Below are 56890 nucleotides of genomic sequence, written 5' to 3' on the forward strand. Positions count from 1 at the left end.
CAAAGTAGCAATCATTAGAAATTAAATAACCATGAGCAAGAGTTAATGCTAGGACTCGCTATGAGTAAAGCGATAAGCGAAGGATGCTAATTGATTAGCTTGTTGTTCAGGCCGTAGTAAATTATTTAGCAAGGACATTAAAAAACGACTGAACACTTGTTGGGTATGAGAGTTTACGATTAAACATAAAATTAGACCACGATATTTGTTCAACATTAAAGGCTACTTTTTAGCTTTTAGCTCCTCATATTCACATTAAAAGCGCGATGTAAAATCGCGCCTACGAATATATCCAAGCTCGGTACTGTCACTTACTAAAAACTAAGTGCTGCCTCAGAGAGTTACTTTCTAAAATTCATAAAAAAGCCTAAAAGTGGTTACCCGCTTTTAGGCTTAATAATTTTTGTATTATAAACACGTATTAAAAATATCTATTTAAAACACTTATTTCATTTATGCAGCTAAATTAGCTGGCGATCATAATGCTTTTAACATTAACAAATTCGCGCATACCAAAACCGCCGTGTTCTCGGCCATAGCCACTGCCTTTAACGCCACCAAACGGTAGGTTAGGTTGTGCTAAACCATAACCGTTAATGTTGATCATGCCGGTATCAAAGTGCTTTTTAGCAAGCTCAATCGCTTTTTTCTCATCTTTTGAGAAAATACCACCGCCTAAACCGTAGCGAGAATCGTTGGCGATGCGCATAGCATCGTCGTTATCTTTCGCTTTAATAAGCGAAGCGACAGGGCCAAATAATTCGTCATCGTACGCAGGCATGCCTGGCGATAAGTTATCTAGTAGCGTTGGTGGGTAGTAGTAACCTGTTTGCGATGGAATTTCGCCACCCGTTACTATGTTTGCACCGGCTTTAACCGATTGCATAACTTGGTCATGAATGCCGTCACGCAAGTCTTCACGTGCCATTGGACCTAAGTCTGTATCATCTGCCATTGGGTCGCCCATTTTCATGGCTTCAAACTGCTCTTTAATTTGTGCTTTAAAGTCATCATAAAGAGACTCAACTACTACATAACGTTTAGCTGAAACGCAGGTTTCGCCGTTGTTAATCATACGGCCTGTTACACAAGTTTTAACTGCTAACTCTAAGTCTGCGTCATCAAGTACTAAGTAGGCATCGTTACTACCAAGCTCAAGTACCGTCTTTTTAGCATGCTTGCCAGCTTCTTCAGCTACTTTTTTACCTGTAGCATCACTACCTGTAAAGGTTACGCCGCTAATTGCTTTGTGTGCGATTAATGAACTTGCTGTTTTACCATCGATAAGTAAGTTGCTAAAGCAATGTTCAGGGAAGCCTGCTTGTTTAAATAAGGTGTCGATTTTTTCAGCCATGCCAAATACGTTACCCGCGTGTTTAAGTACGGTTGTGTTACCCGCCATAATATTGGCTGCACTGTAACGAATTACCTGATAAAGCGGGAAGTTCCAAGGCTGAATACCTAATAATACGCCCGTTGGTTGGTAGCTAATAATTGCGCGGCCACCTTCCATATCACGTTCTTCGTCGGCAAGTACTTGTGGGCCGTTTTCGGCGGTGTAACGACAAATAGCTGCACACAGCTCAACCTCTTGAAAGCCTTGCTCGTAAACTTTGCCCATTTCTTCGGTCATAAGTTTTGCAATAGCTTCTTTTTGCTCTTCGAAAAGTGAGGCTAACTTATTAAGATATCTCGCACGTTCAGTGAACGACGTTAAGCGCCATTTTAAATATGTTTCGTGAGATTTTTCGATTACCTGCTCAGCTTCCTTTTGAGAAAGTAGTGTGTAGGTATTAATGGTTTGCTCAGTTGCCGGATTAATCGTTTTAACTGTGTTACTCATTTCTATCTCCTTACAAATTAATTATCTATAAGGGTGCAAAACGAAAGCCAATATCAAAAAAACAGTATTAATTAATCTCAAGCTATTGAAATGTAGTATCTATTTTTGTTTTTTTATTCTGCTAATAACTTTTTACTACTATGAATATATTATCCAAAGCAGTAAAAAGTTCTGATTGATGCAAAATTTACAAGATTGACTGCTCATGCTTATTCAACTTATAGAAGTTCTTTAGCAATGCGCTTTAATAGGTAGGTTTCTCGTAAAATGGAGAGTCCTTGTTTTTCACTGTTAGCAAGTGTGCGCTCGTTATGAGCAATTGCATCGTTGATATCAACCCATTTAGCAGTCATGCCATTTTGCTGCTCATAATGCTCTAACTGTGCTTTGCCAAGTTCGTCGGCAATATTACATACGTAGCAATACGATTTTATATGGATAATGTCAAAATCGTCTTTATACCAAGGGCGATACTCTTCGTAGAGTCCAAAGGCTTTTACGACACTTATTTGCTGTGCACCTGTTTCCTCATTTAGTTCGCGTATTAAGCCTTGCTCAATGCTTTCGCCTTCATCCACGCCACCACCAGGTAAGCTGTAATCTTCATAGCGGTTTGTGTACATTAAAAGTATTTTACTATCTTTAATTACAATGGCACGCCCTGTTATGCGAGTAAATTGAGTGCCTTGGTCGATATTAATACCTGAATGAATCAGGGTTTTTAATTGCTGCATTTCATCTCCTTTGTGGGATGTTTATATTATCAGTTGCTATCATTGTGTGAATAGGAACGATTTAAATTATTTTTTTGTGATCGATTTTTTTAAGCATACGTAAATATTAAGTTGGTAACATAAATAGTATTGAATCACTTAATTATTTAAGTCATTAGATTTTAAGCGCGCCTTTAAATTAGTATTTATGATGCGTAGAATAAGAAAAAAGCATAGGGATTTATCATGTTAAACATACTTTTAGTAGACGATGACGTCGAATTTAGTGACGTTGTATGTCACATAGTCGAATTCCTCGGCCACAATATAAGCACCGCAACCAGTTTAAAAGAAGCGCATCAATGGTTTGAAAATAATACCTTTGATCATGTGCTGTTAGATTTTATGTTGCCAGATGGCAGCGGTCTGCATTTACTCGATCATTTAAAAATGATTGGGCAATCTCCAAAAATTACACTTATTTCGGGCCATCCTTCAGTGAAGGGTATTTTAGCTGAAATGTGTGAGCCAAATGTAGGGCATTTATTAAAGCCATTACAACGCGAAGATTTAGAACTGGTTTTAAATGGCCCTAAAAAAGCAGTTAAAAAAGCAAAGTCGAGCGGTATAACGCGTCACTTTGGTGGCTTAATTGGCGAATCAGAGGTAATGCACAAGCTTTACAATATGATTGAACGCGTTGCTAAAACAAATGCTAACGTGATGTTGATGGGTGAAAGTGGTGCAGGTAAAGAAGTAGTTGCTCAAGCTATCCATAACGCTAGCCAGTGTGAAGGCCCGTTAGTGGCGAGTAACTGTGGTGCGCTTTCAAAAGAGTTAATTGGTAGTGAGTTATTTGGTCATGAAAAAGGCGCCTTTACCGGTGCTATAGCGCGTAAAGAAGGGGTGTTTGAACAATCAAATAACGGTACTTTATTTTTAGATGAAGTAACCGAAATGCCAATTGATATGCAGCCAAATTTACTGCGAGTGCTTGAAACTAAAAAAGTAACGCGCGTCGGTGGTAACAGAGAAATACCAACAAATTGCCGTGTTATTTCAGCCACTAACCGCTCGCTTACCGATTTAGCACAAAATAATATTATTCGTGAAGATATTTACTTTAGGCTAGCGGTTTTTCCTATTGATATACCGCCACTACGCGATAGAAAAGAAGATATTCCTTTATTAGCTAAAGCCTTTTTAGATCAACTTAATGACGAAAATGGCACAGCATTTAGCTGGACGCCAGCGCAGCTTAAAGAGTTGCAAAGCTATGAATGGCCGGGTAACGTGCGCGAAATTCGCCATGCGATACACCGTGCATTTATTATGAGTGATCCGCAAACTAGCGATATTATTTTGCCTGACAATTTAGAATCGCCGTTTTCGCGTGTTAATAATCAAACTGCAGAAAAGCCAGTATCGGCAGGGCAAACAATTGAAGAAGTTGAAAAAGAACTTATTCATGCAACGCTTGATAAAGTGCAAGGTAATAAAACACTTGCTGCGCAAATGTTAGGTATTAGTACAAAAACACTTTATAACCGCCTTAATGCGTATGGCGGTATTGGCGAATATAAATAGATCTGAGGAAGGGCATGACATCCGATAACCAAACAGAGCAGCTTAATAAGTTAGTACACGATGCAAGAGGGCCGCTAAATCGTATTTCGATGAATGCCGAGCTTATTAAATTGGTACTTGAAAACGATATGCCAAAAGAAAAAGCGTTAGATGCACTTGATAAAATTATTAATAATTGCCAACAGTGCAGCGAAAGTTTACAAAAAATATCAGACTCTCAATAAATACAGTGTTGTTTAAACACTAACTCTGGAAGCTAATGAACAAGCAAAAACATCAAAGTAAAGCGAATATTACTTGGGCAGCTTTTATAGTTGTTGTGTTGAGTATTATTGTAGGTAACGCATTTTTAGCATTGAACACTATTCAAGGTTTAACACAAACCCAAAAGAGTTTAGACAACACAAGTATGCTGACAACGGCAATTGAGCAATTGCATTTATCTATAGTGCAGGCTGAGTCGGGTCAACGTGGTTATTTATTAACTGAAGAGGCTGATTATTTAACGCCTTACTATGATGCGATTGGGCAAATACAGGCACAAACGGATCATGTTAAATCGCTCCACTCTGAAATTGATGGCCAAGCAGATCGTATTGCTCAGTTACTAGTGCTTGTAGATAGTAAAATTAACGAGCTTAAAAAAACCGTTAACCTTGCACTTGATGATAGAGAAAGACGTGCATTGTATGTGCTAAATACACATAAAGGACGAGATCTTTATAGGCAAATCCGTGAACACGTAAATGAAATACAAGACCGCGAATTACTTTTCAAAGTGAGTCATTTTTCAAAGTTAGCAAAGATAAAAAATGAGGCTAAAATTACGTTTGCTATAACGGCAATAACAAGTGCACTACTTATTATTGGTATGTTTGTAATGACGCGTCTTAATTTAAGAAATGCTGCAAAGTATCGTTTTGAGCTTGAAAAACAAAACGAAACATTAGCAACGAAAGTGTCTGAACGTACGCAAGAATTAACGTTGTATTCTGACGAGTTGAGCCGAAGTAACCGAGAGCTTGAAGAGTTTGCTTTTGTGGCGAGCCATGATTTACAAGAACCACTTAGAAAAATTCAAGCCTTTAGCGATCGCCTTGAAACAATGTTTAAAGATGAACTTGGTGAAAAAGGGATTGATTACATTGGCCGTATGAAAAATGCAGCTCAACGTATGTCTAACTTAATAAACGATTTATTAGAGTTTTCGCGTATAGCAACGCGTGGTAAAGACTTTGACGATACAAATTTAAACGAAGTGCTAACTGATATATTAAGTGATTTAGAAATTGCGATAGATGAGTCTAATACACAAGTAGATGTAGAAGACTTACCGGTTATTCAGGCTGATAAAAGCCAAATGCAGCAATTGTTTTTAAATTTGTTGTCGAATGCGGTGAAATTTAGACGCCCAGATGTAAGTCCACATATTAAAATTAGTTACCAGCATGAAAATATATTTAGTGCTGACCACAATACCGAATTAAGTTTTCAAGTTATTACAATAGAAGACAATGGCATTGGTTTTTCACAAGACTACGCTGATAAAATATTTGTACCGTTTCAGCGTTTACATGGCCGCTCAGAGTATAAAGGCACGGGTATTGGCCTTTCTGTATGTAGGCGTATTGTGGAGCGACATGGCGGAACAATTACAGCCCAAAGTAAAGACGGTGAAGGTGCAACTTTCACCATAAAACTACCTGTGGAAGCTGCGCTTTTCACATTGCAAGGAGAGGCTTAAATGCCCTATACAAAAGTAAAACCGATTACTATTTTAATGGCAGACGATGATGAAGATGATCGTTTGTTAACACAAGATGCCCTTGCCGAAAGCCGTGTACTTAACGAGCTTCACTTTGTTGAAGATGGCGTTGAGTTACTTGAATATTTAGAGCGTAAAGGTAAGTTTGTAGACAAAACAACATCGCCTCGTCCAGGGCTTATATTGCTTGATTTAAATATGCCTAGAATGGATGGTCGTGAAGCGCTTGAAGCAATTAAAGCAAACCCTAACTTAAAGGGTATTCCGGTTGTAATTTTAACTACGTCTAAGCAAGAAGAAGACATGGTTAAAGGGTATAACCTAGGCGCTGCATCTTACATTACAAAACCTGTAACGTTTGATGGCCTAGTTGATTTAATGAAAACACTTGGAAAATACTGGGTAGAATTTGTAGAGCTACCGACAACATTTAACGATTAAAGGAGATTGTATGTTAGATAAAGTGACTCAGTTGCTGCTTGTAGAAGATGATGAAGATGATTACATACTCACCTGCGACTATCTGGACCAATTGGATTCACACACGTTTAACATTCAATGGATAAGCTCCCCAGAGCAGGCAATTGAAACGCTTAGCAAAAATGAGCATGACATTTGCCTGCTTGATTACCGCTTGGGTGCATCTAATGGTTTAGATGTATTAAAAGAGGCCATTGCGAATGGTTTTAGCGGCCCTATTATTATGCTTACCGGGCAGTCAAACGACGAACTAGATTCGGCGGCACTTGATGCTGGCGCGGTAGATTATTTAATAAAAACAGAAATGAGCTCTAGCCGCTTTGCGCGTGCTATTCGCTATGCTTTGGCGCGTAAGGATGTTGAAGGTGAGCGAGTAGAGCGTTTAAAAGCCGAAGCAGAAAACCGTTCTAAAGACCGATTTTTAGCGCATTTAAGCCACGAATTACGAACTCCTCTATCGTCTATTTTAGGTTATACCGAGCTATTAATGCAGAGCGACTTTAGTCAGCAAGCAGAAAATGAGTTAGGTGTAATTTATCGAAACGGCAAACACTTATTGAGCCTATTAAACGATGTGCTCGACTTGTCTAAAATAGCAGCCGATAAGTTAGAGCTAACCTTAAGCGAAGTTAACCTAGATAGCATGCTTGCCGATGTATACACGTTAATGCGCGTATCGGTCCTTGATAAAGGGCTTACGCTACGCTTTGAATCACATCAGCCATTGCCTTTAGTTGCACGACTTGATGCAACAAGGGTTCGCCAAATTTTAATAAATCTAATAAATAATGCGGTTAAGTTTACCGATAAAGGCGAAATTGTTGTTAATGCGTGGACGCAATGGGTTGATGACACTGAAATGCTATTTTTTAGTATTAAAGACTCAGGAATGGGCATAGCCCCTGAAAAACAAGAACTCATATTTAAGCCGTTTGAGCAAATAGCTGATGTAGAATCGCGCTCTGTAGGTGGTGCAGGCTTAGGCTTAGCAATATGTGCTGAGTTGTTAGCGCGTATGCGCGGTGATATTAGCTTGCACTCTGAAGTTGGTAAAGGCTCTACGTTTACTATTTCGGTTTACCCTGGTGATATTAGTGAAGTAGAGCGCCAAGTACTTAACTTTAGTAGTGCTCCGCAACTACAAAGTAAACTGGCTCCTTGTAAAGTGCATGGGCGAGTATTAGTAGTTGATGATTTACGTGATTTACGCATGCTAGTTGGTCATATGATCAGTACTTGTGGTGCGCGCGTCGATTATGCCGAACATGGCCAGCAAGCACTTGAAAAAGTACGTATTGCAGATGCGTATAAAGCGCCTTACGACATTATTTTTATTGATATTCATATGCCTGTAATGGGCGGCAAGGAAGCTACCATAGAGCTTAGAAAAATGGGTTACAAAGGCCCAATAATCGCGCTCACTGCCGCTACTATGAAAGGGATACATGAAGAACTTGCTGCGCTTGGCTTTAACGATGTAATACCAAAACCTGTTGATAGCACTGCTTTGTATCAATGTTTGCAAGATTATTTGGTAGCGCCAGAACATGCTCCTCAAGCCAAAGATATAAATAGTAGTTCGGACTTAACAGAGAAAAAACAGCGCTTTTTACTTGTAGAAGATGACCACGATGCAGCGCAAATTACACAGCTACTTTTAGAAAGTCTAGGCGTTGAAACCGTCATTGCGTCTAGCTGCGCACAATGTTTGCAAATACTTAATCACGACCAGCAATTTAATAAGGTATTGTTAGACATGCATTTACCCGATGGGCGTGGCATTGATTTAGGCCAGCAAGTTAATGAGCGATATCCAGAGCTACGTTTAGTAATTGTAAGTGGGGCAGAGCCAGATCCTAAAGAAATAAAAGATTTAAATATTGATCGAGTTTTACTTAAACCTATTAATTTGAGCTTGCTTGAAACGCTTATTAGTTAGGGCCTGTTTATCTTTCGAGGTTAAATTTGCAGCAGTCTGTTTGGTATTTAGGCAAGGCAGAGCCTATACAGTGTGGTCTATTCCCCATAAATAGGCGATAACGTAGCATTAATGCCAAACAGGCGCTGCCAAAGGGTTCTTCCTAGGGGCTATTTACTCTTTGTTGCCTACATGGATTTAGGTAAGGGGCGTGAGCAGGACGCGGAAGCTTTGCTCGGTTTTTACTTATTCTTACATGGATGTAAGTCAGTAGAATAACGCAGGAGCAGTTATCGAGCCAACTAGGTTACAAACCTCGCGCCGCGATTAAATAGCCCCTAGATTGAACAAACTTTAATCCTGAAAGGTCAACAGGTCCAATAACTGAGACATTATTTATATGCATTCAATAAAGTTAGTATCTGAAGAATTAACACCATCAAAAGTAGTGTGTGTTGGTCGTAACTATACCGCACACATTGCAGAGCTAAATAATGAAACGCCAGATCAAATGGTTTTATTTAATAAGCCAAACAGTGCAATTACAAATACATTATATGCAACTCATAACGGTGATACGCTACATTATGAAACCGAGTTATGTTTTGTCGTTAAAAATAAAAAATTTGTAGGTGTTGGACTCGGCCTTGATTTAACTAAGCGTACTGTGCAAAGTAAATTAAAAAATAAAGGGCTTCCATGGGAGCGCGCTAAAGCGTTCGACGGCTCTGTAATTTTAACTGATTTTGTAGCGCTAACTGATGCAATGAAGCTCTTTACCTTTGAACTTAAAATTAATAATAAAGTAGTTCAGCAAGGCGATACTCATTTTATGCTGCATAATCCGGACTCAATTTTACAAGAAATTAGTGAATTTATGAGCTTAGAAGATGGTGATGTAGTAATGACAGGCACACCGTCGGGCGTAGGCGAGGTAACAGCTAAAAGTATTTTTGCTGTGGCACTTTATGCTAATGATCAGTGCTTGCTTGAGCATCAGTGGCAAGTAAGTAAAAATTAATAACTTGCTGTTGGTAGTGTTGATCAAAGTCGGCAAAGGTAGTTTTAAGCCAATTATGCTGACTTTGTTGATACTCAGGCGATTGTAGTACATTGTTTTTTAGTGCGCGGTTAATTTTTTTAAGCGCTTGCTGTGCAAAATTATTAGGTGCGTTAGCCGCACAACCTATTGCTCCTCGTATAAATTGAATGTCATTTTCTGCAATTGGTACACTCTCTATATTCGTATATTCTCCTTGTTTATTAAAGTAATCGGCCATAAACGGGTAATCAATTGAGTAGTCTAAAAAGCCGTGACTCAAGCGTGCTATAACAGCCTGACTTTCATTTTCGCTACTCCAACTTAACGACGACTCTTTATCTCGTTTTGTATTTTCAATAATTGTATTAATTTTAGTTGTAAATTTACGTGCAGCAGCTTGCCCGTATACGTATTGCGGGTCGGTTAATAAATTAATAAGGTGAATAGGCGAGCCGTGCTTTTCTTCTAATTTGGGCTTTAGCTCTTTAGTCGTGATAATTGAAAATGGGGGATATACCGTTGTTGGATTTGAGTAGTTAAGTAGTTGGTTATTATGTTTTTTATAAATAACACACGGGAAGCATACGTTTTTTCCTTCACTTAAATATTTATTTATACGCTGCTGAGGGACAATTAAGCGGGTATGTTTTACATCTGTTATAGTTCTAATGAGTTGCTCGGTTAGGTTGTCGCAAATACCGCCTTGTGGTGCACTTTCGCTTTTAGCTATATGAAAAGGGGGCGTGTAACTTTGCAGCCAAATAATTTCTTCTAGAGGCTGTAATTTTTGTTCAACAGCATGCGCGTTAAATACAATTAATAGACAAAATGCATAGTATCCGTTTCTCAGCATTGATAAGTGTTCGTTGAATTAAGAAAACTTAATAAAAGTATAGTGTTGGTTGTAGTAGGGTCAAATATTTTAGTTAAAAAGCAACCTCATTCAAGGCTGCTTTAACTCATACATGCTTAATAAGGCATCGGATGGTTTCTAAATATAGTGTTAATATCACTAAGAATTTCGTCGCTTAACGTGATGTTAAATGCATCAATATCTTCTTTTAATTGGGCTATGCTTGTTGCACCAATAATTGAAGAGGTTACGCCATCTACTTGGTTGCACCATGCGAGTGCTAGTTGTGCTGGAGTAATATTGTTTGCATGAGCCAGCTCAACATACTGCTTAGTGGCTTGCTCTGCATTGGGTGTATCTCTAAAAATACCGTTGCGCTGCATGAAGGTCCAACGAGATCCTTCTGGGCGCGCGCCGTTTAAGTATTTACCCGTTAATAAACCAGCCGCTAGAGGTGACCATGGTAAATACGCAATATCTTCATGAACACATTGTTCTATTAAATACGGCCAATCTTTAGCGTGCGCTAGGCTAAACTCATTTTGAATAGATACCATACGCGGTAAGTTATGCTCTTTGGCCAAACTTAAAAACTGGCTTATACCCCATGGCGTATCGTCAGATAAACCGCAGTGCTTAATTTTACCTGCTTTAACACATTCATTAAGGCCCTCTAGAATATCAAGCATACTAGCTTGCTGCTCTTGTGTATTTACGTCGGTAAATTTAAGAGTGCCGGGCCATTGTCTGCCAAAGTGCGGGGTAGAGCGGTTTGGCCAATGCAGCTGATATAAATCAATGTAGTCGGTTTTAAGGCGCTTAAGTGAATCGTCTACGGCTTCTATTACCGTTTGGCGCGTAATATTGCCACCATCACGTACCCACGATAATCCATTGCCTGCAATTTTTGTAGCAAGTACCACATCGCTGCGCTTTTGCTGATTACGCGATAGCCAATCGCCAATAATTTCCTCAGTTTTACCATAGGTCTCTGGAGAGGGCGGTACTGCATACATTTCGGCTGTATCAATAAAGTTTACGCCTTGCTCTAGCGCATAGGCTATTTGTTCATCAGCATCGCTTTGAGTATTTTGTTTACCCCAAGTCATACTGCCTAAACATACTCTTGAAACGTTAATACCACTGCTGCCAAGTGGGCTGTATTGCATGAGAATTCCTTATTGCTCGTCTTGAGAGTAGCTAACTAACGCCGATAAAAGAGGCTCTGCAATGAGGGCTTTTTGGCCTGTTTCAAAATCAAACATAACCACTTTTGAAGTGCCTGTGGTTGTTATAGCGTTTTGTGCGTGACTAAATACGGTGTAATTCATAACAAACCGGTCTGTTTTTATATCAGAAATAGTAACACCGACTGTAAGCGTATCTGGGAATGTAACTGGGCGTTTATAACGAATGTTATTTTCGCTTATTACCGGGCCCACGCCATTAGGGCTTATTGTATCGAACAGATTTATTTTATTTAAGAAGTCGATTCGGGCTATTTCAAAGTAACGTAAATACACTACATTATTTACGTGTTGTAGTGCATCCATATCAGCCCACGCTACGGTGATGTCGGTATGGATAGGGTGCTGATCTTTAAACGTTTGCATTATTTATTGGCCCTTAATTTTAAAGTGCTTAGATTATCAACATGGGGTTACGAGCTCAAGGTAATTAATGGCATGTTTTTTTATAAGATGATTGTACCTATTTAATTTTAGGTCTACAGTTAAATTACACAGACAAACACAAAAACACACAGAGGTAGAAATATGCAGAACATAATTAATTGGTCCTTAGCTTGTTTGGTTTTTATAGCCTCTTTTACCTGTTACGCAATGGGTAACGAATCAGGCGCTATTATTTTGATGTTAGCAGGTTTTTTTTTCGAGGTTATGTTTTGGTTGCGCGGTTATAAAGAGCAAGAAGGTAATAAGCGCTTTTTTTAATCGCTAACTAGGGCCTGTTGACCTTTCAGGATTAAAATTTGTTCAATCTAGGGGCTATTTAATCGCGGCGCGAGGTTTGTGACCTAGTGGGCTAAGTAAAAACCGAGCAACAAAGAGTAAATTGCCCCTAGGCAGAACCCTTCGGGCAGCGTATGTTTGGCATTTGTGCTACGTTATCGCCTATTTATGGGGAATAACCACACTACATAGGCTCTGCCTTGCCTAAATACCAAACATACTGCTGCAAATTTAACCTCGAAAGATAAACAGGCCCTAGGCTTGCTTATCACATTTGATTCTATAATAATGACTGTATAAATAACCAGTTGTTGTTGTGGTGATGAAGAAGTTTATTCACATAGACATGGATTGCTTTTATGCAGCAGTAGAAATGCGAGATAATCCAAAACTTGCATGTGTACCGCTTGCTATTGGAGGCAATAGCCGACGAGGCGTGCTCTCAACCGCTAACTATATAGCGAGAGAATATGGCGTGCGATCGGCTATGTCGAACTATCATGCTAAACAATTATGCCCCGATTTAGTTATTGTTCCTGGGCGCATGGCTGTATACAAAGAAGCTTCAAATCAAATACGTGAAGTATTTAGCCGCTACACAGATTTAGTTGAACCTCTTTCTTTAGACGAAGCCTACCTAGATGTAACAGACAGCACCGCTTGTAAAGGCAGTGCCACACTTATTGCACAGCAAATAAGAGCCGATATTTACAATGCCACAGGGCTCACTGCATCAGCTGGTATTGCACCGATTAAATTTATTGCCAAAATAGCCAGCGACGAAAAAAAACCGAATGGTCAATTTGTCGTTTTGCCTCATGAGGTCGATGATTTTTTAGCGCAATTACCGCTGGGGAAAATTCCGGGGGTGGGTAAAGTAACGCTCGAAAAGCTAAATTTAAAAGGCTTATATACCGGCAAGGATGTACGTGAAAAAGGCGTTAACTGGATGCAGCAACATGTGGGTAATTTTGGTGTGTCGCTTTATCAAAAATGTGCAGGTGAATATGTTGGTAAAGTATCAACAGATCGCATCAGAAAGTCGCTGAGTGTTGAACATACCTACGAATACAACAAAACAAGTTTGCAAGAGTGCTTAGATGAGCTGCCAAAATTGTTAGACGAATTAGTTTTAAGGCTTAATAAACAGCAATTACAAAACCGTATTAATAAGCTGAGTGTTAAAGTGAAGTTTGCAAATTTTGTAGTAACCTCAGCCGATCAGGCATACCACGAGCTAAACACAGAAATATTTATTCAACTCCTTACTAAGGCCTATCAACGAGGGCTACAACAACCTGTAAGATTACTTGGCATAGGCGTTGGCATTAAAAGCGAGCCAGAACAAAACTTCCAACTGAGTATTCTCGATTAAGCTATAAAGCCTGTAACCCCAAGTTGCCATTTATTGGCAAGTTGTATAATTAGCTCATCGCACCTTGCTGGTCTTCAATATTTAAATCGACGATAATAGGGGCTTATGTTTTCTAACAGGACTTTATTTATGGCATACCCTCAAGCGGTTAGTGCAAGCCTTGAATGCACATCTCATGATGCGCTTATTATTATTAGTGATGACTTTTCTCTATTACCAAATAACTCATTACGTGATGCTATTTTAGACCAAGCAAAAGTTGATTCTCGTATTGGTAAACAAGTTACTTTATTAGTAATTGAAAACAAACGCGTTGTACTTGCGCCAACGGGTCCGTTAAATAGAGATTACGACGATGTTCGCCGTTATTTTGATGCTGCTAAATTAGCAATTAACGAAGCAAAAGCGTCGGGTAGTGTTAATCCTGCATTATTTTTACCAAATTTAAATGGCGATAGCCGTTATCAGCATGCTTTAGAAGTTGCTTATTTAGGCGCTTGCCAAGCCTTATGGCAGCCATTAGAAGCGCGTGAATATCACGGTGAAAGTATTGAACCTATTACTCAAATTGGTTTAGTTGGCGCAAGCGAGCAAACAATCAAAGCTGTTAATGCAATTGCTGCAGGCCAATATGCCGCGCGTGACTTGTGTGGCACCGAACCTGAGCGTATGGCTCCACCACGTTTTGCTGATTACTGCGTTGATTTATTTAAAGGCTCAAGCATTGCAGTTGACGTAATTGATGATATTGCAGCTATTGATAAAAACTACCCAATGCTAAGCACTGTTGCTCGTGCATCGTATGCAGTTGAGCGCCATCACCCACGTGTTGTTAAGCTTGAATATGTACCAGAGGGCGAAATTACTCGTACACTTATGTTTGTAGGTAAGGGTCTTGTATACGATACAGGGGGTGCAGATTTAAAAGTAGGTGGCCATATGGCAGGCATGAGTCGCGATAAAGGTGGCGCAGCTTCTGTTGCGGGCTTTATGAAAGCCGTTGCGGATTATCAGCCTAAAGGCGTTAAAGTAGTATCGTACTTGGCTGTTGTTCGTAACTCTATTGGCTCGGATTGTTTTGTGCCAGATGAAATTATTACTAGCCGCGAAGGTATCCGTGTACGCATTGGTAATACCGATGCAGAAGGGCGCTTAGCAATGGGCGACCTGCTTAGCGAAATGAAAGATTTAGCTAAAGGCGAAATAAACCCAACGTTGTTTACTGTAGCTACATTAACGGGTCACGCGGCACGTGCAATGGGTCCTTACGGTGCGTATGTTGAAAACGGTCCAGCTCGTAGCGCTGGTGTTTCACGTCAAATAGCTGACCTTGGAGATTTGTGGGCCGATGGCGCAGAAGTATCGCGCTCTCGCCGTGAAGATTACGACTTTATTAAACCACGCACGCTAGCTGACGATGTACTCTCGAGCAATAACGCAGCATCTGCTGTTACTGCTCGTGGGCATCAGTTCCCTATGGCGTTTATGGCTATTGTTGGTGGGCTTGATAAGCACGGTAACGACTCTGCACAACCTTTGCCTTATGTGCATATGGACATTGCAGGAAGCGGTGTTGAAGGCGGTGATTGGCAGCATGGCAAGCCAACGGCTGCATCAGTAACGAGCTTGTTTGCACGTTACTGTTTGTAAGCTAAAAACTTACATGCAATAAAAAAGCCCTGTTAATTCAGAGCTTTTTGCATTTAATGAGAACGGTATCGATTAATCTAATTTAAAACGATTAACTACGCTTGAAAGCTCTTGGCTACTTTGTTTAAGATTATCACTGGCATCGGTAAGCTGTTTAGTATTATTTAATGATTGCTCAGTTGATTGAGATAGCTCATTAATACGCAAATTAACCTCGTCGGCAGCTTGAGTTTGCTGCTCTGTGGCACGTGCGATTTGGCTGTTCATTTCGGTAATAATTGAAACAAGTCGTTCTATTTCATTAAGTGAAGTATTGGCTGATGACGCCTGATCTACGGTAGAAACTGAAAGTGCTTGGCTTGATTTAACTGCTTCTACTGCTGCTTTTGCACCTTCTTGAAGTTTAGTGATCATGGTTTGAATTTCGTCGGTACTTTGGCCTGTACGACTGGCCAGTGTTCTTACTTCATCTGCAACAACAGCAAATCCTCGGCCATGCTCTCCTGCGCGAGCAGCCTCAATGGCAGCATTTAATGCCAGTAAGTTTGTTTGCTCCGAGATGCTTCTTATTACATCAAGTACAGAGCCTATATTATGGCTCTCGTTGGCTAAATCTTCTGTTACACGACTGACTGTTTCTATGTTGCTTGAGAGTGTTTCTATTGCTGTAATTGTTTGCGCAACCACATTTTTACCCGTTGATGCGTTTTGTGCTGCATCTTTAGCTGCTTGCTCTGCGGCTTCGGCGTTACGGCTTACATCATGTATTTGGTGAGTCATTTGCTCCATGGCAGCTGCAACTTGGGTTGAGCTATCGTTTTGAAGCTCAATAAACGAGTGGCTTGTTCTACTTGAATCATCAACTGTATGCGCATGTTCGCTTACATCGTTTGCACTTTGTGATACATGAACAAGAGACTCTCGCATTTTTAAAACAAATAAATTAAATGAGTGTGATAGTTCAGATATTTCATCGTTACCGGATTCATTTAATGTACGAGTTAAATCGCCTTCACCTTGTGAAATATCTTTCATCATATCGGCTGCTAAACGAGTAGGTATTAAAATGCTCTTGCCTATAAAGTAGCTAAGTAAAATAACAGCAATAATCATAATTGTTGCACTGACGACTATTAGATTACGTTGCTCGCTAAATGCTTCGTCAATTGAATCAAGATAAACACCTGAGCCAATAATCCATTGCCATTGATTAAAACCTTTAACAAATGCGATTTTTTCAACTGGTTTTTCTTTACCTGGTTTTGGCCATTTATAAGGAATAAATCCTTCGCCAGAGCGTTTAACTATATTAACCATATCAACAAACAATGCTTTGCCGTCAGGGTCTTTATTATTGGTTAAATCTTTTCCTTCAAGCGCAGGTTTTATAGGATGCATAACCATTTTTGGCTGGTAATTGTTAATCCAAAAGTAATTGGTTTTGTCGTAGCGCAGAGCTCTTATTGCATTAAGTGCTTGCGATTGAGCTTGTTGTTGAGTGAGAGTATTATTTTGCTCAAGGTCATAAAAGTGCTCGATTATACTGTACGCAGTTTCTACTACATTTTGTGTTTTAAGGTACTGCTCGTTTTTAAGAGAGCTATATTGGTGAGTTAGGCTGGCTACACTAAGCGCTATAAGCCCAAATACGACAATAGCTATGAGCAGCGAGAAACGTTGGAATATACTAAAACTACGTAGACTAGGCATACATTTATCCTCAAAAAGTGTGCGCTTTAGCGCATAGAATAAGCGTAGCTAAAAAAAGAGTTTAATCTAGGCTTAACGCCCATTAATGCAAAAAAAAGGCTGATTTATCAATCAGCCTTTAGTCTGTTATTACTTTACTTGCTTATTTAACATCAAAATGACGATTAAAGAAGTTTGTAATTGTTTGATGTAAGTGTGTTTGCACTTGTTTACCACGTAGGCTGTGCTTAGAGCCTGGGTAGGTCATCATTTCAAACTGTTTTTCGTTATCTTGCAGTTGTTTAAACAATTTAGTTGAATGAGTAAACAGCACGTTGTCGTCAGCCATTCCATGATAAATCATTAATGGGCCTTTTAAGCCATCAGCATATGGAAATACTGCGCTGTCTTCATACCCTTTAGCATTCGTATCAGGGTGACCTAAATAACGCTCTGTGTAATGCGTATCGTATAGAGCCCAATCGGTTACAGGAGCACCCGATACGCCGGCTTGAAAGTAATCGCCTGCTTTAAACATAGTCATAAGTGCCATGTAGCCGCCGTAGCTGTGGCCATAAACACCGATGCGTTGTGGATCTACGTAATCAAGCGTACGTAAAAACTCTACGCCTTTAATTTGATCGGCAACTTCAACCACGCCTAGGTTTTTATAAATAGCATCTTCAAACTTTTTACCACGGTTGTACGAACCACGGTTATCTAGTTGAAAAATTACGTAACCTTGTTGCGCCATGTACTGAAAGTACAAGTTTTTACTGCGCCAGCTATTCGTTACTCGCTGAGCATGCGGGCCGCCGTACACATTAACAATAACAGGATGCTTTTTGCCATCGGTTACGTTACTTGGCTTAAATAAACGGTAATGCATAACTTGACCATCTTCGGCTTTAATTGTGCCGTATTCTGGTTTTGTTAAATCGCTTAAATAAGGGGTAAGCGGATGGTTACTATCAAGCTTATTTTCTTCAAGCCATGTAATAAATTCGCCGTTTATTTTGCGAAGCGCTGCTGAATTTGGTGTGTTATCAGATGAGCTATTATCGATAAAGGTTTTGCTGTCTTTTGCTAGCACAACATTATGGTACTGACCTTTTTCGGTGATACGTTTGGCATCGCCTTTTTTAAATAAAGGCGCACTGTATAAATGGCTCTCAAGAGGAGTGTCTTTACGACCAGCAAAGTAAACAATGCCTTTTTTCTCATCAATGCCTTTTAAGCTATCAACAGCCCAATCGCCAGAAGTAATTTGGCGAACAAGTTGACCGTTTGTGCGATACAGATATAAGTGTTTAAAACCGTCGCGCTCAGATGCCCATACAAAGTGCTTTTTGTCTTTTAAAAACTCAAGATCAAAATGTAGGTTAATCCATGTATCGCTGTTTTCGGTTAGTGCTACTTTTTGTGCTTTAGTTTCGCTGTTATAAAAACGCAGCTCTAATTTATGTTGCGAGCGATTTTGCCATTGGTACGACAATGTATTGCCGTCTTTCAGCCATTTAGCACGCGCTATATAAATGTCTTCATCTTTACCTAAATCAATCCAATTTACTTTTTGATCGTTAAGTTTAACAACACCCAGTTGAATTTTAACGTTGTCGGTACCTGTAAACGGGTAGCGTTGGTTAAATAACTTAACTTCATCAGCGTAAATTTCGTTACGGATAGCTTCTTTTACTGGTGTTTCGTCAACACGGGTATAGGCAATTTTAGTTTCATCCCCTGACCACCAATAACCCGTCATGCGGCTCATTTCTTCTTGAGCAACAAACTCGGCCATACCGTTTTTAATTACGCCACCGCCATCTTTACTAAGCTGAATCTCTTTACCTGAATCAAGCTCTAAAGCATAAAGATTTTGCTCTCGAATAAATGATACGTAGTTACCTTTAGGTGAAAAGCGTGCATCGGTTTCAAATGTTTCAGTGTCGGTTAGTTTTTTACTTTTAGCAGAGGCTAAATCGTAATAGTAAAGGTCGCCGTTAAGTGGGAATAAAAGTGCTTTACCGTCTTTAGACCATTTGTATTCTAATATGCCTTTACCAAAAATACGTTGGCGTTCGCGGCGTGCTTTTTCTTCATCAGATAGGTTTTCTGGGCCTGAAAATAACTTTGCCGAATCAACTAGCACACGGTTGGTGTTATCTTTTAGATTGTATTCCCATAAATCGTAGCGGTTGTAGTCATCGCTTTTGCCTTGTAAATAAGTTACACGGCTGCCGTCAGGCGAAAATTTAAGTTGTACAGGTGATTTACCCGAAAGGCTCGGATCGTCAAAAATACGCTCCAACGATAAAGGTTTTGCTTGAACACTAATAGCGCCAACCATTAATGGGAGGGCTAGTGAGAGGTGTTTTATTTTTTTTAGCACAAGGTTGCCTTAGCTTATTATAAATATTGCTTTGATGGTAAAGCCAAGCGTGTGCAACTGCAACTAAATGCTATAAAGTGGCGATTATTAAAGACAAAGTAGGACATAACAATGACTAACCCTGAATTTAAACTAGCGCCAGAACTTAAACGCGACTGTATAGAGCTTGCCGATTGGCCACTGTGTAAAGTACTTTTATTGAACGACAGCCAATATCCGTGGTTTGTATTAGTGCCTAGGCAGGCTAACTTAAAAGAGATAATTGATTTATCTGAGGATGATCAAATTGTGTATTTAAAAGAGTCAGCCAAGCTAAGTAAATTATTAATGGATGTGTTTAGCCCTTATAAGTTAAACATAGCGGCTTTGGGTAATATGGTGCCGCAATTACATATTCACCATATTGCACGCTTTACTACTGATGCTGCTTGGCCTGCGCCAATTTGGGGTAAGTATCCAGCTGTGCCGTATACAGATGTACAAATTACAGAGTTAAAAAAAGCGCTGCAGTTTTAAGCTGCAACGCTTTTTTAGGGTTTAGCTAAGTTTAACTAAAACTACTTAAGCCCTAGTACTTCCTTACCTTGCTTAAACGTTACATCTACAGGGATATTTGCTTTACTTAGTTTTTCTAAGTCTTCAGCAAGTTCTTCTTTTATATCGCCATGCGTTGCAATTAGTTGATCTACTTTTTCGTAATCGCCATCACCTTGTAAGGTTAAAATTAAGCGAGAAAGCTTGGCCATTGCAATGCTCATTTTTTCCATATTAACGCGGTACAGGCCTTCTTCATTTTTAGAAAAAGCGCCTTCTTGAGCAAAAAAGTTAAAGCGGATCATATTTGCTTTACCATGCGCACTTGATGCTCCAAAACGAACTGAGCGGAATATACCCGCCATGAAGGTCGTGTAATAATCTTCAATAGTTCCTTCTGTAATTTCGCCCTTTTTAAGTAATTGCTCAATCATGTACAGGCCTAAAATATCGGCTTTGCCTTCTTCAAGCGCACTCGCGTGCTCTTGTAATGATTGACGAACAGTTCCTTTACCAGTGATTGTATTTTTAATACCTAAACCATGCGCTACTTCATGGAACATAGTGTTGGCAAAAAAGGCATCAAAAGTAATGTGTTTACGCTGCTCAGGTACAATTAACTGCTCTGAAATTGGCACTAAAATTTTATCAAACTTAGCGCGCATTGCATTTTTAAGTTGCAGGCGACGAGTCCCTTTTTCTAACTGTACTTGCTCATCGTTTGGTAAGTTAATTGCAATTGTTTTGCTGCCAGCGTTTGAATGCCCTGCGTAGTAAACAACATCATAGGCATTTAGATCGGCGTCAGAGCCTGGTACTTCTTGTTTGTACTTAGCATCAACAGGTAAGTCTTTTTGAAGTTCAGGTAAAAATGCTGCAAATTTAGCTAAACGTTCGCTCCATTTTAAATCTTTAATAAGTACGTAAGATTCATAAGCAGCACGGTAGCCAAATAATTGATCTTCATAAGTTTCAATTGGTCCAATAACCACATCTACAGGGTTGTTTTTCATGTCCATCCAGGCAAAGTCAGATACTTGGAAGTCATCCTTTTGTAGAGCGTCAGCACGTAGGTTTAAGTAATTAGCAAACTCTTTATCGTCAGCAAGTTTACTTGCTTCACGTAAAAGGTCGGCTGTTTTTGCAAGCTCAACGGCGTACTCTTTCGAATATGGCACACTATAAAGTTTACCTTGCTCATCACGCTTAATTACAGAGTAAAGGCCTGTTTTGTCTTCAACATCTGCGTTATTTAACTCTTCTTTGGTTATATCTGCAGGGTAAAACTGTGCGCCAAGAGGTTTTTCTTTATAGCTGGATAAAAACGCTTCATCGCCATTTAAACGATCCCATGGACCGTAGTTAATATCAGCAAATTTACGTACTTTGTCGTCGTTTAGTTTTGCTAAAAAAGCGTCTTTATTTTCGCCAAAAGATTGTTTCCAAAATAACTCATCCATTATTTTTGAAGCATCAATAAGCTTTGCAACCATTGCTCGTTGGTTATCGCTTAAGTGCGATAAATCACTTTGTAAGCTAAAGTCGGTGTAAATATCTAAACGTTGGTTATTTGCATTAATAAGCTCAGGGCCTGATTGTGCACTGCTTTTTTGAGCAAGCTCTGTGGCTGTGTTGTCGGTAGAAGACGGCGCTTGTTCAGAACATGCACTAAGAAAAACGACACCAGAGAGCATAATTGCTTGGCTAATTTTATTTAAGATCATTATATTGCCTGTTAAAAAGTAAGTTTAATAATTTGTACTGCTTTAGTTAAAAGACTAAATATGTACAAACGCTTCCTTATTGTGAGTGCATTAAAGCAAAACTAAATAGTAAATAGCAAGTATTTGGCGTTGTAAGGCAAGCATGAGCGATAAAGCATTATAAATAAAAATAAACTTCTATAATTTTCTTAACTTTATCGGTAAGTTAGACAATACTAATTATATTACTAATACGAAAATTAACTGCCTGAGTTTGCAGTTACTTTACAGGCTGAACACAAAAGGACGGCAGCTTTATGTCTACAGAAAACGCTTTATTAACGATTCTAGTCGATAGAATAAATAACGATACGTTGGTTTTACCAACGCTACCTGAAGTAGCGATTAAGGTTCGCCAAGCTGCAGATAACCCTGATGTTAATTTAATGCAAATGTCAGATGTAATCTCACAAGATCCAGCGCTTTCAGCTCGTATGATAAAAGTAGCTAATAGTGCAATTATGGGACGCTCTGTAAAAGTGTCTAATTTGCATCAAGCAGTGACGCGTATTGGACTGCGCCAAATTAAAAATATTGCAACGGCTATGGCTATGGAGCAATTATTTGTATCAAACAATGAGCTAATTAAAGGCTACATGGGTAAGGCATGGCAAAAAACATTAACGGTTGCTAGCCATTCAATAACACTCATGGAATTTTACTTAAAAAACAATAAACACACTTCATTAAATCGTGATTCAATTACATTAGCTGCGCTTGTTTATAATATTGGTGTATTACCAATTTTAACAGAAGCTGAGCGCCACCCAGAAGTATTTGCAAATCCAAGCTTTTTAGCTCACGCAATTCAAAAGTTGAGTGGGAAAATTGGCTCGTCGATTATGCAAGCGTGGGAATTTCCTAAAGAGTTTGTTGATGTAGCTCTAAGCTGGGCAGATCCAAGTTACAAACCTGATAAAGTTAGTTACGTAGACTTTATTCGAGTAGGCGCTATTTTAGAGGGAACATTACAGGTTTCTGATAAGTCAGCAGCGCTGCAAACGTATATAGACAAAGGCGTTATACCGTCTATGCAGCTATTCACAAGTGATGAGTACAACGACATGCTAAAAGATGTGAAAAACATGTTTAGCTAAACATGTTTTATTACACAAACAAAAAGGGTTAACTTGCGTTAACCCTTTTTGTTTATTTATCGATAGTATTTTCTGTTTTGGTTTTTTCGTACCGTTTTATTCCTGCTACCCATGTTTGCAGTACGTTTGTTTTGTATATCTCGTCAACAGGTATTTTAAAGTAGTCTTTATCAAGTAAAATAAAGTCGGCCCATTTACCTTTTTCTAAACTACCCACCTTAAATTCTTGATGAGCTGAATAAGCGCCACCGAGAGTAAATGCACGTAATGCATCTTCGCGGCTTAGTACTTCACTTGCGCGCCAGCCGTTTTCAGGTAGTTTGTTATGATCCATGCGTGTAATGGCTGAATACAAACCATCAAATGGATTTGCAAGCTCTACCGGGTAATCAGAGCCTGCTGCAACAACCGATCCTTGCTTTAAAAATGTTTGCCAAGCATAGGCACCGCTTAATTGTTTTTCAGTTAAGCGTTGCTCTGCCATATGCATATCAGAAGTGGCATGTACTGGCTGCATTGAAGGGATTATTTTTAACGCTTTAAAGCGAGGGATATCCACAGGCGTTACAATTTGTGCGTGCTCTATTCGGTTACGTAGTAATATACCGCCCGTTTTTTTAAACACATTTTGATAAGCATCAAGTACTACTTTATTTGCTTTATCGCCAATGGCGTGGGTATTTGCGCTAAAGCCGCTTTTAAAGCTTTGTGTAAAGAGCGCTTCGAGTTTTTCTTGTGTTTCAAGCATTAAACCATGGTGACCAGGTCTGTCTGCGTATTCTTCAATCAGAGCGGCTCCGCGAGAGCCAAGTGCGCCATCGGCGTAAACTTTAACACTGCGAATTTCCATAAAGTCATTTTTGTCGTGGTATCGGCCTGCCTTTAACATTGTATTTAAATCAGGGCTTGCACCACTTAACATTGCCACAATACGTAGCGGTAAATTACCAAGGTCGCCGCGCTCTTTGTAAACCTCCCATGTGGCTTTATCAATACCTGCATCGTGAGTAGAGGTAATGCCTAAACTTAATAAATGCTTACCTGCTGCATCTAGTGAGTCACTTATATCTTGCTTTGAAGGGGCTGGCATATGCTGGGTAATTAGCGATTCTGCTTTATCTACAAAAATACCCGTAGGATTGCCAAATTCGTCTTTAATTATTTCACCGCCTTCAGGCGCTTTTGTTTGGGCGTTAATACCAGCAAGTTCGAGCGCTTTTGAATTAACCCAAATGGCGTGACTATCAACCCGCGAAAGAACCACAGGTCGATCGCTCACTACTTTGTCTAAATCTTTAGCTGTAGGAAAGCGTGTATCAGCCCAAAGCTCTTGGTTCCAACCTCGCCCAATAATCCAACCTTGTTTGTTATCGGCAAATACTTTTAGTTTATTTGTTACTTCATCAACCGATGTTGCGCCGCGTACGTCAAGTTGCGATAAATTGTCGCCAAGGCCAATAACGTGCCCATGAGCATCAATTAAGCCAGGTAATAAGGTATTACCGTGCGCGTCAATTAGCTTGGCATCTGGGTAGCTATCTTTAAGTGTTTCGCTACCGAGCTTAACTACCTTGCCATTTTTAATAACGAGGGTAGAAAACTGCTGTACTTCACCTTTGTATAAAGGGGTATAACCATTGGCGTTATAAATTACTTTTGTTTGTGCGAGAGTGTAACTAGAACTAGCGCAAAGGCTGGCTAGTATGAGTGGTTTGATTATTTTTTTGAGTGGCATAGTTACTTAATTTTTATTGTTAATTTACTTACATTAACAAACTTGATTTTATAATACCAATGAATTGATAGACCTCATTTTAAGGCTTTTCTCTATATTAACTGTTTACAAAATAGGTAATTGATGTAATTATTTAGTATGTAAAACAATCAATAAAGCATAAGGAAACGCTATGAAAGCCCTCTATTTATTACTCCCATTAACTTCATTACTTGCGGCATGTGGATCGACACCTACTGCAGATAAAAGTGTAGAAAAGCTAAACCATACTGATGTATCAAATGCTGAAATACGCGATTATATAGATTTATCAAGTGTTGAGCTGCGCGACAGGGTGAAAGACTATTGGAATATTTCCACAAGAACAGAACCACGATATCCAATAGCTGCTGCAAAAAAAGGTCTTGCAGGTTGTGTAGAACTCATGACTATTATTAATTCTGAGGGTAAGGCGCAAGGATATAAAGTAATTTCTTCATATCCTAAAGGGTTATTTGATGAAGCAGCAGCTCAATCTTTAAATACATGGGCCTGGCTGCCTACTAACGTAAATGTAGTTAAACAACCTGTACTTACGCATATCAGAATTGATTTCATGATTGATTCAATACCTGTAGGTAAAAAATATCTAAAAAATTGTCCGGCTGGCGAAACATTTCAAGTAACAGGTAAAATTAAAAGAATCTCCTACTGATGAAACATTTCAAGTAACGAGAAAAATTACAAGGTTTGAAAAAAAAGTACTTATTTACCTCACTTTAAAGTTACTTTCAGTTTGTGTAATATTTTAGCTCGAACCTTTATAAAATCTGATGGGTATGAGTTTAATACGAATATTACAAATAACTAAATAAGCATCAAGAATAAGGAAATGCTATGAAAGCTCTCTATTTATTACTCCCCTTGAGTATGATGCTAATAGCCTGTAGTTCAACGTCTGATAAACAAGTAAGCGATAAAATGCCGAGTTTTATTGATTTATCGAGTCCTGAACTGCGAAGTAAGGCCGGTGAATACTGGGATGTTGTTAAAAGAGTAGAGCCGCGCTATCCGATAGAAGCTGCAAAGAAAAGTATTTCAGGTTGTGTTGAGCTTGCTATGTTAATTAATTCACAAGGTGAAGCCCAAGGGTATAAGGTTATCTCGTCTTACCCAGAGGGCGTGTTTGATAATAATGCGGCAGCTGCTGTGGGTTTATGGCGCTGGAAAGCGACAACTGAAAATACGAGTAATCAACCTGTTCTAACTTATCTCAAAATGGATTTTATGGTAAGCCCAAAACCTACTGATGCAGAGTATTTGGCGCATTGTTCTAAAAATAAAACCTGAACGTAATTAATAGATATAAATATAATAAGCTAGGTGTTTTTTTACCTAGCTATAAAACTACTTACTTGCATATAAGCCATATTCATTTAATGCTAATTTACCGTCTTTGTCACTGTCGTAGCTTGAAAACCGTGACCACAAAGCCGGGTCTATAGCGGTTTCTGAACGTGATAAAAAACCGTCTTTATTCCTATCTAGCTTTTTAAATTGCTTTGCAATGTCGTTACTTGCGGCAAAACTAAATGTGCTAAAAATACTAAACGCCAGCAGCGTTATATAGCTAATACTTTTCATACAAATCACTTAGTAAAGGTTGTTAGTTAGATAACTTTTAAATTCGACTAGCGAAATTTGGTTATCTTGGTTTTTGTCCCATTTTACAAAGGTGTTTAAAAGTTGTGGTTGGGGATCAAGTTCGTCGTGTGTTAAATAGCCACTTTTGTCGCTATCTAGGTGATCAAAGCGTTGCTTTACATCAAGTGCCGCGGCATCAAAACTTAATAGCATTAAAATGCTTATAACAAGGGAAAGTATCTTCATGGTTTTCCTTCCAAAAGATGTATTAAAAGTTCGTGGCTAAAATAAAGTAAAAAGGAAAAAAGCACTTGCCGTAATTTAACTCCCAACATTAAATCCTTTTACACACTCCCTCAGGGATTATGGCAAATGCTTTTAAATTCAGTTTACTTGTAACAAGCTTAAGTAAAGCTTAATCAGTAATTACTCATTAAGGCTTAAAGCTTTCAAATTCTTTTTTTGAGACTTTTTCATCACCGTCTTCATCTAAGTCGGCAAATTGTCTCATTACTTCTTTGTCTTCCTTTGCTTCTACAATAGATATTTGTCCATCCATATCTTTATCTAAATGGGCAAAGCGCACGTTTGTTGGCGATGCAATTACGGTGGCACTAATTGCTAAAAACATTAATGAAAAAGCGGCTATAAGTTGTTTCATAATCACGTTCCTTATTAAATGAGTTTATTGAATAAATTTTTTGAATTCATCTAGCGACAATTGCCCATCTTGATTAGTATCAATTTGTAAAAAATTTTCGTGTAGAACGGCATCTTCACCTGCTTCGGCTTCACTTAATGTGCCGTTACTGTCTTTATCAAGCTCGTTAAAAGTCGCGTGAACGTCCATTGCGTGTGCGTTAGCGCCTAAAAAGCCTAAAGCCAGTAATGATGAAATTACTAAAATGCGTTTGTTCATAATTATTTCCTTATTGATTAAAGTTATTACTCCTATTACAAAAATGATGCCAAAAATAATTGTTGTTAATTTTCAAGTGTTTATATTTTTAACTTAAAAGGGGTGGGAAGTTTTTACGGGGTTTATTGTAATTTTTGTGTGTCTTTTGCAACACTATGTAGTGAGATTAAAGGTAGGGTTTAAAAATCAATGGTTTACGTTGTCTCTATTTGGCGACACATTGTTTTTGTAGCGCTGGCTGTTAATCGTATTAAATATAATTGCTGGTTCAGCTAGTGTATAAGGTAAGTACTTAATAATAGAACGCTTAACTTAAAAGGACTAAACGAAATGCCAGCAACCATAGCTAAAAAATACCATGCAATGCTTAACTGGCGGCCTAATTTAATTGGGCAATTTGCAATGAGTATGCTGCTTTCGTTACTCCCGCTTTCTATAGTGGTGATTGTATTTTTAAATGCGCTTAACAAGCAATTAGCAGTGACTCAAAGTATCGTGAGTAACAACTACCAAGTTACCAAATCGTTTAATACTCTAAAACAAGAACTCAACAGCCTTGAGCGCGCCACTAGGCAAAACTGGGTATTAAAAAGCGAATCGTTAGATAAGCTCATTGTCGATAAATGGCAATCATCCCTGCAAAGTATTGATGAACTTAAATTTGTAAACACGGATAAAGATTACACCCACCAATGGCAACGCTTATATGCCACCTTACAAACAGCGCATGTAGAGCTTGTTGAGAAAAAACAACAGCAAGCGGAGCTATTTGTGCCAGTGAGCGATTTAGTTGCTGAGCTTACTTTATGGTTACGTGATAAAAATGAAGCGCAAATTACCAATAACCAAAATGAGCTTACAAGCCTACAAACTTCATTTATAAACTGGCTGGTGGCACTTATTCCACTTACTTTAATTGTTGGTGGTGGTTTTTTATGGCGTATAAGTGGGCGACTAAAAGGGTTAACTACGGTTATTGATAAGCTAGGGCAGGGGCATTGGCAGCAAAAAATATCTGTGAAAGGCTCCGCTGAGCTAGTTGAGCTAGGAGAAAAACTCCAATGGGTGCAAGAGCAACTTCACATGCTTGAGCAGCAAAAAGATACCTTTTTACGCCATGTTACCCATGAGCTAAAAACGCCGCTTGCTTCAATGGTCGAAGGCACTGACTTACTAACTGATGAAATAGTAGGCCCAATTACTACTGAGCAAAAAGCAGTACTTGAGCTTATTAGTCAATCTATGGTGCGCCTTCGTACAATGATTGACAGCCTGCTGAGTTATAATGCGATTCGCACCAGTAAAGACAGCCTAAGCGAAGTTGAGTTTAGCTATCTTATTAATAAAATTAATAGCCATTTTGAACATCGCTTAAGTGCGCGTCAGCAAGCTCTGCAATGGCAAAATAACTTACCTGATAAACAGCTTGCTTTACCTAGTGAGCTTATTGAGATGATTTTAATTCAGCTTATTTCAAATGGCTTAAAATTTTCACAAGATAAGCAAAGCGTTACTATTAATTTAGAGCTTGAGCAAAACCAGCTTTGCATTGCTGTACTTGATAAAGGGTGCGGTATTAAAGAGCAAGAAAAAACTCAAATTTTCAGCGCATTTTATCAAGGTAAACACAGTAAAAATGTTACGCTGCAAGGCAGTGGGCTTGGCTTAACTATTGTGAAAGAGTCTGTTGAACAGCTAAGAGGTACACTTACTGTTGAGCATAACGAGCCGCATGGTTGCCGGTTTTCAATTAAAATTCCCATAACAAAAAATCTAGGAGTTAATTAACATGCGCTTGCGTTTAATCGCTATTTTATGTGTGCTCAGTAGCAGCATGGTTATATCAGGTTGTGAAATTACTAATGGGCAAGAAGAGCGTGTGTCAATTACACCTGCACCTGTGGTCGATACCAAAATAACGAACGGCAAAAACAGTAAACCTAGTCCAAAACCCAGACCAAAAATTGAACCAAGCTATCCGCCTGCAGAGCAAGTTATTGCATGGCACGCTAATCAGTGTGGCGGATTTAAATTGGTGCCAAAAAAAGATATTTTTACAGGTGAAAACGATCTTAAACGTTTTTTTAAATTTATGTGCTTAAACATAAATGATGATCCAAATACGGTAATGACTAAGTTGCTAAAACTCGATTTAGCTTACTTTTGGCCAGATGATATAAAGCAATATTTATGGCTTCAAAAGCAGCAAGTGACTATGCAAATAAATGCTAAAAAAGAGCAGCAAGCACTTAACAATAAAATGCAAGAAACCCTCTCATCGTTAGCAACTATTGAGCAGCAGCTTTTACTACGAGAAGAAACTAAGGAGCAGTAACTATGGCAGCAACTAAAGTTCAAGGTGCAAAAGTATTACTCGTTGACGACGACGCTAGCTTATTAAAACTGCTCGCTATTCGTATCGAATCAAAAGGATACGAAGTAACGACCTGTGAAAGCGGCTTAACCGCACTACAAATACTTAAAAGCCAAGTGTTTGACGCCGTAATAACCGACCTACGTATGGATGAAATGGATGGCATGGCACTGCATCGTCAGTTGCAAAGCCGCTACCCTGCATTACCTGTCATTATGATGACAGCGCATGGCTCAATTCCTGATGCCGTAGAGGCAACTAAGCAGGGCATTTTTGCATTTATAACTAAACCTGTAGATAAAGATGAGCTATTTGACAGCCTTGCTAAAGCGATAGAAATACATGGTGTTAATGCAGATGAAGCAGCACCTAAAAGTAATATAGTTACGCGCAGTGGTGCAATGCTGCACTTGTTAGAGCAAGTAAAACTACTTGGGCCAACGCAAGTTAATGTATTGATTTCGGGGGCTAGTGGTACAGGTAAAGAGCTACTCGCACAGGCTATCCATCAACATAGTCATGTAAGCGGTGGCCCTTTCGTTGCAATTAACTGCGGCGCTGTACCAGGGGAGCTTTTAGAGTCTGAATTATTTGGTCATAAAAAAGGCTCTTTTACGGGCGCAATTAAAGATCACCAAGGCTTGTTTCAACAAGCTGAGGGCGGCACGCTATTTTTAGACGAGATAGGCGATATGCCACTTAACTTGCAGGTTAAGTTACTGCGCGTATTACAAGAAAAAACAATTCGCCCCGTAGGCTTTCAAGAAGAAATAGCAATCGATGTACGTATTGTATCGGCAACACATAAAAATCTTCCTGAAGCTATTTTAAACCAGCAATTTAGAGAAGATTTATACTATCGCTTAAACGTAGTTAATTTAAAATTACCGCCACTGTGTGAACGCCGCGAAGATATAAGCTTATTAGCACAGCACTTTAGTGCAAGTATTGCTAAGCGCATGAAGCAAACTGAAAAACACTTTGCAAGCGATGCTATGCATGCGCTTGTGCGTTACGACTGGCCAGGTAATATCCGCCAACTACAAAACGTAGTAGAGCAGGTTGTAGCATTAACGCCAAGCGATGTTATTTCAGAGCACTTAGTATTAGCTGCGCTAAATAGTAACGAAACAAACGTAGAACCATTATCACTAAACGACGCTAAAAAAGAGTTTGAGCGCGACTATGTAATTAACACTTTAAAAATGGCAGGTGGTAACGTAGCCGAAGGCGCTAAGCTTGCCAAGCGCAATCGCTCAGATTTTTATAAGTTGATTAAAAAGCATAATATTGATGTTGATAATTTAGGTTAAGGAAAAGCATGCAGTTATTTATGGTGTATTTAGGTGGCCGGATTCAAGGTTGCCACATTGAAATGCATGATATTCGTTTTGTTGTAGGGCAAAACATCGAGCAAACTTATACAAAGTTAAAAAGCCAATGGGTAGGCGACAGAAGTAGTGTTCACATGGATAGCTACATGGCAATTAATGATATTGATGGCTTTAAAGTAGAGATTGTTGATACGTACGTTGAACAAAATAAACAACTCTATTTTGTAAATATAGGCGCTTACAGAAGTGATTCTATGGCTGAGCAACACGACTTTGCACTGTATGTTGCAAGCAGTAGCCATGAAGCTAAAGAGCGGGCTAAAAGCGATTTGCTAGCAGGGCTTAGCCATATTCATAAAGATGATTTACATGACGTAGACGATTGCTTTGCCATTGATTTACTCGACAGCCAGCTAAACATTAAGCTCACGCCCAGCGGTATATCGCAGCCTATAAAGCCAGACTGGTTTGGCTATCACATACTTTAAATTATAATAAGTAGCTAAAACTGAGTAGGATTAAGAGTCCTGCTCGTTTTGTTCATCCTTTTCGCTTTTAGCCGCCATTTTAAACGCCACAATAACCAATCCAAACATAGCAAACGGCAGTGCTGCTAACATGTATTCAACCACATTACTGTCTTGAAAGTTTGCTTGTAGTAAAAAGTGACCCGCCACACACATTAAAATAACCACTAATAAAATGGGTAGTAACATAAGTTCTTTTTTTGATGAATGGTTTTTCATTAATTGTGAGGCTATAGCTGAAAATAATGCGCCATTGTAATGAGCTTACTTAAGCTTGGCAAACACCGCAGAATTTTTTAATTAATGTTATGATTAGTATCAAACAATTTTATTAATGTTTATGGGAATAAAGTGAAAAGTAACTTAAAACAAGTCTACCTCGTTGGTGGTGCAGTGCGCGACAAACTGCTAAATATAAAATCAAAAGATAACGATTATGTAGTGATTGGTGAAACACCAAAAACGATGGAATCGCTTGGTTTTGTACCAATAGGTAGCGACTTTCCGGTTTACTTGCACCCAAAAACAAAAGAAGAATATGCACTTGGGCGCACAGAGCGTAAAAGCGGCAAAGGCTATACTGGCTTTGTGGTTGATGCCAGCCCAACGGTAACGCTCGAAGAAGATTTAGCAAGACGCGATTTAACCATAAATTCAATGGCGCTTGATGAACACGGTAACATTATTGACCCATTTAATGGCCAAACTGACTTACAAAATAAAACACTGCGCCACACCACTGAGGCATTTGTAGAAGACCCTGTTCGAGTACTGCGTATTGCCCGTTTTTTAGCGCGCTATGGCAGTGATTGGCGTATTCACCCAAGTACGTATGCATTAATGCGCGAGCTTAAAAATAAAGGTGAGCTAAATCATTTAGTACCTGAGCGCGTGTGGCTTGAAACTGAAAAAGCACTGGGTGAAAAGCACCCTGAGCTTTATTTTGAAGCACTGCAAGGCTTAGGTATTTTTCCAGAACTTGAGCGCATGGTTAATGTACCGCAACCGGCAAACCATCATCCTGAAGGTGATGTATTTGTACATACTATGCTGGTACTTAGACGTGCAGCTGATTTAAATTTTAACTTAGAAACTCGTTTTGCAGCCCTGACTCATGACTTTGGTAAAGCACTTAGTTTTAAAAAGTATGGAAATTTACGTGGGCACGAACGCGAAGGTGTTGCGGTAGTTGAAAAGTTTTGTGAGCGTTTAAAAGTACCTAATCGTTTTCGCGATGTTGGTGTACTCACCAGTGATAACCACACGCTTTGCCACACGATTGATCAGTTAAGGCCGCAAACCATTCACAAGCTAATAGTGACTAACTTAAATGCGTTGGTACACCCAGAACGTTTTATAGCGTTTACCCAAGCATGCCAATGCGATGCACAAGGGCGTGGTGAAACACTTGTTGATAAGCCATACCCGCAATCAGCTAAGCTGCGAGCAATTCATACTGAACTGCAAAAAATGGATAAGAAGCTGGTAGTGCAAAATGCACTTAAAAATGGCAAAAAAGGCCCTGAAATAGGCGAAGAAGTAAAACTTGCAGAAATAAACTGCATTAAAGCATTTTTAGAACATGAGAAGTCCCAAGCGTAATAAAATTAGACTAAGTAGTGCGATACGCCTTGGTTTTTAGTCGCGTCGTGCTTTCTTAGCTCTTTGTAGTTTGTACTTTTTGGTTTTACATTTTCAGACTCAGGTTTTTTAGAGGGCCTGTATAAGTCAAAAATAAAGTCTAGTTCTTCACGCTCTAGTGATGGTTTCATGAGTATTCCTTCAATTTAATACTTTAATATGATGTAGGGTATGGTCATTCGACTGAATTAAAAGTGAATAGTTACATTTGAAGTTGTACTAAATTGTAACCGGCAGTTTTGAAGGGGTAAGCGGCGCGTTAAACCGCTCTATTAGCTATTTTAGTTATGTAAAGGCGGGCTCAAAAATAGCTTTCACAGGGATAGTGAATAGTTTTCAGCCTTCTAATTATGCTTATAAAAAATTGCTTATATGTTTATTAATGTTTGATGATAAAGTCTTTTTCCAGGATGCTGTGCCGTTTTTTACAACGCTTGATAAGGTTTGAAAAAGAAGATTTTGAGGCGCAATCCATCTGGCAGAGCTTCACAGCTTCGTGCAGCCAAGTTTATGGTTAGATGAATATCGTAGAATCTATAAGTTATTTTGAAGAAAATCTGTAACTGTTTCTTACCATCCTTAAAAAAGCCCAACATTCGTTGGGCTGTTACAAATAACGCACATTAGGGGGATCATTATGTATGGGCTCTTTTTTATGAAAGCACTTAACTTATTGCCATTAAGCGTTGCTGAGTGCATTCTCAAAGACTCTCGAGTTAGAAACTTATTTCAAAGTAAATATTTGCTCGACTGGAATAGCAAAATAAGCCGCAATTTTTAGTGCAATAACCACCGATGGTGTGAAACGCCCGGTTTCTACTGTACTAATGGTTTTTCTAGAAACGCCTATGACATCCGCTAACTCTTGCTGAGAAATTTTATGCCGCAATCGAAGCTTGTGAATATGGTTATCTAAATCTTCATTCATAAAGCTCTTCCTTGCGAAGTTTCCACAAAATTAACGCGCCATGTGTAGCTGCTGCTAGGCAAAGCAATACTTGAAGTGCATCTGTAAGCCCCAAGGGAGTTATCAACTCTACAAACCACTTACTGTCGCCACAATAAGCGAGGAAAGCTCCGCCCATTACCATAATGTGGCATGTAGCGCGCAAGCTAAACGAACTGACATAATCCACATACTCGTCGTTAAATTTGTATGTCCAGAAACCTAGGTTTGATATGTGTTTAGCAAACTTTATGGATTTAGTTCCTAACACAAGAAAATAGATAAAACTCGCAAATACAATTAAATCTACTAGCCAATATATAACTGAGTTGGTTTCATTCATTACTGTTGAAAGCAGCTCTGCTAAAAGGAAGAACGCTAGAGTAATGCTGGTTTTTCCAGTAATTGTTAAATATTGCTGTTCTTGTTCTGGTAGTACTGATATTGATTTTGCCATCTGTTGTATATCCCTTTTTAGTGGCGACCAAATAATGTCGCATTGTTTTTACTCCACTTAAGGTTTCATTTGATACCTAAATACACCATATGTAACCCTTAGGTATCAATGATACCTAAAGGTTACATAAAGACAATCTTTTTTTCACTTTTAGCTAGCGTTGAGTGATTATTGAGCCCGTACTTAGCCAATAACGAGAGAGAAAGCGTGAAAATGAGTGAGGAAACAAATCAAAAATCACCGTAATCTCTCCCAAAAAACTCCATTAAAACAACTCAATACCCTCTTTTGCATTTTTCGCGAAATTGAAGTAACCAATTGAATCAAAATATTGATAAGTAAAATGCTAATACTTGCGAAGCCTCGTCTCATTTTGAAGCAATGACTAAGTATTAAAAATATATGGGCTGGGGGAGTACACTACTGCATTCCCTGAAAGTGATAAGAAAACGTATGTAGAGCTTGGGTGGTCATAACTGCATTTAACTAAGCTCCAGCTTTGTGGCAGTTAATAGTAAGCATGAACCTATCAGGTTTAATTAAGTTTTATTAGCTAACCCCGCTAGGTCAAGCTAAAGCCAATTGAGCCAAAAACATTTTTTACTCACTCGCTAATGGTAAGCTTACAGCAAACACTGCACCATCGGCTTGTTCGTTATTTTTCGCAGTTACACTGCCTTTATGGTAATCGCACACCAGTCTTACAATATAAAGTCCTAATCCCAAATGCGGTTGTTGCTGCATTTGCTGGCTACGCACCGACACCATAGAGTCAAAAATATGCTCAGTGAGTCCTTCGGGCAACGCTGGACCTGTATTACTCACTGTTAATGTTGCTTTATTTTCGCTCTGCTTAAGGCTTACATTAATCGCCGTATTGGCTTCACTGAACTCCAGCGCGTTATTAATAAGCTTATCAAGCAGCTGAGCTATAAACTCCGGTGCACCTTGCATAGGTAGTTTGCTTTGGCATACGTCAAGCGAAAATAACTGGTTTGGGTAAGTAAGCTGATAGCCTTGCATGCAGCCATTTATTACTTTTTGTAAATCAAAAGTCTCTGGCTCGTTACTTTGAATACTTTGCTCGAGGCGAGTGGCTTCGCTCATGGTCGTTATTATTTTACCTAAGCGTTCAACGCCTTCACTGGCACGATCGAGGTATTTTTGGCTCAGCTCGTTTTGCGGCAAGCTTTGTAAGTTTTCGAGGGACGAGCGCACTACGGCAACAGGCGTGCGCAGCTCGTGTGATAATCGCGACGACATATTTTCTAAGTAATCGGTATAGCCACCAAGTCGGCTGACAATGTTTGAAAAACTACGAGACAGATCGCCAATTTCATCATTAGCGTCGCTGTAATTAATACTGCCGGTAACACGCCCTTGTGCATCAATTGCTTGCTCAGCTGTATCGCGCAGCCGCCTAATACGGTTCGATATACGCGAGGCAAAAAAGAATAACGTGACAGTACCAATTAGCATCACGGCTAAAATAACGTTGAATAGTTTTTCGAGCGATTTATTACGCAGCGTACGTACGCCGTTTGTGGTTTCCTCTGCTATTACCGCGCCAATTACTTGATCTTGAATCCAAATAGGGTAAGCGGCCGATAAAATAACGGCTTTGCTGTCAGGGGTTAAGCGCCAAGACGATGCAGGTTGGCCTTTTAATGCCTTTGCTAAGTGCGTGCCTTGCATAGAAGCTACATCGTGCAGGGTATCTAAAAACTCGTTTTCTGGGCGCGTTAATATTTTATAGTAAATTGGGTGCAAGTAATTTTGCTCAAAGCGTTGCCACCACGTCTCGGGAGCCTGGTTAGCAAGTCCATCAGCCCATACGCCATCGGCATTTTGAATAGTGCCGGTTTGTGCCAATACCCGATGATGATTATCGACTACCCAAATACGGCTGCCACTGTGGCCCATGCCTTTTAAAATACGGCTAATTTCTGGAGAAGGGACTAATACCGAGCCTAAATCGTTCGGGTTATTTAAGTTTGAGGTCGACATTATTTTTGGTTCTAATAATGCCTCTTTGCTATCAATGTCAACAATGGCAAAGCCAAGTTTGTTGCCCAGCATGTTAATAGGAAAGCGCAGCTCTACGTTATATCCTGATTTGGTACTTTCAAAATAGCCCTGAATTTTTGTAAAAGGGGCTTTGGTATTTGCATCAAACGCATTAACCCAACCATCTTGGCGCGGCGCAATAATGTAAGTATTAAACTGACCGTCTGGCGTTTTTAGGCCAATTTGTAAATAATCGTTATTGGTAATGCTTAAGCTGTTTTTAGCGCGATAGATAAGCGTGTCGTCAGTTATTTTAAATAGCGCATATAAGTAAGTATCAAACTTGCCCACCATGTGATCAAACGACAAGTCGCTGGCTTTATGAGTACTGTTTGTTTTTTGTAAGTAGCGTTTATCGTAATGCCAAAATAGTGGTTGGTAGCTTTCCCAATCGGTGAGTTTACCGTCTAATTGAATAGGGTTTTTAAGATTATAAGCGTATAAATCGCGCCCTTTTACTACTTGGTCTAAAAAGTTGGTTTGTTCGTCAAATAATGCGGGACGCTCATGTAATGCAGTGGCAAGGGCTCGAGTGGTGCCTACGAGGGTTTTTTCTTGGCCTTGGCGTAAAAACTTTTCCATTTCCCATACGTACTCGTAGCCAAGCCACGGTAGCAAAAACAAAAAACATGAAAGTAATATAAATTTACTGCGCAGGCCAAATCGTAGCATTAGTGTTGTTCCCACCTGTAGCCCATGCCATACACGGTATCTATACAATCAAAGGCGTCATCGAGTGCTACAAACTTTTTACGAATACGTTTTACGTGCGAGGTAATTGTGCTGTCGTCTACGTAAATTTTTGCATCGCTCATTAATTCGTTACGGCTTTTAACATGGCCGGGTCGCTGGGCGAGTGAATGCAGCATCCAAAATTCGGTTACGGTTAAATCAACGAGTTGTTGCTGCCAAAATACCTGCATACGTTGCGTGTCGAGCGTTAACTGCTCGCGTGTTATGAGTGCGTTTGCATCAGCGGGTTGTTCAAGTGCTTCCATTCGGCGAAATAGTGCACCAATACGTGCAGCCAAGTGAGCCAAGCTTATGTCTTTTGTTAGGTAGTCGTCGGCGCCCATGCGCAGGCCGCATACGGTATCTATTTCGCTATCGCGGGCGGTTAAAAAAATAATAGGCAGTGTTTTAGAAAGCGAACGCAATGTTTGGCACAGTAAAAACCCCCCATCTATTTCATGGCCTAGGCCAATATCAACAATGGCTAAATCGGGTAGGGCATTTTTAAATTCAGCTTCTGCGCTGACGCGATCTGCAAAGCCACTCACTTGGTAGCCCTGTGCGCTAAGCATCTCTATATAGTTTTCGCGGATTGCGGGTTCATCTTCAATGATGGCTATTTTTTTCATTCTAATCATTATCCTATTGCCTCTGTTGTGCACTATAACGAAGTTTTTAAGCTAAGTACGCTTAAAAAGGCAATTGCCATTTTTTTGCCACAATTGCTCAGCAGTTTGCCATTTTTGCTCCCCTTTATTGCCACTTGAGCTTGTTTTAATACAGCCATCAAAACAAAACGTCACAAATTAAAAAGTAAGTTTAAGGATCAAATCATGAAGAAGACATTAATCGCGTTAACACTGTTTGCTAGTTTTTGTACTCCAGCAATTGCCTCAACATCTAACACGCCATCAAAAGAAGCGCATAAAGAAACGGCTATTGGTTTAGGTGCAGGCGCTATTATTGGCGGTGTAGTGGGCGGGCCAATTGGTGCGTTTATTGGGGCATTTTCCGGTGGTTTAATAGGCGACTCAAAAGTAGCTGATAACAAAATTGCAGAGCAAGAGCGTGCCATTACGGTTATGAAAGAAAAAACCAGCGATTACCAACACGTGCTTAACCACAACAATATGTTAGAGCAACAGCTAGAAGTGCTTGCCAATCAAAATGAGCAGTTAACTCAGGCTCAAATAAATAACTTACTAGCGATGACAGTGCAATTTAAAACAGGTTCAAGTGTTATTGCCCCGCATTTTGCACTGCAGTTAGACCAACTCGTTACCTTGTTAAACAACCAACCACAACTCGTACTTGATTTAAGTGGTTTTGCCGATAAGCGCGGCGATGAGCAAACTAACCTTTTACTTTCTAAAGCGCGTGTAAATGCCGTGCAAAGCTATTTAATAAAACACGGCGTGAGCCATAAACGCTTAAGCACGCAGGCATTTGGCGAGCAGCAAACATTGGCTAATAGCAACACGGTGGAAGATAACTTTTTTGATAGACGCGTAACGCTTACCACTCGCTCAATGAATAGTGTAAATGGCCAAACGGCGAGTAACTAAAACTAACTGAATCTAAGTAAAGCTAAGCGTTCGATGGAGTGATTTATGTTTAAATTGAGTAAACCAACCAAAATGCTTACTAAAGTAAGCATTTTTATATTCATAGCGATTGTGCTGTTAGTGAGCTTTAAAAGCCATGCGCAATCACCCAAGTTAGAGCTTTTTGATAGCAATGGTGCGCCAGCAGGCCCAGCAATAATATTAAAAAGCGACGCCAATATGACCTTAACTGGCCTAATTAATCATGTTGTAGTTACGCAAACCTATCAAAACGAAAACCCGTTTGCAGTTAACGCGCTCTACGTTTTTCCATTGCCAGATGAAAGCGCCGTGCACGCCATGACGATGCGTATAGGTGAGCGAGTCATTAAAGGCCAAATTGATAAAAAAGTGGAAGCCGAAAAAAAATACGAGGAGGCTAAAAAAGCAGGTAAGCAAGCAGCACTGGTACGCCAGCAACGCGCTAATATGTTTATTACTAATGTGGCAAACATTGGCCCTGGTGAGCAAGTAATTATTGAGCTTGAGTATCAAGAGATAATTGACTACAGCAGCGGCACATTTGCTATTAGGTTTCCTACTACCATTACACCGCGTTATCACGCTATTAGTGGTGAAGTTGAGCAAAGTAATACCGAAAAAACAGCATTTAATCCATCACCAACAGGCTGGTTAAGCCCTGTTTATAGCACTCAAAACATCACTCAAAATAGCATTCAAACTGATAACGTACCAAGCAGCCAATTTAGTTTAAGCATTGATATAGATGTAGGCTTGGAGTTGGTAGATATAAACTCTAAGTTTCATAATGTTGATGTGCAAAATCCCGCATTTGGGCAATATAAAATAGCCTTAAATGAAGCAAATGCAGTTAACCGAGATTTTTTACTTGAGTTTAAACCACTGCAAAAAGATCAAGCTCAGGCCGCTTTTTTTACTGAGCAGTTTGAGAACGGGGATCGTTACGGGCTTGCTATGTTAATGCCACCAGGGGATCAATTTGTACAAACGCAGCGCTTACCTCGCGAAATGGTTTTTGTAGTTGATACATCAGGCTCAATGCATGGGCAATCTATAGAGCAAGCTAAAAAAGCATTATTTTATGGGCTGTCACTACTTGATAGCGACGACAGCTTTAACATTATTGGTTTTGATAGTGTAGTTAACCCAATGAGTGATAAGCCGCTTATTGCTAGCGACTTTAATTTACGCCGAGCAGAGCGATTTATTTATAGCTTAAGGGCTGATGGTGGCACCGAAATACAAAGCGCATTAGATACCGTACTTGATGGAAGCCAGTTTGATGGTTTTGTGCGCCAAGTTGTATTTTTAACCGACGGTAGTGTCAGTAACGAAGATACACTGTTTAAAAATATACAAAATAAGCTAGGTGATAGCCGCCTATTTACGGTGGGTATTGGCAGTGCACCTAATAGCTTTTTTATGCGACGAGCCGCCGATGTTGGCAAGGGCACGTTCACATTTATAGGCAGCATAAGCGAAGTGCAGCCTAAAATGCAGCAGTTGTTTGATAAGCTCGCTCATCCGGCAGTGACTAACTTAGCCTTAAACGATGAAAATGGTAATGCATTAGATTTTTGGCCATCACCATTACCCGATTTATATTTTGGAGAACCCATTATGGTGGCAATAAAGCTCAATAACGTAAAAAATGTGGTACTTACTGGGCAAACTTCACAAGGGCCTTTTAGTATTAAAATAAGTACACAAAACAGCTCAAATGCAAAAGGCATAGCAAAGCTGTGGGCTCGTGAAAAAATAAAGTCACTGCTTTTATATAACGAGCAAAATACAGTTAAAGATGAAGTACAAAAACTTGCGCTAGCTCATCAATTACTCAGTCCGTTTACTGCTTTTATAGCAATTGAGAAAACACAAACAAAAGAAGTGGCAAAGCAAAGCGTACAAGCAACTAACGCATTACCACAAGGTATGGCAATGCGTTTACCACAAACCGATGGGCAAAGTAGACTACATATTTTACTAGGCTGTATTTTATTATTAGGGTTTGGCGCTCTTAAATTTAAGCAAAGAGCTAAATAAAAAGAGGCTAAAATGAAAAAGTGGCTAAGTGCAGGTTTACTAATATTAGGGTTAGGATTATTTGGACACGGCGCTTATATGCAAGCTAAAGCGTGGCTTGCTCAAGTATTAATTGAGCAAGCGTGGCAAGAGGCACTTAACGACCCTAATGCACAAGTAAAACCATGGTTTTATGCCGATACTTACGTTACAGCGCAGCTTAATTGGCCAAGCCATAATAAAACATTGAGTGTGCTTGCTGGAGCGAGTGGTCGTAACTTAGCGTTTGCACCTAGCCAGTTTTTACCCGCAGGAGCGTTGGGTGGCAAAGAGTTTGGTAATAAAAAAGGCGCGCTAATAGCAGGGCATAACGACACCCACTTCGCATTTTTACAAAACGCTAAAGTGGGTGAGCAGTTTACTTTACAATTGCAAAGTGGCGTGGTGCAAAATTATAAAGTAACGGGGGTTGAGGTTATCCATCAATCTCAACACGACTTTTTACAAACACCAGGGCTTTATTTGCTTACCTGTTACCCTTTTGATTCGCTTGCCTCTGGAACTGACTTGAGGTTACTTGTATCTGCGCAATTATCTTCGCCAGATTCATTTAGTGGGATATCGATTACGAGCTCTTGATGACGCTGACTTACCATTACACCAATAAACACCACAAATATGCTCAACCATTGCCAAACGTTGAGCACTTCGCCCAAAATAATAGCGGACAAAATAAGCGTAAAAATAGGAATTAAATTAGAATATGCAGCTGCGGTTAATACCGACACCTTACTAATGGCGTAGTTATACATGCCATAACCACCTAGAGTTACACACGATCCTAAGTACAAAATGCTCATAAGTGCGGTTAAGTCATGCTGGTTTTCGCTTGGTAGGTCGATAAAAAACAAAAATGGCGCAAAAAACAAACTACCGCTAATACCTTGCAAAGCAATTAAAGTAAGAGGCGAGTAGCGATTAGCCAAATGCTTAATACTTACGGTATAAAATGCAGCGCACACCATAGCCATAAGCTCCAAAAAGTTACCCAGTAACGGATTAGGTGCTTGGTCAGAACTTGGTGAAAGAAGAGTAAGTAAAATACTGCCGCCAATACACAACGTAAAACCGACCACAATGGATTTGCTTATGTATTCTTTAAGTAATAAAAAGGCAAGTAGCGCAATAATAATAGGTAAGCACGACACAATAACCCCAGCTTGCGAGGCTGACGTGTATTCCATTGCATGTCCTTCAAATAAAAAGTACAAGCAAGGTTCAGCAAGCGACATACCCACTAAATACTTCCAGTCACCTTTTAAATACTCAAACCGAATAACGTAACGCCACAAACAAAGCGACAAAAATAACGTGGTGAGCATGCGTAAAAATATCACCAATGCAGGGTCGTAAATGGCAATGGCATATTTGAGCGCAATAAAAGAGCTGCCCCATAAAAAAGTGGCAATAATTAAACATAAACTGGCAGGCATAGAGAGTAATTTACATAATTTAATAAAATCAGATCCTAGCATGAATATTTTTAACTTGTTCAAAAATACCGAGCTGGTATAAATTAATTTATCTTTAATAAATGATTAGTAAAAACCCATGCAAAGGGAACAAGTAATAGTTGTAAAGCTTGGTACAAGTGTACTCACTGGCGGCACCGAAAAGTTAGATAAAGCACACATGGTTGAATTAGTACGCCAATGTTGCGAGCTTAAAAAACAGGGGCATCAGGTTATTTTGGTGTCTAGTGGTGCTGTTGCTGCTGGGCGCGAACAACTATTAAAGCCCTGCGGCAGAAGCTTAATTGATAAACAAATGCTTGCTGCCGTTGGGCAAGGTCAACTTATTCATATTTGGCAAAGCTTATTTGCTTTATACGGTGTAAACGTAGGGCAAATGCTGCTTACTCGCGCCGATGTAGACGACAGAGAGCGCTACCTAAATGCCCGCGATACACTCACTGCATTATTAAATTACGACGTTGTGCCAATCATTAACGAAAATGACGCAGTAGCCACGAGTGAAATAAAAGTGGGTGACAACGATAATTTATCGGCGCTTGTTGCTATTTTGGCTAATGCAAACAAATTACTGTTACTTACCGATCAAGAAGGGTTATTTACCAGTGATCCTCGCACTAATGCCGACGCAACTCTTATTGGTGAAGTTACACATATAAACGATGAGTTACGCCAACTTGCTGGTGGCAGTGGTACAAATTTAGGCACCGGCGGTATGGCAACTAAACTACAAGCAGCCGATATTGCAAGGCGCGCAGGCGTTGAAGTTATTATTGCTAAAGGCGCAGGCAAAAACGTTATTTTAAAATGCATGAGTGACGAGTTACCTGGCACTCGTTTTTTAAAACTCACCGCTCCAAAAGATGGCCGAAAAAAATGGTTACTAGCAGGACCTAAAAGCACAGGGCAGATCACTATAGATGCTGGCGCTATTACAGCGCTGCAAAATAAAGGTGCAAGCTTACTCGCTAAAGGCGTTACTAATGCATTTGGAAATTTTGAACGAGGCGACTTAATTGATTTAATAGATACTAAAAATCAAATAATTGCACGAGGCTTAACGCGTTTTAGCAGTGTTGAAGTAAATAAAATAAAAGGGGCGCATTCAAATCAAATTGCTGAGTTACTTGACTATGATAGCGGTGCAGAAGTGCTTCACAGAGATGACCTCGTACTACTTTAAAACCTTATCCGAAAGGATTAGCTAATAAGTATTATCTCATTGTTTAGTAAAGTCATAAATCTTGTCTAAACTAATTACAGTCAAATTAGTTTAGGCGATGAAATGGAAGCAAATAAATGTGGTCATAAATGGATTGTTTCACTCACACAGCAAGAAGAAGAGGGGGATTTAGATTGCGCACTAATCCAAGCGGTTAGTGATTTACTGAAAGTTAATAATTTCGCTATTTATATTAATAAGCATTTTTCTGCACCTATACCACCTACACTGATTAACCCCAAAAATGGGTTAAAAGATGTGAACTCAATCCAAATTCAACATTTATTAAATAAAGCCACCCCAAATAAAGTAATCGTTAGCCATGCCTACGCACACACGACTAGTTATATACCTGTTTATCATTTAGATGATGTTACTGGCGTTTTAATTATAGAAACCGAGCACGCGTTAAAAGAGCAAACTTGTATGATGGCTTTACATATTTTAAATATTTATGCCAATCAATTGTGGTTATTACATAAATCGCGCTTAGACCCTCTAACAGAGTTATTAAACCGTCAAACGTTTGATAAAAAAGTTATGGAGATAGTGTCGGGCGATGGTTTTTTAGTACCAAGAGAAGGAGCTTGTAAAAATCGAGGATGGTTTTTGGCTATAGTCGATATCGATTTATTTAAGAATGTGAACGACAATTTTGGGCACGTAGTTGGCGATAAAGTTATAGCCAAAATAGCTAAATTATTAAAAAGTAACTTTAGAGTTGAAGACTATGTATTTAGGTATGGGGGAGAAGAATTTGCCATATTATTTCAGGTATCAACTCAGGCTGATGCTTACAATGCATTAGACCGGCTTAGAGCTAACGTTGCTAAGTATCCTTTTGCACAGGTTGAGCAATTAACAATAAGCATTGGGTTTTTAGAGTTACAAAATATCGACACTGTATCGAGTCTTGTTAATCAGGCTGATTTAGCGCTTTATCACTCTAAAAAAACAGGACGAAATAAGGTAACCGCATGCAGCGAATTAACACTTTATGAAGATGAGCTAATAACTCAATAGTATTGAGCTTTTTTGATTGTAAATTTGTGCTAAAATCTGGCTCCTTAAATTGTTGTAAGTAGAGCATAGAACATGAAATTAGTTCGTTGGTTTTTAGGTTGTATAATTTTATTCTTTAATTTTGTATTTACTCCTCGCAGTAAAAAGCGTGCAAGCGATGTGCAAGCGCAGCTTGATCAGCAAACCTCACAATTTAAACTATATCAATTTAAAGCATGCCCGTTTTGTGTAAAAGTACGCCGCGCCATTAAGCGCGAAGGCTTAAACATAGAAACACGCGATGCAAAAAGTAATGAGCAATATCGTCAAGAGCTACTAGAGCAAGGCGGCAGAGTTAAAGTACCTTGCCTACGCATAGAGCAAAATGGCCAAGTAGAATGGCTGTACGAATCAAACGATATAATTGCTTACTTAAACAAAGTAGCTGCATAAACCACTTTTACTATCTCACTTATTTAAAGAGAATATACCATGACAATTCGTACCCGTGTTGCCCCGTCACCAACTGGTGACCCGCATCTTGGCACCGCTTATATCGCATTATTTAATTACTGTTTTGCTAAACAACAAGGCGGTGAATTTGTACTTCGTATTGAAGATACTGACCAAGTGCGCAGCACGCCAGAATCAGAACAAGCTATTATGGATAGCCTACGTTGGTTAGGTCTTGAGTGGGATCATGGTCCTGATATCGGTGGCGAATTTGGTCCTTACCGTCAATCTGAGCGCAGCGATTTATACAAAAAATACGCACATCAATTAGTTGACGATGGCAAAGCGTTTTACTGCTTTGCAACAAGCGAAGAGCTTGACCAAATGCGTGAAGAGCAAATGGCTGAAGGCTTGCGTCCTAAATACGATGGTCGTGGTTTAAACCACACTGATGACGAAATTAAAGCAAACTTAGCTGCAGGCAAACCTTACGTTATACGTATGAAAATCCCAAGCGAAGGCTCATTTAAGTTTAACGACTACCTGCGCGACGAAATTGTAATCCCGTGGGAAAACGTAGACATGCAAGTGTTATTAAAAGCTGATGGTTTTCCAACGTACTTTTTAGCAAATGTAGTTGATGACCATCACATGGAAATCAGCCATATTTTCCGTGGTGAAGAGTGGATTAACTCAGCACCTAAGTTATTAAAACTGTATGAAGATTTTGGTTGGGAAGCACCGGTACTAGGTCACTTACCATTACTACGTAACCCAGATAAATCAAAGCTGTCTAAGCGTAAAAACCCAACGTCTATTAACTACTATAAAGAAATGGGCTACCTGCCAGAAGCCGTGCTTAACTATTTAGGCCGTATGGGTTGGTCAATGCCTGATGAGCGTGAAAAGTTCACACTCAATGAAATGATTGAAAACTTCGACATGAAGCGCGTATCGCTTGGTGGTCCGGTATTCGACGTAGATAAATTAAGCTGGTTAAACGGCATGTGGATCCGCGAAAACCTAACCGACGAGCAGTTAATTCAGCGCTTTGTTGATTGGAAGTTTAATGGCGAAATGCTCGCTAAAATATTACCAGAAGTTAAAACTCGTATTAATACGCTGTCGGATATGGTTGAGCTTGCAGGGCACTTTGTAGGTGGTATTCCAACTTACGATCCTGCGCTATTAACAGCCGGCAAAGCAGACGAAAACGTGATTCGCCAAGCGCTACAATTTTTTGTATGGCAGCTTGAAGGTTTACGTAGCTTTGAAAAGCCCGCTATTTTTGCAATTGCAAAAGAAGTTGCAACATTCCACGAGCTTAAGATTAAAGACTTTTTAGAGCCAATATTTGTCGCAATTACTGGCAAAACGTCAAGTACGTCAGTGCTTGATGCAATGGAAATATTGGGGTCTGACTTATCACGTGCTCGTTTACGTGTTGCACTTGCTCATTTAGGTATTTCTAAAAAGCAGGCTAAAAATATAGAGCGTGCGTACCGCGAATACCCAAGTACATAATTATTAAACGTACTTTTAAAAGCCGAGCTTTATTAAGCTCGGCTTTTTTGTGTTTAATCATTTTATATTAGTTTTATTGGCTATATATCATGGCGTTTTAGTCTCGTTTAAAAACGAAGTAAGACCCAGCCCAATGATACAATAAGACACATAAACAATATGGAGGCAGTATGATTGCAACCGTTAAAAACAAAGCTATTTTTAGCAGTAATACATTTTCGATAAACCTTGTTACTTACCCAACTAATCACAGCGTAATGAACCATATTGACCCTGTGCAGCAAGGGCGCTATTACAAGCTCAACTTTGTATTAGAAAAACCTAAAGCGGGTGGGGTATTTAAATGCTCAAAATGCATTATAAATTTATTTAATCGCGTGTATTTATTCAGACCCGATAAGTACGAACACAGCGTATCTAAAATCGAGTCTGGAAAGCGCGTACTACTTAGCTTTGCGCTTAATATATAATTTGCACTTTTACTTATTAATAGTCGTAGGCCTGTCCGGTGCATAAAACAGATAGGTCGCAATACGATACAGACGTTTCACTACAAGAATTAATAGTAAAAGCATTTCCGCCTCTGCGCATGGCATCAGCTTTAAGTAAATCAATTGCGTTTGATTTAGAGCGGTTATAGCTTACATTATTGTTACCCATACCGTCGCCATCACAGCTTTCACCTTCTATTCGGCCTAGGAGTGTAGCGCCACTTTCGTGTGCTTCTTGGTCGCTATAAAATTGCTGTAAATCTCTTTTATTAACGTAGGTGCCAATTTCTTGAGATAAAACGCCGTTGTCTATATCTGTATGATAAGTCATGCTTGAACAACCCGTTATTGTGGCGAGCACTGTTATTGCCGTTATAAAACGTAGCATATTTATTAGTCCCTTAATTTATTATTTGAAATAGTAAATTACTAACAAAATCAAATGCGGGCAATGTTTACTACTAAGTAAATTGTTAGCATTTGTAAATGTATTTAGATTTTATTGAGCATCGGGTAAGTAAACAAAAAGAAGTGGCAAACATTAACCAACCAATGGCATAAAATAGCCCACTCTAAGCGCTGCGTTTTATAAAAAACATAGCCATACCCCAAGCCGGCAATAAATGAAACCAATACATAGTTAATTCCTCCAGCAAAATGTGCCAAAGCAAAAATACCTGCAGTAATTACAGGGGCAAGTATTGCTAAACGGGTCGGTGTAATTATTTTGCTAAGCTTAGTTTGTAGTAAACCTCGAAATAAAGCTTCCTCGGCAACACAGGTAAATAAAAGATTAATAGCAATAAAGGCTAACCAAAAGCCAGGAACCTTAGGGTTGAAGCTTACAAGTCCAAGCATTAAAGCCGCAGTGAGCGTAGCTAAAACAGTAGCAATAACTATTAAAATGGGTTGTTTAACGTTTAATGGGCCCGCTTTATTAGAGTCTGCTTTTAAAGCTTTTTTATTCGAATAAAAGTAAGCACAAAGAAATAAACCCGCCATAGCTTTATCAAAATTAGCATAAAGGGTAAATGCAATCGCATCGCTTGTAATACGCTCGTTTATAACAATAGGGAGGTTATTAAAACCAGGCATCCAATGAAGTGCTAATGCCAATGAGGAAACTATAAAAACAGTACTTAAAGTAGCGCGTATTATTGCCTGCTTTGTATTTAGCGCACAGTAGTATAAAACAACGTAAAGCCCGGTTAACAGCAGGGCATATAAATTTATATAACCTTGAAAATATGCACTTACAACACTTAAAGCTAGTAAGTAGTGCCAAAGGGGTTGCCGCATTATTGATATTTTGCAGTACGGAAAAACACATATAATTGATAGCGCTAATAAATAAAAGGTCATTGTTTTTTATTGCTCTGTTTTATTTAGCAACTAATCTAACAGATTCGACCTCTCAGTATTTTTTTTCTGGTAATATAGATAGGTTATAAGCAGTTTAAGCAGTGAACAAACTATGTTAAGTCCTTTTTTTCAGCAGCATGCTGATTATGTTTCTATCTCTCGTGAGCAAGGTTGTCGATTCGCTAAATGCGTTGCTGACGATTACAATCCACTTCACGACAAAGATGCCAAAAAGTTTTGCGCGCCAGGAGACTTACTTTTTTCATTGGTACTAGACCGCTACGGTATTAGTGAACAAATGGAATTTACTTTTGCCGGTATGGTTGATGAAAACACCAAACTTAACTTCCCTGAAGGGGCTGATGAGTTTGATGTAACCAATGGCGAAAAAGTTATTTTAAAGGTAAAGCGCAAAGGTAAAACCAGCCAATGCCCAGCACTGACTAATAGCCTAATAAAAAATTATGTTGAGTTTTCTGGTACTACTTTCCCGCATGTAATTATTCCATTAATGGGTAAGCAAGAGGTAATGATTAACCCTGCTCGCCCAATGATCATTTACGAATCAATGCTTATCAACCTTGATAATCTTGATATTACAGCACCAGAACTTGAGTTTGCAGAGCCAAGTTTTGAATATGCAGGCAAACGCGGAAAAATCACACTACGTTTTAACCTGTTAGAAAACGGCGTTAAAGTGGGTAGTGGTGAAAAGCATATGGTAGTTTCGGGTATTCGCGAATACTGCCAAGCAACAGTTGACGATTTAATAGCGTTTTACAACGAGCGTAAAGCGACACTAAAGCCAGCTTAAAGCTACATAAAATTATAAAAGGCGCTAAATACAGCTGTTATTTAGCGCCTTTTTTATTGTTTTAGCGCTAAAGTGAAAGTGAGCAACCACGATTAAATACTTTTCTGGACTGGTTAATTTACGCAGTACAGTAATATGCGTACAATAGCGCTCTTTGTTATTTTAAAGCTAAGCCTATGTCTGCCACTACGTTCTCATCACTTAATCTCGACCCGTTATTATTAACAGCGATTGAGCAAAATAATTACACTCAACCTACCGCAATTCAGATTAAAACTATTCCGCCTATTTTAGCCGGAAGTGATGTAATGGGCAGCGCGCAAACAGGTACGGGTAAAACTGCCGCCTTTGTTTTACCTTTATTACATAAGCTTTTAAATACCCCTAAAAAAGATGAGCAAGGCCTTGCACGTGTAGTCATTTTAACGCCAACCCGTGAGCTTGCTCAGCAAGTATTTGCAAGCTTTGAAAAGTACGCACAAGGCACTAATATCAATGGCGCTTTAGCCTATGGTGGCGCAAGTATTGGCCCTCAAATAAAAGCACTTAAAACAGCGCAAGTTATAGTGGCAACACCTGGGCGTTTGCTTGATCATATAGTTAAAGGCAGTGTGGTACTTTCAAGTGTAGACTCCTTAGTGTTTGACGAAGCTGACCGCATGCTTGATATGGGCTTTATTGATGAAATAAGACGCATATTGCGCCATATTCCAGGCGATCGCCAAACTTTACTATTTTCAGCTACGTTTGATGACAGCGTGTTTGAACTCAGTAAAAAGTTACTTAAAAACCCAGAACTAATTGAAGTTGATAAACGTAACTCAGCCGCGGTTGAAGTAGAGCAAGTTATTTACGCTGTAGATGAGGATCGTAAGCGCGAACTTGTATCGCACATGATTGGTATGAAAAACTGGCGCCAAGTGCTTATTTTTACTCGCACAAAACAAATGGCTGATCAGCTTGCTAAAGAAATGTGTAAAGACGGTTTAAAAACCGAATCAATCCATGGTGACAAATCGCAAGGCGCACGCGACCGTGCATTGCAAAACTTTAAAGAAGGTATTACACGCGTACTTGTTGCAACCGATGTAGCTGCGCGTGGTTTAGATATTTCTACACTTAGATACGTAATTAACTTTGAACTACCGTACATTGCCGAGGATTACGTGCACCGTATTGGCCGTACAGGTCGTGCTGGCGAACAAGGACTTGCTATGTCGCTGGTAAGTCTTGATGAGCAATGGCTGCTAGAAGAAATTGAAGTACTACTCGATACGCGTTTAACGCCGCAGTGGTTAGAAGGTTACGAGCCAGATCCTAATAAAAAGCCAAAAGATAATCGTAAAAATACTAACAAGTCGCGAAAAGATCGCGATAAAAAACGCATCACTGGTAAAAGAGAGCCAAGCAGACGTCGTAAATAATAGCTTTTACTTTGCTTTTTTGCCTATACTGGAGCTACTAAATAGCCGAGGTAAAGCAATGTTTGAAATTGATCAATGGGCATTTTCTGGTATTGATGGCCAAATATCTTTGCATAAATGGCAAAAAACAATCGACCTTATAACGGGGCTTTTTTCAGCCCCGTCTGGTTATATAGTTCAGGCAACAAGCAAAGGCTATCGCGTTGTTATTAGAAGTAACGAAGGTGGCTCTAACTTTGAGACCAATCCTATACTTCCTCCTCAAACACCTCTGTTTTGTCGGTACGTTGCTGAAACTAAAAATATTTTATATGTTAATGATGCAAGCAATAACGATGCATGGAACACCCTACCAGAAGTAGTTGAAGATGGTGTTGAATCCTACCTAGGTTTACCTATTCATTGGCCTGAAGGCGAAGTATTTGGCACGCTATGCTTAAAAGACACTCAGAAAACAAGCTATACCGATGAATATTTTGAACTCATAGAACAACTACGTGATTTGATTGAAGACGACCTAGCGCTTGTGTATAGCTATGAGCAAATGCGCGAAATAGCCATGTTAGACTCATTAACAAATATTTATAATCGCCGAGCACTTAACTTATTAGCCCAGCAAAAACTTAACTTAGCGCTACGTTTAGGCTTTGACGTGTGTTGTTTGTTTATTGATATAAACGACTTTAAAAAATTAAACGACACCTGCGGACATGAAGTGGGCGACAAAGCCTTAATTATATTGGCAGATACGCTAAAAACGCATTTAAGAGATGCTGATATAGTAGGGCGCTTAGGTGGCGATGAGTTTGTTGCAGTAATGCAAGTAAGCGATAAAAGCAAGATTAACTACATCATGGATAAAATTTCGACTGAGTATTCAAAAGTCTTACTCAAAGAAGACGTTTGCGATTTATCGCTTAGTATTGGTTATAGTTTTACTAATAAACAAAAGCAGCCCTTTGAAGCGCTATTAAATGATGCAGACCAGGCAATGTATAAAAACAAACAAGCGTACAAGCTCGCTAAAAAAGCCGCAGAATAGAAAATGTAATTATTTAACCCCTACACATTTAATTGTTATATTAGATTAAAGTGATTTAATATGAATTGATGTTTAAGGGTTTATTTTTTAGTGTGTAATTTGAGAGCCTATAGTAGCTAAAAGCTATTACTTATAAGGATGTAATATGACAGACATAGATAAAAAAAAGGTATGCGGCATTGTAATGCCAATATCTAGCACTGATGATTGTAATGAAACACATTGGTCAGAAGTGCTAAATATACTCTCTGACGCGATAGATGAAGCCGGTTTTGAAGGGAATTTAGTTAGTAACGCTGATGATGTTGGTATTATCCACAAAAGAATTATTCAGAATCTCTACGATAATCCAATAGTAGTCTGCGATGTAAGCTGTAAAAACCCAAATGTAATGTTTGAGCTGGGTTTGCGTTTAGCTTTCGATAAACCAACTATTATAATTAAAGATGACGAGACCTCTTACTCTTTTGATACCTCTGCAATTGAGCATTTAGAATACCCTCGAGATCTCAGGTTTAGTCAAGTTGTCGAATTTAAAAAGAAACTGGCAGATAAAATATCTGCTACATATAAAAAATCTACAACAGATAGTAATTATACGACTTTCTTGAAACATTTTGGTGAGTTTAAAGTCGCTAAAATTGATCAAAAAGAGGTTTCTGGACAGGAATATATACTTGAAGAGTTAAAAACTCTTAGGCGGTCAATAAACCGTCTGGATAGATCTGGAGGTTTTAGTAAGTACGAAAGGAATAATCAAGATTCAGATATAGATATTTGTTTAGGGCATCGCGACAGTTCAGATATTAAAGCATATGTGAGTACATTGGTAGACCATCCCGGTTTAAAAAATGTAGGTATGGTTGAGGTTAGTGACGAACACTATCATTTAGTTGCGAATGTAAAAAATGATTTTTCTGTAGAAGCAGCCCAAGATGCAATTGAAAGTCTTGTTGGTAAGAAAATGATGCGTAATCGTACTAAAAATACTTCCGTTCGAGGTAAATTACACGGAACTCCAAGGATCTAAGCCTTACTTTTTTCGGTTCTAGCTTTATACATAAAAAAGCAAGCCATTAGGCTTGCCAAGAAGGGTGTGAATTTTTTTAAGCCCTAAGCTATTAGCTTTTCAGCTAGATTTAATTCCATTGTTGCCTTTAATAAACGGTATAAGTTAATTGACGCGTCAATTTCTTCTTTACGGTTTGTTAAGCTTTCAATATTTAATCCCAGCGGCACATCTAAATGCGCACAGCTTTTAATTATTAAGTCGAGGTTTTCGCGGCAAATACGCACTGATTCGCTTAATGTATTGTCTGCATCAAGCATGCGCCATTTTGTAGCTTCTGGCACTGAAATACCCAACCACTTCATAAAGTCTAAGGTTTTTTCGCCGCCGCACGGGGTAAACGTTAATATAATACGTTGTGGTGTAATATCTTGTGCTTTACATGTACGCGCGTAACTAGTAATTAGCTCTATAGTCGCTTGTGCGTCGTAAACAGCTTGCGATATAAAAAACTGACAACCTTGTGCTGTTTTTTCTATTAATCGTTCGTGCTCATTTCGTTTGCTTAAATGGCGCTCAGCAATAGTAACGCCACCTAAAAAGAAATCATCTGATTGCTCAGCCAATGCTTTATATGCATCTGGCAGGCTTAACTTTATATCGCCTACCGATGACGGGCTACCTACTAAAACTACATTTTGTAAATCGTAGTCGTTTTTAGTTTCACTTAACCAATCTTTAAATTCGCCCACGCCACGCTGCGCCACACTTTTATAAGTAATTACATCTTGTGCAGATAAATTACGAATTAAATGGCTGTATTCACGCGGATCAACGGTTTGTTTAAACGCAAATGGACGATCTTGATTTGTACGACTGCTTTCGTCTTGAATGTCGTAAATTATTACACCGTCGTATTCAATTTCGTGTAAGCGACCCAATAGCTTCTCTGCAATGATTTTTAATTGCGCTTTATCGGTGCCAATTTTAGGCGGCGTAGTACCAATAAGATAAACACCTTGTTTGGTGTCCTCTATTTTCTCTTTTAATGATAAAGCCATAATCCTCATTCCAGCCAAGTGCGTGTTGATGGATTTAATATAACAGCCATTTAGACGTCTAGATAGATTTATTTAATGAAAGTTTTTCAACTTAGATGAGGAATATTCATACTGATAATTTAATAAACTGGCTGATTGACACAGTTGTTTACATAAAAAATGGGCTAAAGCTCTTACATTTACTAGCTTTAAGGCATAATCGAATGTGAGTTAGTGTTAAATCTAACAATAAATTTGCTCAATTTAAAAAGGGACAACAATGAAATTTAAATTATTAGCAACCAGCTTAGCGGTATCGCTGGCGTTAACCGGTTGCGCAATGCAGCAAAACCAAAGCACGCAAACAACAGCACAACAAGAACAAGTAAATAAAGCTGATGACCGTGTTTTCTCGCAAGATTATTTAATTGAAGAGCTAGAAAACGGCTTACGTGTCATGGTTGTTAAAACCGACTACCCTGATGTAGTGTCGCTGCAAATTCCGGTATCGGTTGGGTCGCGTAACGAAGTTGAAGAGGGCAAAACAGGCTTTGCTCACTTTTTTGAACACATGATGTTTAAAGGCTCACAAAAATACCCTGAAGATGTGTACTCAGACATATTAAAAAATTCAGGTGTTGATAACCGTGCTTATACAACAAACGATTACACAAATTACCATTTAAACTTTTCAAAGCAGCATCTTGATAAAGTACTTGAGCTTGAAGCTGATATTTTTCAAAACTTAACCTACACCGAAGAGCAATTTAGAACCGAAGCACAAACGGTAAAAGGTGAGTACTTAAAAAACAACGCGAGCCCAATTCGTAAATTATTAAGCGCTGTACGCGAAGAGGCGTTTGATAAGCACACGTATAAACACACCACTATGGGCTTTTTTAAAGACATAGAAGCTATGCCTGATCAAATGGCCTATGGTAAAGAATTTTTTGCTAAGTTTTATAAGCCTGAGTATGTGTCACTTGTTATTGTGGGCGATGTAGACCCGCAAGCAACAATGGCAATGGTTAAAAAGCATTGGGGCAGCTGGAAAAAGGGTAACTATATTGCTGACATTAAAGCAGAGCCTGTGCAACAAGCACCAAAATATTTGCACCAGCAAGATGAAGCGCTACCAGGGCATTGGTTGCTTGTATCGTACAAAGGCGCTGCGTGGGAGCCTGCTAAAAAAGACAGAGCAGCACTTGATTTAATCTCACAACTTTATTTTTCAAATAATTCAGATTTATATCAAGAGCTAGTGGTCGACAAACAAATTGCCAGCCAAATGTTTACCTATAACCCAGAAACTAAAGATCCGGGTTTATTACACGTATTTGTTAAGGTAGAAAACGCAGACGATTTAGCCACTGCGCGCGATGCCATTAACCGCACTTATGCAAAAGCACGTACAGAGCTTGTTGATGAGCAAAAGCTAAGTGATTTAAAATCGAATCTTAAATATAGCTTTATTAATGGCTTAGATTCATCGCAAGCGATTGCATCAACCCTTGCTAGCTACATGCATTTTGAGCGCGATCCTGAGGTTATAAACCAGTTGTATAAATCGGCAGATAACATCACCAGCGCAGATATTAAAGCCGTTGCTAATAAATACTTTACCGATAATGCACGTACCACATTAACTATGTCGGCACTTGATAAAGCCCCAGGGTTTGAGCAAGAAGTTGATTTAAATGCGCTTACTGCAAAGCTTGAACAAGCACCTGCTGCACCTGTATTTAAAGTGCTTGATAAAACCAATAGCTCGCCATTAATTGATGTTAACTTTTTATTCAATACCGGTGCGGCTGCCGACTCACAAGGCAAAAAAGGCGTTGCTGCGTTAACTGCGGCTATGCTTGCACAAGGCGGTTCGCAGGCGACAAGCTATAAAGATATTCAAAAAGCACTTTATCCGCTAGCGGGTAGCTTTGGTTATCAAATAGATAAAGAAATGCTGTCGTTCCAAGGGCGTATTCATAAAGATAATGCGGTGCAGTGGTATGCACTTGTGAGCGATCAATTACTAAACCCAGGCTTTAGAGAGGATGACTTTAAACGCCTCAAAAAAGAAATGATCGACGGTATTAAGTCAGGCTTAAAAGCATCTAACGATGAAGAGCTAGGTAAAGAAGTACTATACAGTGCGCTTTACAAAAATCACCCTTATGAAAGCTACAACTACGGTGATATTTCTGATTTAGAAGCGTTGACGCTGGATGATGTTAAAGCGTTTTATAACAGCGAGCTTACGCAATCTAAACTCACGGTTGGCTTAATTGGGGCTGTGCCTGCAAAACTTAAAGCTAAAATGATGAGCGATTTTGCAACGCTACCAAAAGGTGAGCAAAGCCGTTTAAGTATTCCTGATGCACCAGCGCTTAAAGGTCATCATGCAACTATTGTAGAAAAGTCGGCGCAATCGACTGCGGTATCGTTTGGTTTTCCTATTGATACAATAAGAAGTAGCGAAGACTGGACAGCACTTTGGCTTGTGCGTTCGTACTTTGGTGAGCACCGTAGTTCTAACAGCTTTTTGTATGAGCGCATTCGTGAAACCCGCGGCATGAACTACGGCGATTACGCATACATTGAATACTTTCCACGTGGTATGTTTCAAACCAAGCCTGATGCAAACCTAGGGCGCTCTGAGCAAATATTTCAAGTGTGGTTACGCCCACTTCGCTCTAATAACGATGCGCACTTTGCAACTCGTACGGCTTTATTTGAGCTAGATAAGCTAATTAAAAATGGTATGAGCGAAGATGACTTTGAAGCCACGCGTAACTTTTTAATTAACTTTGTACCGCAAATGGTTGCAAGTCAAAACCGCCAATTAGGTTACGCACTTGATAGCGAATTTTACAACACAGATAGCTTTGTAAGTTACGTAACTAACAAACTTAAAACGCTAAGCGTTGCTGATGTAAATCGCGTTATTAAAGAAAACCTACAAACAGACAACGTTCAATATGTGTTTATAACCGCAGACGGCGCTGATATGCAAAAACGTTTAGCGTCTGAGCAAACATCACCAATGGTTTACAATACCGATAAACCTGCCGAATTAGTGGCTGAAGATAAAGTAATTGCTGATTACAAATTAGCAATTCCTGCAAAAAATATTGAAGTGATGAAAGTTGATAAAGTATTTCAATGAAGGTTTAAATAGTTATATAAGTTAAGATAATTAAAATGCCCCATATATTGGTAACACCATTCAGTTAAGCATGTTTTGACTTAATGGTGTACCGAGTTTTTGATATTCGAACGGTCCTACTTTTGGGCCGTTTTCTTTTTTCTGGAAGAATATAACGTTTCACTCGTTCTCGCATTGCCCT

Annotated in this window: 53 protein-coding genes; 30 read left to right on the forward strand and 23 right to left on the reverse strand. The window is 39.2% G+C overall.

What is annotated here, in order from left to right:
* Positions 1-466 precede the first annotated feature (466 nt).
* A complete protein-coding gene (locus tag I6F66_RS04520; RefSeq protein WP_165742193.1) occupies positions 467-1843 on the reverse strand; it encodes an NAD-dependent succinate-semialdehyde dehydrogenase in 1377 nt (458 codons plus the stop codon).
* A gap of 218 nt (positions 1844-2061) precedes the next feature.
* A complete protein-coding gene (locus I6F66_RS04525; RefSeq protein ID WP_197208825.1) occupies positions 2062-2577 on the reverse strand; it encodes an NUDIX hydrolase in 516 nt (171 codons plus the stop codon).
* 225 nt (positions 2578-2802) lie between these two features.
* Here I6F66_RS04525 and I6F66_RS04530 point away from each other — a divergent pair, with 225 nt between their 5' ends.
* The 6 genes from I6F66_RS04530 (at position 2803) to I6F66_RS04555 (ending at position 9327) form a co-directional block, all read left to right on the forward strand.
* Positions 2803-4143 carry a sigma-54 dependent transcriptional regulator gene (locus tag I6F66_RS04530; RefSeq protein WP_165727625.1) on the forward strand — a complete coding sequence of 447 codons (1341 nt, stop codon included), beginning with the start codon at positions 2803-2805 and terminating at the stop codon, positions 4141-4143.
* Between the two features lie 14 nt (positions 4144-4157).
* On the forward strand, positions 4158-4367 hold the full coding sequence (locus I6F66_RS04535; RefSeq protein ID WP_039485081.1) for a histidine kinase: 210 nt from the start codon (positions 4158-4160) through the stop codon (positions 4365-4367).
* A gap of 35 nt (positions 4368-4402) precedes the next feature.
* Positions 4403-5887: an ATP-binding protein gene (locus I6F66_RS04540; RefSeq protein ID WP_197208826.1), complete on the forward strand. Its 1485-nt coding sequence runs from the start codon at positions 4403-4405 to the stop codon at positions 5885-5887.
* Positions 5888-6349: a response regulator gene (locus I6F66_RS04545; protein ID WP_165739606.1), complete on the forward strand. Its 462-nt coding sequence runs from the start codon at positions 5888-5890 to the stop codon at positions 6347-6349.
* Between the two features lie 10 nt (positions 6350-6359).
* A complete protein-coding gene (locus tag I6F66_RS04550; RefSeq protein ID WP_197208827.1) occupies positions 6360-8327 on the forward strand; it encodes a response regulator in 1968 nt (655 codons plus the stop codon).
* Positions 8328-8706: 379 nt separating this feature from the next.
* Complete coding sequence (locus I6F66_RS04555; protein ID WP_197208828.1) at positions 8707-9327, forward strand: fumarylacetoacetate hydrolase family protein; 621 nt, start codon at positions 8707-8709, stop codon at positions 9325-9327.
* Here the strand turns inward: I6F66_RS04555 and I6F66_RS04560 are convergent.
* The 3 genes from I6F66_RS04560 to I6F66_RS04570 all read right to left on the reverse strand — a co-directional run bounded on the left by I6F66_RS04560 (position 9278) and on the right by I6F66_RS04570 (position 11814).
* Positions 9278-10201 carry an ABC transporter substrate-binding protein gene (locus I6F66_RS04560; RefSeq protein ID WP_197159629.1) on the reverse strand — a complete coding sequence of 308 codons (924 nt, stop codon included), beginning with the start codon at positions 10199-10201 and terminating at the stop codon, positions 9278-9280. The genes I6F66_RS04555 and I6F66_RS04560 overlap by 50 nt on opposite strands.
* A gap of 116 nt (positions 10202-10317) precedes the next feature.
* Positions 10318-11370, reverse strand: a complete 1053-nt coding sequence (locus tag I6F66_RS04565) for an aldo/keto reductase (protein ID WP_165739615.1) — start codon at positions 11368-11370, stop codon at positions 10318-10320.
* A gap of 9 nt (positions 11371-11379) precedes the next feature.
* Positions 11380-11814, reverse strand: coding sequence for a thioesterase family protein (locus I6F66_RS04570; RefSeq protein ID WP_010553137.1), 435 nt, complete (start codon positions 11812-11814; stop codon positions 11380-11382).
* Positions 11815-12493: 679 nt separating this feature from the next.
* Here I6F66_RS04570 and dinB point away from each other — a divergent pair.
* Entirely contained in the window at positions 12494-13546 is a 1053-nt protein-coding gene (dinB, locus tag I6F66_RS04575) for a DNA polymerase IV (protein ID WP_024590076.1), read from the forward strand.
* Between the two features lie 129 nt (positions 13547-13675).
* Positions 13676-15196, forward strand: coding sequence for a leucyl aminopeptidase family protein (locus I6F66_RS04580; RefSeq protein WP_197112398.1), 1521 nt, complete (start codon positions 13676-13678; stop codon positions 15194-15196).
* Between the two features lie 72 nt (positions 15197-15268).
* Here the strand turns inward: I6F66_RS04580 and I6F66_RS04585 are convergent, their stop codons facing one another.
* Entirely contained in the window at positions 15269-16906 is a 1638-nt protein-coding gene (locus I6F66_RS04585) for a methyl-accepting chemotaxis protein (RefSeq protein WP_007581540.1), read from the reverse strand.
* Positions 16907-17048: 142 nt separating this feature from the next.
* Positions 17049-19274, reverse strand: a complete 2226-nt coding sequence (locus I6F66_RS04590; RefSeq protein WP_165727617.1) for a S9 family peptidase — start codon at positions 19272-19274, stop codon at positions 17049-17051.
* Between the two features lie 111 nt (positions 19275-19385).
* Between I6F66_RS04590 and I6F66_RS04595 the strand changes: the two genes are divergently transcribed.
* The gene (locus I6F66_RS04595) at positions 19386-19790 is read left to right on the forward strand and encodes an HIT domain-containing protein (RefSeq protein WP_165739623.1); all 405 of its coding nucleotides are present in this window, start codon (positions 19386-19388) and stop codon (positions 19788-19790) included.
* A gap of 41 nt (positions 19791-19831) precedes the next feature.
* Here the strand turns inward: I6F66_RS04595 and I6F66_RS04600 are convergent, their stop codons facing one another.
* Positions 19832-21532, reverse strand: a complete 1701-nt coding sequence (locus I6F66_RS04600; RefSeq protein WP_197208829.1) for a Zn-dependent hydrolase — start codon at positions 21530-21532, stop codon at positions 19832-19834.
* Between the two features lie 296 nt (positions 21533-21828).
* On the opposite strand from I6F66_RS04600, the gene I6F66_RS04605 reads away from it, so the two are divergent.
* On the forward strand, positions 21829-22668 hold the full coding sequence (locus I6F66_RS04605; protein WP_165739626.1) for an HDOD domain-containing protein: 840 nt from the start codon (positions 21829-21831) through the stop codon (positions 22666-22668).
* Positions 22669-22720: 52 nt separating this feature from the next.
* Here I6F66_RS04605 and I6F66_RS04610 read toward each other — a convergent pair whose 3' ends face one another.
* Positions 22721-24403 (reverse strand): amidohydrolase, encoded by a 1683-nt coding sequence (locus tag I6F66_RS04610; RefSeq protein ID WP_197208830.1) that lies wholly within the window; start codon positions 24401-24403, stop codon positions 22721-22723.
* Positions 24404-24575: 172 nt separating this feature from the next.
* On the opposite strand from I6F66_RS04610, the gene I6F66_RS04615 reads away from it, so the two are divergent.
* Together I6F66_RS04615 and I6F66_RS04620 are read left to right on the forward strand one after the other, a co-directional pair.
* Entirely contained in the window at positions 24576-25097 is a 522-nt protein-coding gene (locus I6F66_RS04615; protein WP_197159634.1) for an energy transducer TonB, read from the forward strand.
* Positions 25098-25279: 182 nt separating this feature from the next.
* The gene (locus I6F66_RS04620) at positions 25280-25732 is read left to right on the forward strand and encodes an energy transducer TonB (protein ID WP_197159635.1); all 453 of its coding nucleotides are present in this window, start codon (positions 25280-25282) and stop codon (positions 25730-25732) included.
* Between the two features lie 57 nt (positions 25733-25789).
* Here I6F66_RS04620 and I6F66_RS04625 read toward each other — a convergent pair whose 3' ends face one another.
* The 4 genes from I6F66_RS04625 to I6F66_RS04640 all read right to left on the reverse strand — a co-directional run bounded on the left by I6F66_RS04625 (position 25790) and on the right by I6F66_RS04640 (position 26945).
* Positions 25790-26026: a calcium-binding protein gene (locus I6F66_RS04625; protein ID WP_024598659.1), complete on the reverse strand. Its 237-nt coding sequence runs from the start codon at positions 26024-26026 to the stop codon at positions 25790-25792.
* 9 nt (positions 26027-26035) lie between these two features.
* Entirely contained in the window at positions 26036-26272 is a 237-nt protein-coding gene (locus tag I6F66_RS04630) for a hypothetical protein (RefSeq protein ID WP_007581558.1), read from the reverse strand.
* A gap of 187 nt (positions 26273-26459) precedes the next feature.
* A complete protein-coding gene (locus tag I6F66_RS04635) occupies positions 26460-26687 on the reverse strand; it encodes a hypothetical protein (protein WP_007581559.1) in 228 nt (75 codons plus the stop codon).
* 24 nt (positions 26688-26711) lie between these two features.
* Positions 26712-26945, reverse strand: a complete 234-nt coding sequence (locus I6F66_RS04640) for a cag pathogenicity island protein Cag25 (protein ID WP_007581561.1) — start codon at positions 26943-26945, stop codon at positions 26712-26714.
* 330 nt (positions 26946-27275) lie between these two features.
* On the opposite strand from I6F66_RS04640, the gene I6F66_RS04645 reads away from it, so the two are divergent.
* The 4 genes from I6F66_RS04645 to I6F66_RS04660 are packed head-to-tail and all read left to right on the forward strand — an operon-like array spanning position 27276 to position 31141.
* A complete protein-coding gene (locus I6F66_RS04645) occupies positions 27276-28733 on the forward strand; it encodes a sensor histidine kinase KdpD (protein ID WP_197208831.1) in 1458 nt (485 codons plus the stop codon).
* A gap of 1 nt (position 28734) precedes the next feature.
* The gene (locus I6F66_RS04650) at positions 28735-29280 is read left to right on the forward strand and encodes a hypothetical protein (RefSeq protein ID WP_197159637.1); all 546 of its coding nucleotides are present in this window, start codon (positions 28735-28737) and stop codon (positions 29278-29280) included.
* Between the two features lie 2 nt (positions 29281-29282).
* Positions 29283-30632 carry a sigma 54-interacting transcriptional regulator gene (locus tag I6F66_RS04655; RefSeq protein ID WP_010553151.1) on the forward strand — a complete coding sequence of 450 codons (1350 nt, stop codon included), beginning with the start codon at positions 29283-29285 and terminating at the stop codon, positions 30630-30632.
* Positions 30633-30640: 8 nt separating this feature from the next.
* The gene (locus I6F66_RS04660) at positions 30641-31141 is read left to right on the forward strand and encodes a DUF1543 domain-containing protein (protein WP_197208832.1); all 501 of its coding nucleotides are present in this window, start codon (positions 30641-30643) and stop codon (positions 31139-31141) included.
* A 30-nt stretch (positions 31142-31171) separates the two neighbouring features.
* On the opposite strand, the gene I6F66_RS04665 is transcribed toward I6F66_RS04660, so the two are convergent.
* Positions 31172-31399: a hypothetical protein gene (locus I6F66_RS04665; protein WP_007581571.1), complete on the reverse strand. Its 228-nt coding sequence runs from the start codon at positions 31397-31399 to the stop codon at positions 31172-31174.
* Between the two features lie 132 nt (positions 31400-31531).
* On the opposite strand from I6F66_RS04665, the gene I6F66_RS04670 reads away from it, so the two are divergent.
* Positions 31532-32782 carry a multifunctional CCA addition/repair protein gene (locus I6F66_RS04670; RefSeq protein ID WP_197208833.1) on the forward strand — a complete coding sequence of 417 codons (1251 nt, stop codon included), beginning with the start codon at positions 31532-31534 and terminating at the stop codon, positions 32780-32782.
* A gap of 5 nt (positions 32783-32787) precedes the next feature.
* Here the strand turns inward: I6F66_RS04670 and I6F66_RS04675 are convergent, their stop codons facing one another.
* From I6F66_RS04675 to pdsR, 5 genes are all read right to left on the reverse strand, one after another.
* Positions 32788-32952, reverse strand: coding sequence for a hypothetical protein (locus tag I6F66_RS04675; protein ID WP_007581574.1), 165 nt, complete (start codon positions 32950-32952; stop codon positions 32788-32790).
* Positions 32953-33545: 593 nt separating this feature from the next.
* Positions 33546-33749: a helix-turn-helix transcriptional regulator gene (locus I6F66_RS04680; RefSeq protein ID WP_197159639.1), complete on the reverse strand. Its 204-nt coding sequence runs from the start codon at positions 33747-33749 to the stop codon at positions 33546-33548.
* On the reverse strand, positions 33742-34224 hold the full coding sequence (locus I6F66_RS04685; protein WP_197159640.1) for a hypothetical protein: 483 nt from the start codon (positions 34222-34224) through the stop codon (positions 33742-33744). The genes I6F66_RS04680 and I6F66_RS04685 overlap by 8 nt, the downstream gene beginning before the upstream one ends.
* A 600-nt stretch (positions 34225-34824) precedes the next feature.
* Positions 34825-36963, reverse strand: a complete 2139-nt coding sequence (gene pdsS, locus I6F66_RS04690) for a proteobacterial dedicated sortase system histidine kinase (RefSeq protein WP_197159641.1) — start codon at positions 36961-36963, stop codon at positions 34825-34827.
* Positions 36963-37652 carry a proteobacterial dedicated sortase system response regulator gene (pdsR, locus tag I6F66_RS04695; RefSeq protein ID WP_197159642.1) on the reverse strand — a complete coding sequence of 230 codons (690 nt, stop codon included), beginning with the start codon at positions 37650-37652 and terminating at the stop codon, positions 36963-36965. Before pdsR ends, pdsS begins: the two co-directional genes overlap by 1 nt.
* Before the next feature lie 204 nt (positions 37653-37856).
* Here pdsR and pdsO point away from each other — a divergent pair, with 204 nt between their 5' ends.
* Genes pdsO through I6F66_RS04710 form a run of 3 tightly spaced genes read left to right on the forward strand, consistent with a single transcriptional unit; the run spans position 37857 to position 41270 of the window.
* Positions 37857-38588: a sortase-associated OmpA-like protein PdsO gene (pdsO, locus tag I6F66_RS04700; protein ID WP_197159643.1), complete on the forward strand. Its 732-nt coding sequence runs from the start codon at positions 37857-37859 to the stop codon at positions 38586-38588.
* 45 nt (positions 38589-38633) lie between these two features.
* A complete protein-coding gene (locus tag I6F66_RS04705; RefSeq protein ID WP_197208834.1) occupies positions 38634-40652 on the forward strand; it encodes a marine proteobacterial sortase target protein in 2019 nt (672 codons plus the stop codon).
* Between the two features lie 12 nt (positions 40653-40664).
* On the forward strand, positions 40665-41270 hold the full coding sequence (locus I6F66_RS04710) for a class GN sortase (RefSeq protein ID WP_197208835.1): 606 nt from the start codon (positions 40665-40667) through the stop codon (positions 41268-41270).
* On the opposite strand, the gene I6F66_RS04715 is transcribed toward I6F66_RS04710, so the two are convergent.
* Complete coding sequence (locus I6F66_RS04715) at positions 41165-42124, reverse strand: DMT family transporter (protein ID WP_197208845.1); 960 nt, start codon at positions 42122-42124, stop codon at positions 41165-41167. The two genes, I6F66_RS04710 and I6F66_RS04715, sit on opposite strands and share 106 nt — an antisense overlap.
* 118 nt (positions 42125-42242) lie before the next feature.
* On the opposite strand from I6F66_RS04715, the gene proB reads away from it, so the two are divergent.
* The 5 genes from proB (at position 42243) to I6F66_RS04740 (ending at position 46834) form a co-directional block, all read left to right on the forward strand.
* Entirely contained in the window at positions 42243-43346 is a 1104-nt protein-coding gene (gene proB / locus I6F66_RS04720) for a glutamate 5-kinase (RefSeq protein WP_197208836.1), read from the forward strand.
* 102 nt (positions 43347-43448) lie between these two features.
* The gene (locus tag I6F66_RS04725; RefSeq protein WP_197208837.1) at positions 43449-44408 is read left to right on the forward strand and encodes a GGDEF domain-containing protein; all 960 of its coding nucleotides are present in this window, start codon (positions 43449-43451) and stop codon (positions 44406-44408) included.
* Positions 44409-44480: 72 nt separating this feature from the next.
* The gene (locus I6F66_RS04730) at positions 44481-44840 is read left to right on the forward strand and encodes a glutaredoxin domain-containing protein (protein ID WP_024611689.1); all 360 of its coding nucleotides are present in this window, start codon (positions 44481-44483) and stop codon (positions 44838-44840) included.
* 39 nt (positions 44841-44879) lie between these two features.
* A complete protein-coding gene (gltX, locus tag I6F66_RS04735; protein ID WP_197208838.1) occupies positions 44880-46364 on the forward strand; it encodes a glutamate--tRNA ligase in 1485 nt (494 codons plus the stop codon).
* A gap of 170 nt (positions 46365-46534) precedes the next feature.
* Positions 46535-46834 (forward strand): hypothetical protein, encoded by a 300-nt coding sequence (locus I6F66_RS04740; RefSeq protein ID WP_021032137.1) that lies wholly within the window; start codon positions 46535-46537, stop codon positions 46832-46834.
* Between the two features lie 16 nt (positions 46835-46850).
* Here the strand turns inward: I6F66_RS04740 and I6F66_RS04745 are convergent, their stop codons facing one another.
* Together I6F66_RS04745 and I6F66_RS04750 are read right to left on the reverse strand one after the other, a co-directional pair.
* Positions 46851-47243: a hypothetical protein gene (locus I6F66_RS04745; protein ID WP_024593283.1), complete on the reverse strand. Its 393-nt coding sequence runs from the start codon at positions 47241-47243 to the stop codon at positions 46851-46853.
* Positions 47244-47347: 104 nt separating this feature from the next.
* Entirely contained in the window at positions 47348-47971 is a 624-nt protein-coding gene (locus I6F66_RS04750) for a CPBP family intramembrane glutamic endopeptidase (protein ID WP_231609597.1), read from the reverse strand.
* Between the two features lie 358 nt (positions 47972-48329).
* On the opposite strand from I6F66_RS04750, the gene I6F66_RS04755 reads away from it, so the two are divergent.
* The 4 genes from I6F66_RS04755 (at position 48330) to I6F66_RS04770 (ending at position 52527) form a co-directional block, all read left to right on the forward strand.
* Positions 48330-49031, forward strand: coding sequence for a DUF3581 domain-containing protein (locus tag I6F66_RS04755; protein ID WP_007581602.1), 702 nt, complete (start codon positions 48330-48332; stop codon positions 49029-49031).
* A 176-nt stretch (positions 49032-49207) separates the two neighbouring features.
* The gene (locus tag I6F66_RS04760) at positions 49208-50455 is read left to right on the forward strand and encodes a DEAD/DEAH box helicase (RefSeq protein ID WP_024593280.1); all 1248 of its coding nucleotides are present in this window, start codon (positions 49208-49210) and stop codon (positions 50453-50455) included.
* A gap of 58 nt (positions 50456-50513) precedes the next feature.
* Positions 50514-51497 carry a sensor domain-containing diguanylate cyclase gene (locus I6F66_RS04765; RefSeq protein ID WP_197208839.1) on the forward strand — a complete coding sequence of 328 codons (984 nt, stop codon included), beginning with the start codon at positions 50514-50516 and terminating at the stop codon, positions 51495-51497.
* A 145-nt stretch (positions 51498-51642) separates the two neighbouring features.
* A complete protein-coding gene (locus tag I6F66_RS04770) occupies positions 51643-52527 on the forward strand; it encodes a hypothetical protein (RefSeq protein WP_197208840.1) in 885 nt (294 codons plus the stop codon).
* An 83-nt stretch (positions 52528-52610) separates the two neighbouring features.
* On the opposite strand, the gene I6F66_RS04775 is transcribed toward I6F66_RS04770, so the two are convergent.
* A complete protein-coding gene (locus tag I6F66_RS04775) occupies positions 52611-53567 on the reverse strand; it encodes a methylenetetrahydrofolate reductase (RefSeq protein WP_197208841.1) in 957 nt (318 codons plus the stop codon).
* A 259-nt stretch (positions 53568-53826) separates the two neighbouring features.
* Here I6F66_RS04775 and I6F66_RS04780 point away from each other — a divergent pair, with 259 nt between their 5' ends.
* Positions 53827-56709, forward strand: coding sequence for a pitrilysin family protein (locus tag I6F66_RS04780; protein WP_197208842.1), 2883 nt, complete (start codon positions 53827-53829; stop codon positions 56707-56709).
* Positions 56710-56890 lie beyond the last annotated feature (181 nt).

The organism is Pseudoalteromonas sp. NZS100_1, from assembly GCF_015864285.1.
Lineage (GTDB): Bacteria > Pseudomonadota > Gammaproteobacteria > Enterobacterales > Alteromonadaceae > Pseudoalteromonas > Pseudoalteromonas arctica.

Excerpts from the sequence above, each read along its gene's own strand:
- I6F66_RS04520 (WP_165742193.1), bottom strand. The coding sequence starts at position 1,843 with ATGAGTAACACAGTTAAAACGATTAATCCGGCAACTGAGCAAACCATT.
- I6F66_RS04525 (WP_197208825.1), bottom strand. The coding sequence starts at position 2,577 with ATGCAGCAATTAAAAACCCTGATTCATTCAGGTATTAATATCGACCAA.
- I6F66_RS04530 (WP_165727625.1), top strand. The coding sequence starts at position 2,803 with ATGTTAAACATACTTTTAGTAGACGATGACGTCGAATTTAGTGACGTT.
- I6F66_RS04535 (WP_039485081.1), top strand. The coding sequence starts at position 4,158 with ATGACATCCGATAACCAAACAGAGCAGCTTAATAAGTTAGTACACGAT.
- I6F66_RS04540 (WP_197208826.1), top strand. The coding sequence starts at position 4,403 with ATGAACAAGCAAAAACATCAAAGTAAAGCGAATATTACTTGGGCAGCT.
- I6F66_RS04545 (WP_165739606.1), top strand. The coding sequence starts at position 5,888 with ATGCCCTATACAAAAGTAAAACCGATTACTATTTTAATGGCAGACGAT.
- I6F66_RS04550 (WP_197208827.1), top strand. The coding sequence starts at position 6,360 with ATGTTAGATAAAGTGACTCAGTTGCTGCTTGTAGAAGATGATGAAGAT.
- I6F66_RS04555 (WP_197208828.1), top strand. The coding sequence starts at position 8,707 with ATGCATTCAATAAAGTTAGTATCTGAAGAATTAACACCATCAAAAGTA.
- I6F66_RS04560 (WP_197159629.1), bottom strand. The coding sequence starts at position 10,201 with ATGCTGAGAAACGGATACTATGCATTTTGTCTATTAATTGTATTTAAC.
- I6F66_RS04565 (WP_165739615.1), bottom strand. The coding sequence starts at position 11,370 with ATGCAATACAGCCCACTTGGCAGCAGTGGTATTAACGTTTCAAGAGTA.
- I6F66_RS04570 (WP_010553137.1), bottom strand. The coding sequence starts at position 11,814 with ATGCAAACGTTTAAAGATCAGCACCCTATCCATACCGACATCACCGTA.
- dinB (WP_024590076.1), top strand. The coding sequence starts at position 12,494 with ATGAAGAAGTTTATTCACATAGACATGGATTGCTTTTATGCAGCAGTA.
- I6F66_RS04580 (WP_197112398.1), top strand. The coding sequence starts at position 13,676 with ATGGCATACCCTCAAGCGGTTAGTGCAAGCCTTGAATGCACATCTCAT.
- I6F66_RS04585 (WP_007581540.1), bottom strand. The coding sequence starts at position 16,906 with ATGCCTAGTCTACGTAGTTTTAGTATATTCCAACGTTTCTCGCTGCTC.
- I6F66_RS04595 (WP_165739623.1), top strand. The coding sequence starts at position 19,386 with ATGACTAACCCTGAATTTAAACTAGCGCCAGAACTTAAACGCGACTGT.
- I6F66_RS04600 (WP_197208829.1), bottom strand. The coding sequence starts at position 21,532 with ATGATCTTAAATAAAATTAGCCAAGCAATTATGCTCTCTGGTGTCGTT.
- I6F66_RS04605 (WP_165739626.1), top strand. The coding sequence starts at position 21,829 with ATGTCTACAGAAAACGCTTTATTAACGATTCTAGTCGATAGAATAAAT.
- I6F66_RS04610 (WP_197208830.1), bottom strand. The coding sequence starts at position 24,403 with ATGCCACTCAAAAAAATAATCAAACCACTCATACTAGCCAGCCTTTGC.
- I6F66_RS04615 (WP_197159634.1), top strand. The coding sequence starts at position 24,576 with ATGAAAGCCCTCTATTTATTACTCCCATTAACTTCATTACTTGCGGCA.
- I6F66_RS04620 (WP_197159635.1), top strand. The coding sequence starts at position 25,280 with ATGAAAGCTCTCTATTTATTACTCCCCTTGAGTATGATGCTAATAGCC.
- I6F66_RS04625 (WP_024598659.1), bottom strand. The coding sequence starts at position 26,026 with ATGAAAAGTATTAGCTATATAACGCTGCTGGCGTTTAGTATTTTTAGC.
- I6F66_RS04630 (WP_007581558.1), bottom strand. The coding sequence starts at position 26,272 with ATGAAGATACTTTCCCTTGTTATAAGCATTTTAATGCTATTAAGTTTT.
- I6F66_RS04635 (WP_007581559.1), bottom strand. The coding sequence starts at position 26,687 with ATGAAACAACTTATAGCCGCTTTTTCATTAATGTTTTTAGCAATTAGT.
- I6F66_RS04640 (WP_007581561.1), bottom strand. The coding sequence starts at position 26,945 with ATGAACAAACGCATTTTAGTAATTTCATCATTACTGGCTTTAGGCTTT.
- I6F66_RS04645 (WP_197208831.1), top strand. The coding sequence starts at position 27,276 with ATGCCAGCAACCATAGCTAAAAAATACCATGCAATGCTTAACTGGCGG.
- I6F66_RS04650 (WP_197159637.1), top strand. The coding sequence starts at position 28,735 with ATGCGCTTGCGTTTAATCGCTATTTTATGTGTGCTCAGTAGCAGCATG.
- I6F66_RS04655 (WP_010553151.1), top strand. The coding sequence starts at position 29,283 with ATGGCAGCAACTAAAGTTCAAGGTGCAAAAGTATTACTCGTTGACGAC.
- I6F66_RS04660 (WP_197208832.1), top strand. The coding sequence starts at position 30,641 with ATGCAGTTATTTATGGTGTATTTAGGTGGCCGGATTCAAGGTTGCCAC.
- I6F66_RS04665 (WP_007581571.1), bottom strand. The coding sequence starts at position 31,399 with ATGAAAAACCATTCATCAAAAAAAGAACTTATGTTACTACCCATTTTA.
- I6F66_RS04675 (WP_007581574.1), bottom strand. The coding sequence starts at position 32,952 with ATGAAACCATCACTAGAGCGTGAAGAACTAGACTTTATTTTTGACTTA.
- I6F66_RS04680 (WP_197159639.1), bottom strand. The coding sequence starts at position 33,749 with ATGAATGAAGATTTAGATAACCATATTCACAAGCTTCGATTGCGGCAT.
- I6F66_RS04685 (WP_197159640.1), bottom strand. The coding sequence starts at position 34,224 with ATGGCAAAATCAATATCAGTACTACCAGAACAAGAACAGCAATATTTA.
- pdsS (WP_197159641.1), bottom strand. The coding sequence starts at position 36,963 with ATGCTACGATTTGGCCTGCGCAGTAAATTTATATTACTTTCATGTTTT.
- pdsR (WP_197159642.1), bottom strand. The coding sequence starts at position 37,652 with ATGAAAAAAATAGCCATCATTGAAGATGAACCCGCAATCCGCGAAAAC.
- pdsO (WP_197159643.1), top strand. The coding sequence starts at position 37,857 with ATGAAGAAGACATTAATCGCGTTAACACTGTTTGCTAGTTTTTGTACT.
- I6F66_RS04705 (WP_197208834.1), top strand. The coding sequence starts at position 38,634 with ATGTTTAAATTGAGTAAACCAACCAAAATGCTTACTAAAGTAAGCATT.
- I6F66_RS04710 (WP_197208835.1), top strand. The coding sequence starts at position 40,665 with ATGAAAAAGTGGCTAAGTGCAGGTTTACTAATATTAGGGTTAGGATTA.
- I6F66_RS04715 (WP_197208845.1), bottom strand. The coding sequence starts at position 42,124 with ATGCCTGCCAGTTTATGTTTAATTATTGCCACTTTTTTATGGGGCAGC.
- proB (WP_197208836.1), top strand. The coding sequence starts at position 42,243 with ATGCAAAGGGAACAAGTAATAGTTGTAAAGCTTGGTACAAGTGTACTC.
- I6F66_RS04725 (WP_197208837.1), top strand. The coding sequence starts at position 43,449 with ATGGAAGCAAATAAATGTGGTCATAAATGGATTGTTTCACTCACACAG.
- I6F66_RS04730 (WP_024611689.1), top strand. The coding sequence starts at position 44,481 with ATGAAATTAGTTCGTTGGTTTTTAGGTTGTATAATTTTATTCTTTAAT.
- gltX (WP_197208838.1), top strand. The coding sequence starts at position 44,880 with ATGACAATTCGTACCCGTGTTGCCCCGTCACCAACTGGTGACCCGCAT.
- I6F66_RS04740 (WP_021032137.1), top strand. The coding sequence starts at position 46,535 with ATGATTGCAACCGTTAAAAACAAAGCTATTTTTAGCAGTAATACATTT.
- I6F66_RS04745 (WP_024593283.1), bottom strand. The coding sequence starts at position 47,243 with ATGCTACGTTTTATAACGGCAATAACAGTGCTCGCCACAATAACGGGT.
- I6F66_RS04755 (WP_007581602.1), top strand. The coding sequence starts at position 48,330 with ATGTTAAGTCCTTTTTTTCAGCAGCATGCTGATTATGTTTCTATCTCT.
- I6F66_RS04760 (WP_024593280.1), top strand. The coding sequence starts at position 49,208 with ATGTCTGCCACTACGTTCTCATCACTTAATCTCGACCCGTTATTATTA.
- I6F66_RS04765 (WP_197208839.1), top strand. The coding sequence starts at position 50,514 with ATGTTTGAAATTGATCAATGGGCATTTTCTGGTATTGATGGCCAAATA.
- I6F66_RS04770 (WP_197208840.1), top strand. The coding sequence starts at position 51,643 with ATGACAGACATAGATAAAAAAAAGGTATGCGGCATTGTAATGCCAATA.
- I6F66_RS04775 (WP_197208841.1), bottom strand. The coding sequence starts at position 53,567 with ATGGCTTTATCATTAAAAGAGAAAATAGAGGACACCAAACAAGGTGTT.
- I6F66_RS04780 (WP_197208842.1), top strand. The coding sequence starts at position 53,827 with ATGAAATTTAAATTATTAGCAACCAGCTTAGCGGTATCGCTGGCGTTA.